Origin of the sequence: Micromonospora sp. NPDC048905 (assembly GCF_040649655.1) — a bacterium.
Classification (GTDB): domain Bacteria; phylum Actinomycetota; class Actinomycetes; order Mycobacteriales; family Micromonosporaceae; genus Micromonospora.
This window is the reverse complement of the sequence record NZ_JBEZFV010000011.1, coordinates 57672-115342: the sequence shown is the minus strand read 5'-3', so window position 1 is coordinate 115342 and position 57671 is coordinate 57672. Positions and strand designations below refer to the sequence as shown.

General features: G+C 71.9%; 53 protein-coding genes (2 of these 53 cut by a window edge). 32 read left to right on the top strand and 21 right to left on the bottom strand.

Going from position 1 to position 57671, the window contains the following annotated elements; all coding sequences use genetic code 11:
- On the bottom strand, positions 1–281 hold the 5' portion of the coding sequence (locus AB0C01_RS25875; protein WP_357572354.1) for a glutamate--cysteine ligase. It extends 853 nt beyond the left edge of the window; 281 of the gene's 1134 nt are visible here — the first part of the coding sequence; its start codon is at positions 279–281; the stop codon falls past the left edge of the window.
- Between the two features lie 127 nt (positions 282–408).
- On the opposite strand from AB0C01_RS25875, the gene AB0C01_RS25870 reads away from it, so the two are divergent.
- Positions 409–1764: an FAD-dependent oxidoreductase gene (locus tag AB0C01_RS25870; protein WP_357572353.1), complete on the top strand. Its 1356-nt coding sequence runs from the start codon at positions 409–411 to the stop codon at positions 1762–1764.
- Between the two features lie 107 nt (positions 1765–1871).
- On the opposite strand, the gene AB0C01_RS25865 is transcribed toward AB0C01_RS25870, so the two are convergent.
- The gene (locus tag AB0C01_RS25865) at positions 1872–4508 is read right to left on the bottom strand and encodes a discoidin domain-containing protein (protein ID WP_357572352.1); all 2637 of its coding nucleotides are present in this window, start codon (positions 4506–4508) and stop codon (positions 1872–1874) included.
- Between the two features lie 311 nt (positions 4509–4819).
- The gene (locus AB0C01_RS25860; protein ID WP_357255628.1) at positions 4820–6019 is read right to left on the bottom strand and encodes an ROK family transcriptional regulator; all 1200 of its coding nucleotides are present in this window, start codon (positions 6017–6019) and stop codon (positions 4820–4822) included.
- Positions 6020–6256: 237 nt separating this feature from the next.
- On the opposite strand from AB0C01_RS25860, the gene AB0C01_RS25855 reads away from it, so the two are divergent.
- The 4 genes from AB0C01_RS25855 (at position 6257) to AB0C01_RS25840 (ending at position 10856) form a co-directional block, all read left to right on the top strand.
- Positions 6257–7555: a sugar ABC transporter substrate-binding protein gene (locus AB0C01_RS25855; protein ID WP_357255627.1), complete on the top strand. Its 1299-nt coding sequence runs from the start codon at positions 6257–6259 to the stop codon at positions 7553–7555.
- 70 nt (positions 7556–7625) lie between these two features.
- Positions 7626–8618 (top strand): sugar ABC transporter permease, encoded by a 993-nt coding sequence (locus AB0C01_RS25850; protein ID WP_357572351.1) that lies wholly within the window; start codon positions 7626–7628, stop codon positions 8616–8618.
- Positions 8611–9450: a carbohydrate ABC transporter permease gene (locus AB0C01_RS25845; protein ID WP_357255623.1), complete on the top strand. Its 840-nt coding sequence runs from the start codon at positions 8611–8613 to the stop codon at positions 9448–9450. Before AB0C01_RS25850 ends, AB0C01_RS25845 begins: the two co-directional genes overlap by 8 nt.
- 29 nt (positions 9451–9479) lie before the next feature.
- Complete coding sequence (locus AB0C01_RS25840; RefSeq protein WP_357572350.1) at positions 9480–10856, top strand: GH1 family beta-glucosidase; 1377 nt, start codon at positions 9480–9482, stop codon at positions 10854–10856.
- Positions 10857–10938: 82 nt separating this feature from the next.
- On the opposite strand, the gene AB0C01_RS25835 is transcribed toward AB0C01_RS25840, so the two are convergent.
- A complete protein-coding gene (locus tag AB0C01_RS25835) occupies positions 10939–11535 on the bottom strand; it encodes a nucleotidyltransferase family protein (protein ID WP_357572349.1) in 597 nt (198 codons plus the stop codon).
- Positions 11536–11646: 111 nt separating this feature from the next.
- Here AB0C01_RS25835 and AB0C01_RS25830 point away from each other — a divergent pair, with 111 nt between their 5' ends.
- From AB0C01_RS25830 to AB0C01_RS25795, 8 genes are all read left to right on the top strand, one after another.
- On the top strand, positions 11647–12144 hold the full coding sequence (locus AB0C01_RS25830) for a 2Fe-2S iron-sulfur cluster-binding protein (RefSeq protein ID WP_357572400.1): 498 nt from the start codon (positions 11647–11649) through the stop codon (positions 12142–12144).
- Positions 12141–13124: a xanthine dehydrogenase family protein subunit M gene (locus tag AB0C01_RS25825; RefSeq protein WP_357572348.1), complete on the top strand. Its 984-nt coding sequence runs from the start codon at positions 12141–12143 to the stop codon at positions 13122–13124. Before AB0C01_RS25830 ends, AB0C01_RS25825 begins: the two co-directional genes overlap by 4 nt.
- Positions 13121–15211, top strand: coding sequence for a xanthine dehydrogenase family protein molybdopterin-binding subunit (locus AB0C01_RS25820; protein WP_357572347.1), 2091 nt, complete (start codon positions 13121–13123; stop codon positions 15209–15211). The genes AB0C01_RS25825 and AB0C01_RS25820 overlap by 4 nt, the downstream gene beginning before the upstream one ends.
- Positions 15212–15238: 27 nt before the next feature.
- Entirely contained in the window at positions 15239–15604 is a 366-nt protein-coding gene (locus tag AB0C01_RS25815) for a metalloregulator ArsR/SmtB family transcription factor (RefSeq protein WP_357255614.1), read from the top strand.
- Entirely contained in the window at positions 15604–16245 is a 642-nt protein-coding gene (locus tag AB0C01_RS25810; RefSeq protein WP_357255611.1) for an SRPBCC family protein, read from the top strand. The genes AB0C01_RS25815 and AB0C01_RS25810 overlap by 1 nt, the downstream gene beginning before the upstream one ends.
- A 60-nt stretch (positions 16246–16305) precedes the next feature.
- Positions 16306–16815: an NUDIX domain-containing protein gene (locus tag AB0C01_RS25805; RefSeq protein ID WP_357255609.1), complete on the top strand. Its 510-nt coding sequence runs from the start codon at positions 16306–16308 to the stop codon at positions 16813–16815.
- Positions 16816–17008: 193 nt separating this feature from the next.
- Complete coding sequence (locus AB0C01_RS25800) at positions 17009–17818, top strand: SAM-dependent methyltransferase (protein ID WP_357572346.1); 810 nt, start codon at positions 17009–17011, stop codon at positions 17816–17818.
- Positions 17819–17840: 22 nt separating this feature from the next.
- Positions 17841–19412, top strand: a complete 1572-nt coding sequence (locus AB0C01_RS25795; protein WP_357572345.1) for a nucleotidyl transferase AbiEii/AbiGii toxin family protein — start codon at positions 17841–17843, stop codon at positions 19410–19412.
- A gap of 132 nt (positions 19413–19544) precedes the next feature.
- Here the strand turns inward: AB0C01_RS25795 and AB0C01_RS25790 are convergent, their stop codons facing one another.
- The 3 genes from AB0C01_RS25790 to AB0C01_RS25780 form a co-directional block, all read right to left on the bottom strand.
- Positions 19545–21491: an ABC transporter ATP-binding protein gene (locus AB0C01_RS25790; protein WP_357572399.1), complete on the bottom strand. Its 1947-nt coding sequence runs from the start codon at positions 21489–21491 to the stop codon at positions 19545–19547.
- Between the two features lie 77 nt (positions 21492–21568).
- On the bottom strand, positions 21569–23026 hold the full coding sequence (locus AB0C01_RS25785) for an ATP-binding protein (RefSeq protein WP_357572344.1): 1458 nt from the start codon (positions 23024–23026) through the stop codon (positions 21569–21571).
- A gap of 43 nt (positions 23027–23069) precedes the next feature.
- Positions 23070–24728 (bottom strand): FAD-dependent oxidoreductase, encoded by a 1659-nt coding sequence (locus AB0C01_RS25780; RefSeq protein WP_357255601.1) that lies wholly within the window; start codon positions 24726–24728, stop codon positions 23070–23072.
- Positions 24729–24879: 151 nt separating this feature from the next.
- Here AB0C01_RS25780 and AB0C01_RS25775 point away from each other — a divergent pair, with 151 nt between their 5' ends.
- From AB0C01_RS25775 to AB0C01_RS25740, 8 genes are all read left to right on the top strand, one after another.
- Positions 24880–27117, top strand: coding sequence for a hypothetical protein (locus AB0C01_RS25775; protein WP_357255599.1), 2238 nt, complete (start codon positions 24880–24882; stop codon positions 27115–27117).
- Positions 27118–27142: 25 nt separating this feature from the next.
- Positions 27143–27634: an SsrA-binding protein SmpB gene (smpB, locus tag AB0C01_RS25770; RefSeq protein WP_357572343.1), complete on the top strand. Its 492-nt coding sequence runs from the start codon at positions 27143–27145 to the stop codon at positions 27632–27634.
- 145 nt (positions 27635–27779) lie between these two features.
- Positions 27780–28172: an SCO5389 family protein gene (locus AB0C01_RS25765; RefSeq protein WP_179783419.1), complete on the top strand. Its 393-nt coding sequence runs from the start codon at positions 27780–27782 to the stop codon at positions 28170–28172.
- Positions 28173–28695: 523 nt separating this feature from the next.
- Positions 28696–29118 carry a TOBE domain-containing protein gene (locus AB0C01_RS25760; protein ID WP_357572342.1) on the top strand — a complete coding sequence of 141 codons (423 nt, stop codon included), beginning with the start codon at positions 28696–28698 and terminating at the stop codon, positions 29116–29118.
- Positions 29115–29900: a molybdate ABC transporter substrate-binding protein gene (gene modA, locus AB0C01_RS25755; protein ID WP_357572341.1), complete on the top strand. Its 786-nt coding sequence runs from the start codon at positions 29115–29117 to the stop codon at positions 29898–29900. Before AB0C01_RS25760 ends, modA begins: the two co-directional genes overlap by 4 nt.
- On the top strand, positions 29897–30712 hold the full coding sequence (locus AB0C01_RS25750) for an ABC transporter permease (protein WP_357572340.1): 816 nt from the start codon (positions 29897–29899) through the stop codon (positions 30710–30712). Before modA ends, AB0C01_RS25750 begins: the two co-directional genes overlap by 4 nt.
- Entirely contained in the window at positions 30709–31776 is a 1068-nt protein-coding gene (locus AB0C01_RS25745) for an ABC transporter ATP-binding protein (RefSeq protein ID WP_357572339.1), read from the top strand. The genes AB0C01_RS25750 and AB0C01_RS25745 overlap by 4 nt, the downstream gene beginning before the upstream one ends.
- A 138-nt stretch (positions 31777–31914) precedes the next feature.
- Entirely contained in the window at positions 31915–32493 is a 579-nt protein-coding gene (locus AB0C01_RS25740; protein ID WP_357253085.1) for a dihydrofolate reductase family protein, read from the top strand.
- Here the strand turns inward: AB0C01_RS25740 and AB0C01_RS25735 are convergent.
- The 5 genes from AB0C01_RS25735 to AB0C01_RS25715 all read right to left on the bottom strand — a co-directional run bounded on the left by AB0C01_RS25735 (position 32475) and on the right by AB0C01_RS25715 (position 36121).
- Complete coding sequence (locus AB0C01_RS25735; protein WP_357572338.1) at positions 32475–33185, bottom strand: helix-turn-helix domain-containing protein; 711 nt, start codon at positions 33183–33185, stop codon at positions 32475–32477. The two genes, AB0C01_RS25740 and AB0C01_RS25735, sit on opposite strands and share 19 nt — an antisense overlap.
- An 82-nt stretch (positions 33186–33267) precedes the next feature.
- Positions 33268–33681 carry a type II toxin-antitoxin system Phd/YefM family antitoxin gene (locus AB0C01_RS25730; RefSeq protein ID WP_357253091.1) on the bottom strand — a complete coding sequence of 138 codons (414 nt, stop codon included), beginning with the start codon at positions 33679–33681 and terminating at the stop codon, positions 33268–33270.
- A gap of 41 nt (positions 33682–33722) precedes the next feature.
- Entirely contained in the window at positions 33723–34295 is a 573-nt protein-coding gene (locus AB0C01_RS25725) for a GNAT family protein (protein ID WP_357253094.1), read from the bottom strand.
- A 71-nt stretch (positions 34296–34366) separates the two neighbouring features.
- Positions 34367–34807 carry a hypothetical protein gene (locus tag AB0C01_RS25720; protein WP_357572337.1) on the bottom strand — a complete coding sequence of 147 codons (441 nt, stop codon included), beginning with the start codon at positions 34805–34807 and terminating at the stop codon, positions 34367–34369.
- 33 nt (positions 34808–34840) lie between these two features.
- The gene (locus AB0C01_RS25715) at positions 34841–36121 is read right to left on the bottom strand and encodes a hypothetical protein (protein WP_357572336.1); all 1281 of its coding nucleotides are present in this window, start codon (positions 36119–36121) and stop codon (positions 34841–34843) included.
- A 175-nt stretch (positions 36122–36296) separates the two neighbouring features.
- On the opposite strand from AB0C01_RS25715, the gene AB0C01_RS25710 reads away from it, so the two are divergent.
- Together AB0C01_RS25710 and AB0C01_RS25705 are read left to right on the top strand one after the other, a co-directional pair.
- Positions 36297–37859 (top strand): NAD(P)/FAD-dependent oxidoreductase, encoded by a 1563-nt coding sequence (locus tag AB0C01_RS25710; protein WP_357253102.1) that lies wholly within the window; start codon positions 36297–36299, stop codon positions 37857–37859.
- 94 nt (positions 37860–37953) lie between these two features.
- Positions 37954–38490 carry an alpha/beta hydrolase gene (locus tag AB0C01_RS25705; RefSeq protein ID WP_357253105.1) on the top strand — a complete coding sequence of 179 codons (537 nt, stop codon included), beginning with the start codon at positions 37954–37956 and terminating at the stop codon, positions 38488–38490.
- 4 nt (positions 38491–38494) lie between these two features.
- Here the strand turns inward: AB0C01_RS25705 and AB0C01_RS25700 are convergent, their stop codons facing one another.
- Positions 38495–39316 (bottom strand): RNA methyltransferase, encoded by an 822-nt coding sequence (locus AB0C01_RS25700; protein ID WP_357572398.1) that lies wholly within the window; start codon positions 39314–39316, stop codon positions 38495–38497.
- Positions 39317–39500: 184 nt separating this feature from the next.
- Between AB0C01_RS25700 and AB0C01_RS25695 the strand changes: the two genes are divergently transcribed.
- Positions 39501–40526: a hypothetical protein gene (locus AB0C01_RS25695; RefSeq protein WP_357572335.1), complete on the top strand. Its 1026-nt coding sequence runs from the start codon at positions 39501–39503 to the stop codon at positions 40524–40526.
- A gap of 20 nt (positions 40527–40546) precedes the next feature.
- Here the strand turns inward: AB0C01_RS25695 and AB0C01_RS25690 are convergent, their stop codons facing one another.
- Both AB0C01_RS25690 and AB0C01_RS25685 read right to left on the bottom strand, forming a co-directional pair.
- Entirely contained in the window at positions 40547–41359 is an 813-nt protein-coding gene (locus AB0C01_RS25690; RefSeq protein WP_357572334.1) for a hypothetical protein, read from the bottom strand.
- Between the two features lie 35 nt (positions 41360–41394).
- On the bottom strand, positions 41395–41976 hold the full coding sequence (locus AB0C01_RS25685) for a GNAT family protein (protein ID WP_357253113.1): 582 nt from the start codon (positions 41974–41976) through the stop codon (positions 41395–41397).
- Between the two features lie 162 nt (positions 41977–42138).
- Between AB0C01_RS25685 and AB0C01_RS25680 the strand changes: the two genes are divergently transcribed.
- Positions 42139–43248 carry a tetratricopeptide repeat-containing protein gene (locus AB0C01_RS25680; protein WP_357253116.1) on the top strand — a complete coding sequence of 370 codons (1110 nt, stop codon included), beginning with the start codon at positions 42139–42141 and terminating at the stop codon, positions 43246–43248.
- Positions 43249–43264: 16 nt separating this feature from the next.
- Here the strand turns inward: AB0C01_RS25680 and AB0C01_RS25675 are convergent, their stop codons facing one another.
- Entirely contained in the window at positions 43265–46063 is a 2799-nt protein-coding gene (locus AB0C01_RS25675; protein WP_357572333.1) for a CHAT domain-containing protein, read from the bottom strand.
- Positions 46064–46137: 74 nt separating this feature from the next.
- Between AB0C01_RS25675 and AB0C01_RS25670 the strand changes: the two genes are divergently transcribed.
- Positions 46138–46536, top strand: coding sequence for a hypothetical protein (locus AB0C01_RS25670; RefSeq protein ID WP_357253120.1), 399 nt, complete (start codon positions 46138–46140; stop codon positions 46534–46536).
- The gene (locus AB0C01_RS25665; RefSeq protein ID WP_357572332.1) at positions 46533–47435 is read left to right on the top strand and encodes a hypothetical protein; all 903 of its coding nucleotides are present in this window, start codon (positions 46533–46535) and stop codon (positions 47433–47435) included. Before AB0C01_RS25670 ends, AB0C01_RS25665 begins: the two co-directional genes overlap by 4 nt.
- 23 nt (positions 47436–47458) lie before the next feature.
- Here AB0C01_RS25665 and AB0C01_RS25660 read toward each other — a convergent pair whose 3' ends face one another.
- A complete protein-coding gene (locus tag AB0C01_RS25660) occupies positions 47459–48199 on the bottom strand; it encodes a hypothetical protein (RefSeq protein ID WP_357572331.1) in 741 nt (246 codons plus the stop codon).
- Positions 48200–48206: 7 nt separating this feature from the next.
- Entirely contained in the window at positions 48207–49469 is a 1263-nt protein-coding gene (locus tag AB0C01_RS25655; RefSeq protein WP_357572330.1) for an MFS transporter, read from the bottom strand.
- Positions 49470–49592: 123 nt separating this feature from the next.
- Here AB0C01_RS25655 and AB0C01_RS25650 point away from each other — a divergent pair, with 123 nt between their 5' ends.
- Both AB0C01_RS25650 and AB0C01_RS25645 read left to right on the top strand, forming a co-directional pair.
- Positions 49593–50525: a LysR family transcriptional regulator gene (locus tag AB0C01_RS25650; protein WP_357572329.1), complete on the top strand. Its 933-nt coding sequence runs from the start codon at positions 49593–49595 to the stop codon at positions 50523–50525.
- Positions 50526–50632: 107 nt separating this feature from the next.
- Complete coding sequence (locus tag AB0C01_RS25645; RefSeq protein ID WP_357572328.1) at positions 50633–51040, top strand: pyridoxamine 5'-phosphate oxidase family protein; 408 nt, start codon at positions 50633–50635, stop codon at positions 51038–51040.
- Positions 51041–51115: 75 nt separating this feature from the next.
- Here the strand turns inward: AB0C01_RS25645 and AB0C01_RS25640 are convergent, their stop codons facing one another.
- Both AB0C01_RS25640 and AB0C01_RS25635 read right to left on the bottom strand, forming a co-directional pair.
- Positions 51116–51730: a hypothetical protein gene (locus tag AB0C01_RS25640; RefSeq protein ID WP_357572327.1), complete on the bottom strand. Its 615-nt coding sequence runs from the start codon at positions 51728–51730 to the stop codon at positions 51116–51118.
- Positions 51731–51776: 46 nt separating this feature from the next.
- Positions 51777–53132 carry a serine hydrolase domain-containing protein gene (locus AB0C01_RS25635; RefSeq protein WP_357572326.1) on the bottom strand — a complete coding sequence of 452 codons (1356 nt, stop codon included), beginning with the start codon at positions 53130–53132 and terminating at the stop codon, positions 51777–51779.
- Between the two features lie 160 nt (positions 53133–53292).
- Between AB0C01_RS25635 and AB0C01_RS25630 the strand changes: the two genes are divergently transcribed.
- From AB0C01_RS25630 to AB0C01_RS25620, 3 genes are all read left to right on the top strand, one after another.
- Positions 53293–53628 (top strand): HEAT repeat domain-containing protein, encoded by a 336-nt coding sequence (locus AB0C01_RS25630; RefSeq protein WP_357253142.1) that lies wholly within the window; start codon positions 53293–53295, stop codon positions 53626–53628.
- Positions 53629–53647: 19 nt separating this feature from the next.
- Positions 53648–54184, top strand: a complete 537-nt coding sequence (locus tag AB0C01_RS25625; RefSeq protein ID WP_357572325.1) for a DUF4240 domain-containing protein — start codon at positions 53648–53650, stop codon at positions 54182–54184.
- 168 nt (positions 54185–54352) lie between these two features.
- The gene (locus tag AB0C01_RS25620) at positions 54353–55126 is read left to right on the top strand and encodes an SDR family NAD(P)-dependent oxidoreductase (protein WP_357572324.1); all 774 of its coding nucleotides are present in this window, start codon (positions 54353–54355) and stop codon (positions 55124–55126) included.
- 69 nt (positions 55127–55195) lie between these two features.
- Here the strand turns inward: AB0C01_RS25620 and AB0C01_RS25615 are convergent, their stop codons facing one another.
- Positions 55196–57671 carry the 3' portion of a S8 family serine peptidase gene (locus tag AB0C01_RS25615; RefSeq protein WP_357572323.1) on the bottom strand. Its footprint extends 581 nt past the window's final position, so only the last 2476 of its 3057 coding nucleotides appear in the window; its start codon lies off the right edge, out of view; its stop codon occupies positions 55196–55198.

Below are 57671 nucleotides of genomic sequence, written 5' to 3'. Positions count from 1 at the left end.
GCCGCCGTGGCGGCCTCGGCGGCGGAGTGGCGCGATGCCACCAGGTGCGCGCGCAGCTCGCCGAGGTCGGCGCAGACCGGGGTGACCATCTCCACCATGCTGTGCCGGAACTCCTGCCGGCTCTGGTCCCGGGCCGGGCCGTGCAGCGCGGCCAGCACCTGGGCGGCCACCGGCAGATTGCGCCCGCTGTCCGGGTCGAGCAGCAGGAACTCCTCCTCGACGCCCAGCGTGAGGGTGGACAGGTCGGGCACGATGCCGGCGGTCGCCGAACGGTATGCCATGACACCTCCCCCACTGCTGCGGCCGGCGCCTCGGTTTCCCGGGCCACCCCGGTGACAAACGCGCGCTCAGGAGAGCAGTGTGCGGGGATGCCGTAGTTGATGCCGTTCGGAGGAGGTTCGGTGAGTCATGGGCCAGGCGGTTGCGGGTAAGCAGAGCGCCGTGACCGACGGCATCCGGGTGGTCGTGGTCGGCGCCGGTTTCTCCGGTCTCGCCGCCGCGCTGGCGCTCAGCCGCGCCGGCGCCCAGGTGCGGGTGTTGGAGGCCCGCGACCGGGTGGGCGGTCGGGTGTTGACCCGTTGGCTGCCCGAGGTCACGCAGCTCGACCTGGGGGCGCAGTGGATCGGCCCGACCCAGGACCGGATGTACGCGCTGGTCGCCGAGCATGGCCTGGCCACCTTCGCGTCGGCGGCCCTCGGCGCGCCCACCCTGCTCTGGGCCGGCCAGCGCCGGGCCGAGCCACCGGCGGACGTCGGCCGGGTGCTCGGCCTGCTCGACGGTTACGCCGCGCGCCTGGACCCGGCCGCGCCCTGGCAGGCGCCGGAGGCCGCGCAGTGGGATCGGACGAACCTCGGCGGCTGGCTGCGCGCGACGGCCGGGGACGACGACACCGCCGACTACCTGGGGCGGCTGCTCGCCGGCGGGCTGCTGGCCACCGGCGCGGACGAGCTGTCCCTGTTGCATCTGCTGTTCTACCTGCGCAGCGCCGGTGGGACCGGTCCGTTGCTGGGGATGGCCGGCGGCGCACAGCAGGACCGGATCGTGGGTGGGCCGCCGGCGCTCGCCGAACGGATGGCCGCCGCCCTGCCCACGGGAACGCTGACGTTTGCCACACCGGTGCGGTCGATCCAACAGAGCATCGACGGGGTGACGGCGTGGACCGACACCGGCCGCGTCGCCGCCGACGCCGTGGTGGTCGCGCTGCCCCCGGCACTGGCCGGCCGGATCCGGTACGACCCGCCGCTGCCCGTGCTGCGCGACGGGCTGACCCAGCGGATGCCGATGGGTTCGGCGTTGAAGGTGCACGCGGTCTACGCGGAGCCGTTCTGGCGCGCCGACGGGCTGTCCGGGGTGTCCACCAGCAGCGCCGGCCCGCTCACCGAGACGGTGGACAACTCCACCCCCACCTCGCCGCTCGGCGTGCTGACCGGGTTCAGCTACGCCACGGACGCCGCCGCGCTGCGGGGCATGTCCCCCGCGCGGCGTCGGCGGTGCCTGCTGGAGGCGTTCGCCAGCGTGGTCGGGCCGCGCGCCGCAGACCCAATGGACCTCGTCGAGTACGACTGGTCGGCCGACGAGTGGACCCGGGGCTGCTTCTGCGGCGCGCTCACCCCGGGCACCTGGCAGACGTACGGTCCGCACCTGCGGGCGCCGGTGGGGCGGGTGCACTGGGCGGGCACCGAGACGGCGACCCGCTGGACCGGCTACCTGGAAGGCGCGGTGCGGGCTGGTGAGCGGGCGGCGGCGGAGGTGCTGGCGGGTTGAGCGGGCACGACCGAGGCCGGCCCGGTCTCGGCGGGACCGGGCCGGCTCGGCCCACGGTGGCGACCCGCGCCAACCCGGCAACCACCGGGCCGGCGCGGGCGCACCGGTCAGGGGTAGGTGGTCAGGTACACCTGCTGGTTGGCCGCGTTCGCGGTGCCACCGGCGTTGTTGATCACCCGGTTGATGGTGCCGACGCCACCGAGCGAGACGGTGACCATGTTGGTGAAGCGCACGTTCGGGTTGGTGGGCACCTCGAAGGCCCGTTCCTCCACGACGGCGGGGTTGACGTTGAAGTAGCTGTAGCTGCCCAGCCCGAACGCCTGGTGGCTGGTCACCGAGTCGGCGACCTTGTACGCGGCGTAGCCCCGGGTCGACCCGTTCATCCAGGCCGCCTGGTTGGGCGGGTCGTACGGCAGTTCGTTCTGGTAGAAGTACGTCCGACCGCCGTTGCCGTTCCAGATGGTCTGGTACTTCTGGTAGTGCTCGACGAAGAGGCCGTACATGGTGACGTTGTCGCCGTTGACGGTGAGCCCGGTGTCGGCGGTGTTCAACGTCCACCCGGTCGGTACGCCGCTGGCGGCGTGGTCGGCCCGCCACAGCCACATGTGGTCTCCGATCACGTTGTCGCTGTTGACGGTCAACGTGTTGGTGGCCTTGCCGACGTGCGGCCCGCCGATGCGGAAGAACACGTCGTGCAGGGAGGTCGGGTTGCTGGCGTGGTTCGCCGACGATCCGGACGGCCCGACCTCCATCAGTACCGGCGAGTTGGTCGTGCCGGCCTCGAACATCAGGCCGGCGACCTTGACGCCGTCGACGTCGGCCACCCGCATCCCGACGCTGCCGTTGTCGGCCTGGATGGTGGCCAGGCCGAGACCGAGGATCACCGTGTCGGCCCGGTTGACCTGGATCGGCTCGGTGACGTGGTGCACGCCCGGGGTGAAGAGCAGGTGCTTGCCCTGGGCGAGGGCCGCGTTGATGGTGGCGGCGCTGGTGCCGGCCTGGACGACGAAGAACTGCGACAGCGAGATGGACGAGCCGGCCGGGGTCTTGTTGTACCAGCTGGTGCCCGTCGAGTTGGTGCGCAGCGCCGGCACGAAGACCCGGTACTCGCCGGTGCCGTCGACGTAGAGGAACGGCTTCTCGCGGACCTGTGGGGTCTGCGCGATGACGGTGTGCGACGGGTTGGGGAAGCTCGGCGCGGGAGCGCCGTTGACGCCCTGGAAGACCATGTTCCACACCGAGCCGGTCCAGCCGTTGCCGAACTCGCTGTTGCGGGAGTACCACTGCTGCTGCGAGCCGGAGACGACCAGGCCGTCGACGCGGGTGTCGGCCATCAGGCCGCCGCTGGACCAGCCGTCGCCGCCGTTCCAGAGCTGGATCTGGTTCTGCGCGCCGCGCAGGTGCATCCGCCGGTACGGCGCGGCCTGGGACACCGCCCAGCGCTCCACGGTCTGCCCGGCGGGCAGGGTGACCGAGAGGTTCTCGGCGGCCCGCCAGAAGTTCTGGGTGGCGTTGCCGCCGAACCAGAACGCCTCGGTGCGGACGTGACCGTTGAGGTTGACGTCGTCCGGGCTCATGCCGAGGCCGGCGACCTGGGTGAAGAAGCCGAGGTTGACGTCGGCGGTGTAGGTGCCGGGCTTGAACAGCACCGCGTAGCGCTGCGGGCCGAACTGGTTGGTCTCCTGCTGGGTGAACAGGGTGTTCAGTCGACTCTGGATGGTCGACGTCGGGGTGCTCGGGTCGAAGACGAACGTGTTCGGGCCGAGGTTCGGGTTGCGCGGGTCGGTCGTGTCGACCGGGGGCTCGCTGGTCCCGCCGCCGGTGGTGTTCACCGCCAGCTCCCACAGCGAGTAGCCGTAGGCGGTGCCCCGCGCGGTGCCGTACATCCGCAGGTAGCGGCCGCTGCCGCTGACGGTGAGGGACTGCGTGCCGCCGGTGCCGGTGGTGGTCGAGTAGATCGACGTCCACGTGGACCCGTCGGTCGAGGTCTGGAGCTGGAAGGCCCGGGCGTACGCGGCTTCCCAGGTGAGCACCACCCGGCAGATCGTGCGGGTGCTGCCCAGGTCGACGCGCAGCCACTGCGGGTCGCTGGCGGTGCTGGCCCAGCGGGTGCCGGTGTTGCCGTCGACGGCGGCGGACGCCGCGAGGCCGGCGTCCTGGGTGGACGAGGCGGTCGCCGGGCTGCCCTGGGCGACGTTGGTGCTGCCGCAGGTGGGCGTGGTGCCCCCGGTCTCGCCGTAGACCTGGAACTCCCAGAGCGAGTAGCCGTAGGCGGTGCCCCGGGCGGTGCCGTTCATCCGGACGTAGCGGCCGGCGCCGGTGACGGTGAGGTTCTGGGTGCCGCCGGTGCCGGTGGTGGTCGAGTAGATCGTGGTCCAGGTGGCACCGTCGTCGGAGGTCTGGAGCTGGAAGGCCCGCCCGTAGGCGCCCTCCCAGAGCAGGTTCACCTGGCTGATGGTGGCCCGGGCACCCAGGTCGACCTGGAGCCACTGCGGGTCGCTGAACGCGCTGGCCCAGCGGGTGCCGGTGTTGCCGTCCACGGCGGCGCTGGCGGGGGTGCCGGCGTTCTCGGTGGACGAGGCGGTGGCGGGGCGGCCCTGCGAGAGCAGGGTGGGCGCGGCCTGCGCGGGGGTGGTGGCACCGGCGGGCGTGAGCGCCGCGACCAGGGCCACGGCGAGCCCGACGAGCAGGTGTCGAACCGCCCGTCGGGGACGCGGGCGTACGGATGTTGCACGAGATGTCATGACATCGCCTGTCGATAGGGGGTTACGGATGCCGCGAGGGTGGGATCGGGCTCGCCCCGTGGTGCCGTGGGTGGTGCCGCCGACGCGACGCCGCGGGTCGGAGAGCGCTCTCGTAGGAGTGTTGCGGCGAGATTGCGGCGGCGTCAAGACATCGATCTATAAGTTCGTTATTTATCCCGAGGATTCTTTTTGTGTAATTCGCCGCAGCCGCCGCCGGTCGTGTTCACCCGGTGATCAAGAGGTTTGCGTCATCCCAGGCGTGATTCCTGACGCAAACCTCTTGATCAACAAGAAAAAGGGGGGGGTGGGGCTCAGCGGCGGACGCCGCCCTCGGTGAGGAAGCGGGCGATCGGCAGCGTGGCGGCGCCCAACGCCACCGCGTCCACGCCGAGGCGGCACAGCTCGATCGACGCCTGCTCGAACGGTTGGCGCAGGGCCTGCCGACCGGCGGCCTCGCGGACGGCCGGCAGCAGGTCGCCCAGCGCCATCGCCGCCCAGCCGCCGAGCACCACCCGCTCCGGGTTGAACAGGTTGATCAGGTTGGCCACGCCCGCACCGAGGTAGCCGGCGGTCTCGTCCAGCACCCGCCGGGCGGTGACCGAGGTGTCGGCGGCGGCGACGAGCGCGGCGAGCTGGGACTCCTCGTCCTCGCCCGGCACCTGTCGACCTCGGCGCGCCTCCCGGTAGCGGTCGATGATCGCCTCCGCGCCCACGTACGCCTCCAGGCAGCCGCGCGCGCCGCACCGGCAGGCCCGGCCGCCGTACACCAGGGTGGTGTGCCCCCACTCCCCCGCGCTGCTGGACGCGCCCCGGTAGGTGGCACCGCCGGTCACCACCGACGCGCCCACGCCGGAGCCGACGAGCGCGAAGACGGCGTGCCGGGCGCCTCGGCCGGCGCCGAACCACATCTCGGCCTGGCCGAGGGTCTTCGCGCCGTTGTCGATGTGCAGGGGCAGGTCGGTGCCCGCGCTGATCAGCCGTTCCAGCGGCACCCGGTCCCAGCCGAGGGCCTGGGCGTGCACGACGGCCTCGACGCCCTGCTCGACGACTCCCGAGACGCCGATGCCGACGCCGAGCACGTCGCCGGGGGCCACCTGCGCCTGACCGGTCACCGCGTCGATGCCGGCCAGCACGTGCCCGGCCACCAGGTCCGGCTCGGTGCGGGCCGGGTCGAGCGGATACTCGACGCTGGCCAGCAGGGTCATCGCGAAGTCGAACAGCTCCACCCGGACCCGGGTCTCACCGACGTCCACGCCCACCAGGAACGCGAAGCGGGGCGCGATCCGCAGCAGCATGCTGGGCCGCCCACCGTCGGACTCGGCGGCCCCGGCCTCGGCGACCAGCCCCTCGTCGATCAGGTCGGCCACCACGTTGCTGACCGCCGGCTGGCTCAGCCCGGTGCTGCGCACCAGGTCCTGTCGGGTGAGCGGGCCGTCGAGGAAGAGCTTGGTCAGCAGGGCGGACCGGTTGCGCAGCCGCACACTGCGGTTGGTGGCACGCGCCAGCTCCACTCGACACCTCGTTCCCGTCGGTCGTTCGAGGCGACTGTAACCGCCTCGTGCTTGACGACCCACCGGCCAACCACTTTAATGACGACATAAATTAAGCCGTGATGTAACTCCCGGGAAACGCCGACGGACCCCGACGGCGCACCCCCGAACCCTGTCCCGCAGCCGGCCACCCGTCGCCCGACCCCTATCGGCGACGGAGGTCGGCGGACCCCCACCACGCACCGGAAGGGCTGACCCGTGTCGAGACGACACCTCGGGATATTCACCGCCGCCGTACTGGCCGCCGCCTCGCTGACCGCCTGCGGCGGCTCCGGCGACGACTCCGCCGCATCGCCCAAGACGCTTACCTACTGGGCCAGCAACCAGGGCGCCAGCCTGGAGGCCGACAAGACGACCCTCCAGCCCGAGCTGGACAAGTTCGAGAAGCAGACCGGGATCAAGGTCACCGTCGAGGTGGTCCCCTGGTCGGACCTGCTCAACCGGCTGCTCGCCGCCGCCGCCTCGGGCAAGGGCCCGGACGTGGTCAACATCGGCAACACCTGGTCGGCGTCGTTGCAGGCCACCGGCGCGCTCGTCGAGTTCGACGACGCCACCCTGCAGGCCGTCGGCGGCAAGGACCGGATCGTGCCCGCCGCGCTCGCCGCCGCCGGCGCCCCCGGCAAGCCGCCGGCCGCCGTGCCGCTCTACAGCATGGCGTACAGCCTGTACTACAACAAGAAGTCGTTCGCCGACGCCGGCATCACCGCGCCGCCGACCACCTGGGAGCAGCTCGCCGAGTACGGCAAGAAGCTGAGCACCGGCGGCAAGTGGGGCCTGGCCATCGAGGGCGCCAACCCGTCGGAGAACGCCCACCACGCGTTCACCTTCAGCCAGCAGTACGGCGGCGAGTGGTTCGACTCGGCCGGCAAGCCGACCTTCGACACCCCGCAGAACGTCTCGGCGATCAAGCGGTACATCGACTTCATGGCCGCCGACAAGATCACCAACCCGAGCAACGCCGAGTACGCGCAGAACCAGTCGGTCTCCGACTTCGCCAACGGCAAGGCCGCCATGCTGCTGTGGCAGTCCGCCGGCTCGAACCTGAAGACGCAGAACATGCCCGCCGACGCGTACGGGGTGGCCCCGGTGCCGTTCCTGGCCAGCCCGCCGGCCGGCGGCAAGAAGGTCAACAGCATGGTCGCCGGCATCAACATGGCCGTCTTCAAGCACACCAAGAACAAGGACGGCGCGCTGAGCTTCGTGAAGTTCATGACCAGCGACGAGGAGCAGACGATCCTCAACAAGACGTACGGTTCGCTGCCGGCGGTGAAGACCGCGGGTTCCGACCCGGCGTTCAGCGCCACCGAGCAGAAGACCATCCAGGAGACCCTGGTCACCACGGCGGCCCCGCTGCCGCAGGTGCCCGAGGAGAGCACCTTCGAGACCCTGGTCGGCACCGCGATGAAGGAGCTGTTCGCGGACGCGGCCAGCGGCAAGCCGGTCACCGAGGCCTCGGTGAAGGCGAAGCTGACCGACGCGCAGCAGAAGATGCGCTGACCCAGGCGTCACCGGTGGCCGTGGTCAGGCGCTGAGCCTGGCCACGGCCACCGCCTCCGAGAGGACCCCGATGGCAACCAGCACCACCGCGCCGGACGCCGACCGGCGCGAACCCCGGGCCGGGTCACCGGCCCGGGAGCCGGCCCGCCGGCCCCGCGGCCCCCGCCGCTCCCTCCTGCCGTACCTGCTGCTCGCCCCGGCCATCGTGCTGGAACTCGCCATCCACGTGATCCCGATGGTGGTCGGGGTCTGGATGAGCCTGCTGGAGCTGACCCAGTTCCACATTCGCAACTGGTCCACCGCGCCCTTCGTCGGACTGGAGAACTACCGGGCGACGCTGGATCTGAACAGCGCCGCCGGCAAGGAACTGCTGCACTCGTTCTGGATCACCCTGGCCTACAGCGTGCTCTCGGTCGGGTTCGCCTGGCTGCTCGGCATCTCGGCGGCGGTCGTCCTGCAGAAGCCGTTCCGTGGGCGGGCGATCCTGCGGGCGCTCTTCCTCACCCCGTACGCCCTGCCGGTCTACGCCGCGGTGATCACCTGGAGCTTCCTGCTGCAACGCGACACCGGCCTGGTCAACCACGTGCTGGTCGACCAGCTCGGGCTGCTCAACGAGCGGCCGTTCTGGCTGATCGGCGACAACAGCTTCTGGTCGCTGCTGGTGGTGTCGGTGTGGCGCAACTGGCCGTTCGCGTTCCTCTGCCTGATGGCCGGCCTGCAGAACGTGCCCGGCGAGATGTACGAGGCCGCCGCGATCGACGGCGCCGGGTTCTGGCGTCGGCTGCGCTCGGTCACCCTGCCGATGCTGCGGCCGGTGAACCGGGTGCTGCTGCTGGTGCTGTTCCTGTGGACCTTCAACGACTTCAACACCCCGTTCGTGCTCTTCGGCGGCTCCGCCCCCGAGCAGGCCGACCTCATCTCCATCCACATCTACCGCAGTTCCTTCAAGACCTGGGACTTCGGCTCCGGCTCGGCCATGTCGGTGGCGCTGCTGCTGTTCCTGATGATCGTCTCGGCCGCCTACCTGCTGATCACCAACCGTCGGAGGGACGACCATGCGTGAGACCGCCGGTGAGCGCTGGGGCCGGCGCATCGTGCTGACCCTGCTCACCCTCTTCGTCGTCATCCCGCTCTACGTGATGGTGACCTCCGCGGCGAAGCCGTTGCAGGACGTGCAGAACGGCTTCACCTGGTGGCCCAGCCGGCCCACGCTGCAACCGTTCATCGACATGTGGAGCACCGTGCCACTGGCCCGGTACCTGGTGAACAGCCTGGTGGTGTCGAGCATCGCGGCGATCTGCTCGGTCGTGGTGGCCATCTTCGCCGCGTTCGCGGTCAGCAGGTACCGGTTCCGCGGCCGGGGCGTCTTCACGGTGACGGTGCTGTCCACCCAGATGTTCCCGGGCATCCTGTTCCTGCTGCCGCTGTTCCTCATCTACGTCAACCTCGGCAACGCCACCGGCATCGAGTTGTACGCCAGCCGTACCGGTCTGGTCATCACGTACCTGACCTTCTCGCTGCCGTTCTCGATCTGGATGCTCGTCGGTTACTTCGACTCGATCCCCCGGGGCCTGGACGAGGCGGCGCAGGTCGACGGCGCCGGGCCACTGCGCACCCTGTTCCAGGTCATCCTGCCGGCCGCCGTGCCGGGCGTCGTGGCGGTCACCGTGTACGCGTTCATGACCGCCTGGGGCGAGGTGCTCTTCGCGTCGGTGATGACCGACGAGGGCAGCCGCACCCTGGCCGTCGGCCTGCAGGGCTACTCCACCCAGTTCAACGTCTACTGGAACCAGATCATGGCCGCCTCGCTCGTGGTCAGCGTCCCGGTCGTCGTCGGGTTCCTGGCCCTGCAGCGGTACTTCGTCGCCGGGCTCACCGCCGGCGCGGTCAAGTGAGTCAGTCAATCCCAGAGGAGACCCGTCCCGTGCCCGACCTGTCCAAGCTGCCACCCGACTTCCTCTGGGGTGTCGCCACGGCGGCGTACCAGATCGAGGGGGCCGTCGACGTCGACGGCCGGGCGCCGTCCATCTGGGACACCTTCTCGGCGACCCCCGGCAAGGTCGAGAACGGCGACACCGGCGCGGTGGCCTGCGACCACTACCACCGGTGGCCCGAGGACTTCGCGTTGCTGCGTCGGCTCGGCGTGGACGCGTACCGTTTCTCGGTGGCCTGGCCCCGGGTGATGCCCGACGGCGTCGGTCGGGTCAACCCCGCCGGGCTGGACTTCTACGACCGGCTCGTCGACACGCTGCTCACCGACGGGATCCGGCCGTTCGTCACGCTCTACCACTGGGATCTGCCGCAGACGTTGCAGGATCGCGGCGGCTGGCCGGAGCGCGCGACCGCCGAGGCGTTCGCCGACTACGCGGCGGTGGTCGCCGCCCGCCTCGGTGACCGGGTCGGCGACTGGAACACGGTCAACGAGCCGCTGTGCGTGTGCTGGATCGGGCACCTGGACGGCACCATGGCCCCCGGCGAGCGGGACCTCACCCGCGCGGTGCACGCCTCACACCACGTGCTGCTCGGGCACGGCCTGGCCACCCAGGCGATCCGCGCCAACGCCACCCGGCCGGCCTCGGTGGGTCTGGTGCTCAACCTCAGCCCGATCGAGGCGGCCACCGACCGACCCGAGGACGTGGCGGCGGCCCGCCGGGCCGACGGGCACGTCAACAGGTGGTGGCTGGACCCGATCCACGGGCGCGGCTACCCCGCCGACATGATCGCCACCTACGGTGTCGAGCCACCGGTACGCGGTGACGACCTCACGGTGATCGCCACGCCCACCGACTTCCTCGGAGTGAACTACTACTTCCGCCAACTGGTGGTCGACGACCCGACCGGCCCGGCCCCGTACGCCCGGCAGGTGCCGGTGCCCGGCTCGGTGGAGACCGCGATGGGCTGGGAGATGTACCCGGCGGGACTGGAACGGCTGCTCGTCGACGTGCACGAGGAGTACCGGCCCGGCCGGATCATCGTCACCGAGAGCGGCTCCGCCTGGCCGGACGAGGTCACCGCCGACGGCCGGGTGGAGGACAAGGAGCGCACCGACCACCTGGAGCAGCACCTGGCCGCGTGCGCGTCGGCGGTGGCCCGGGGGGTTCCGCTGGACGGCTACTTCGTCTGGTCGCTGCTGGACAACTTCGAGTGGGCGTACGGCTACGACAAGCGCTTCGGGCTGGTGCACGTCGACTACGCCACCCAGCGTCGGACGGTGAAGGCGAGCGGCCTGCGCTACGCCGAGCTGATCCGCGCGCACCAACGGCTCGTCCGGACCACCGGCACCGCGACGCCGGTGGCCTGAACGGGGGCGGCGCGAACGGCCGCCCGGGGTGTCGACCCCGGGCGGCCGTTCCCGTCTCCGTTCGGACGACCCGCCCGCTGGCTCACCCGTCGATGAGGGTGCGCAGCCGCAGCAGGTCGGCCGGGGTGTCCACGTCCAGCGGGGACCCGACGTCGTCACAGGGCACCTCGACCACCAGGTCCGGCCGGTCGCGCAGCAGGTCGCGGGCACCCCGGTCGCCGAGGGCGTAGTAGTCCAGCAGCGGCCAGGTCTCCCGACCCAGCAGCACCGGGTGCCCCGGCCGGCCGGCGTAGGTGGCGACCGCGACGACCGCGCCGTCGGCGTACGCGGCCCGAACCCGGTGGACCGCGACCGGGCTGAGCAGCGGCTGGTCGACGAGGACCACGACCACGGCCGGCACGTGGGCCGGCAGGGAGGCCAGGCCCCGGCGCAGCGACGAGCCCAGCCCGTCGGACCAGCGGTCGTGCCGGACCGACACCGCGCCGGGCAGGGCGGGCATCTCGTCGGCGCCCGCGCCGAGCACCACGTGCACGGGTGCGCAGCCGCCGTCGCCGAGCAGCCGGACCCCGCGCCGCACCAGCGGCTCACCATCAAGCTCGACAAGCGCCTTCGGGAGGCCGTACCGCCGCCCGGCGCCGGCGGCCAGCAGCAGCCCGGCGGTCACCGATGGGTCCGGCACCCGGTCACCTCCTGTGTTATTCGCCCTTATTTGTACCGGTAAAGCTAGTCTGGGCCGGTGCCGGACCGAGCAGAGAACGCGACGACCACCGACGAGCGCCACTCGTCCCGGGTGACGGTCGAGGTCAACGGCGCGACCCGCGCGGTGACCCTGGACAACCGCACCACCCTGCTCGACACGCTGCGCGAGCACCTCGACCTGACCGGGGCGAAGAAGGGCTGCGACCACGGCCAGTGCGGCTCCTGCACGGTGCTGCTCGACGGCCGGCGGGTGAAGAGCTGTCTGGTCTTCGCGGTCACCGTGGACGGCCGGTCGGTGGTGACCGTCGAAGGGCTGGCCGGGCCGGACGAACTGTCCCCGTTGCAGGCCGCGTTCATCGCGCACGACGCGTTCCAGTGCGGCTACTGCACCCCCGGGCAGCTCTGCTCCGCCCGCGGCATGCTCGACGAGGTCGCCCGGGGTTGGCCCAGCGCGGTCACCGACGACCTGAACAGGTCCGCCGAGTTGACCGACGCGGAGATCCGCGAGCGGATGGCCGGCAACCTGTGCCGCTGCGCCGCGTACCCGCACATCGTGGCGGCCGTCCGCGAGACGGCCGCGACGCGATGAGGGCGTTCCGCTACCACCGGCCGGTCGACGTGGCCGACGCGGTCGCCGTGCTCGGCGCGGAACCGCACGCGGCCTACCTCGGCGGCGGCACCAACCTGGTGGACCTGATGAAACTCGGCGTGCAGCGCCCCGACGTGCTGGTGGACGTGACCGGGCTCCCCCTGGACACCGTCGAGGAGTTGCCCGACGGCGGGCTGCGCATCGGCGCGACCGTGCGCAACAGCGACCTCGCGGCCCACCCCGTGGTCCGCCGGGACTACCCGGTGCTGGCCCGCGCCCTGCTCGCCGCCGCCTCCGGACAGCTGCGCAACATGGCCACCACCGGCGGCAACCTGTTGCAGCGCACCCGCTGCGTCTACTTCCAGGACACCGGCAAGGCGTGCAACAAGCGGGAGCCGGGCAGCGGGTGCGCCGCCCTGCACGGCCAGAACCGCGATCTGGCGGTGCTGGACTGGTCCGAACAGTGCGTGGCCACCCACCCGTCCGACCTGGCCGTGGCGTTGACCGCCCTCGACGCGGTGGTGCAGGTGCACGAGACCGACGGCCCCCGCGACCTCCCGATCACCGCGCTGTACCGCGCCCCCGGCACGCACCCGGAACGGGAGACCACCCTGGCCCGGGGCGCGCTGATCACCGCCGTGCGGTTGCCACCGCTGCCGGCCGCGCGCCGCTCGACGTACCTCAAGGTGCGCGACCGGGCCTCGTTCGCCTTCGCCGCCGGGTCGGTGGCCGCCGTGCTGGACCTCGACGGCGACGTGGTCCGCGACGTGCGGCTGGCGTACGGGGCGGTGGCGCACCGGCCGTGGCGGGCGTACCGGGCCGAGGAGGAGCTGCGGGGTCGACAGTTCAGCCCGGAGCTGGCCGGGCGGGCCGCCGACGCGGAGCTGGCCGAGGCCCGCCCGTTGCGGCACAACGGCTTCAAGGTGCCGCTGACCCGGGCCATCACCGTGCGGGCGCTCAGCGAGCTGGCGGCGTCGTGAGCACCGACGCGGTCGGCCACGCGTACCCCCGGCTGGAGGGCCGCGCGAAGGTCACCGGCACCGCCCGGTACGCGGTGGAGTACCCGGTGGACGGCATCACCTACGGCTGGGCGGTGCCGTCCGCGGTGGTGCGCGGCCGGATCACCCGGATCGACACCACGGAGGCGCTGGCGTCGCCCGGTGTGCTGGCCGTGGTGCACCACGGCAACGCGCCCCGGATGGCACCCGGCCCGCAGCCGGAGCTGTGGCTGTTGCAGGAGCCGACGGTGCACTACCGGGGGCAGTACGTCGCCGTGGTGGTGGCCACCAGCCTGGAGGCGGCCCGGGAGGGTGCCCGGCTGGTCCGCATCGACTACGACGCCGGCCCGCACAGCACCGTGCTCACCGACGACCACCCCGGCCTGTACCAGCCGGACCACGTCAACCCCAGCTACCCGACGGACACCGCCGAGGGTGACTTCGACGCCGGGTACGCGGCGGCACCGGTGCGGGTGGACGCCACGTACCGCACGCCGGCGTACCACAACAACCCGATGGAGCCGCACGCCACGACGGCACAGTGGCGCGACGGCCGGCTGTTGGTGCACGACTCCACCCAGGGCGCGTCACCGGTGCGGGCCACCCTCGCCGAGATGTTCGAGCTGCCCCCGGAGTCGATCCGGGTGGTCGCCGAGCACGTCGGCGGCGGCTTCGGCAGCAAGGGGTACGCCAAGTCCTCGGTGGTGCTGGCCGCCCTCGCGGCCCGGCACGTGGACCGGCCGGTGAAGCTGGCGCTGACCCGCCAGCAACTGTTCGGGCCGGTCGGCTACCGCACCCCCACCATCCAGCGGGTCCGCCTCGCCGCCGACACCGACGGGCGACTCACCGCCATCTGCCACGACGCGATCAGCCAGACCTCGACCGTCCGGGAGTTCGCCGAGCAGACCGCCGTCTACACCCGCAGCATGTACGCCGCACCGCACCGCCGCACCACGCACCGGCTGGTCCGCCTCGACGTGCCGACCCCGTTCTGGATGCGCGCCCCCGGCGAGTGCCCCGGCGCGTACGCCCTGGAGTCGGCGATGGACGAGCTGGCCATCGCCGTCGGCGTCGACCCGGTGGAGCTGCGCATCCGCAACGACACCGCGGTCGACCCGGACCAGGGGCGGCCGTTCACCAGCCGCAACCTGGTGTCCTGTCTGCGCGAGGGTGCGCAGCGGTTCGGCTGGACCGACCGGGACCCGACGCCCCGCGCCCGGCGCGACGGGCGCTGGCTGATCGGCACCGGGATGGCCGGGTCGAGCTACCCGGCCCGGGCCCGGCCGTCGTCGGCCACGGCCACCGCCCGACCGGACGGGAGCTTCCTGGTCCGGATCGACGCCACCGACATCGGCACCGGCGCCCGGACGGCGATCTGGCAGGTGGCCGCCGACGCCCTCGGGGTGCCGCCGGAACGGGTGGAGATCCACATCGGGGACAGCGCCCTGCCGACCGCGCCGTTGGCCGGCGGCTCGATGGGCACCGCCAGTTGGAGTTGGGCGGTGATCCGCGCCGCGCAGGCGCTGCGCGACAAGCTGCGCGACGGCGGGCCGCCGACCGGCGAGGTCACCGCCGAGGCGGACACCACCGAGGAGGTGGGCGGGCAGCCCGCCCTGCCCCGGTACGCCTACGGGGCGCAGTTCGTCGAGGTGCGGGTCGACGCGGACACCGGCGAGGTACGGCTGAACCGGATGCTCGGCGTGTTCGCGGCCGGCCGGGTGGTGAACCCGACGACGGCCCGCAGCCAGCTCATCGGCGGCATGACGATGGGGCTGTCGATGGCCCTGCACGAGGAGGGCCTGCTCGACGAGCGGTACGGCGACTGGGTCAACCACGACCTGGCCACCTATCACATCACCGGCTGCGCGGACGTCGAGTCCATCGAGGCGTACTGGCTGGACGAGCGCGACGACGAGCTGAACCCGGCCGGGGTGAAGGGCATCGGCGAGATCGGCATCGTCGGCGCGGCGGCGGCGGTCGCCAACGCGGTGCACCATGCCACCGGCGTGCGGATCCGGGACCTGCCGATCCGACTGGACAAGCTGATCGGGTTATCACGCTTGGCTTAAATAAGCTTCTGCTGATATAACTGTCGCGTGCACGCCTTCGACGTGCTGGGCGATCCGGTCCGGCGCCGCATCCTGGAGCTGCTCGCCACCGGCGAGCAGACCGCCGGCGCGGTCAGCGCGGTGATCCGCGACGAGTTCGGCATCTCCCAGCCCGCCGTGTCCCAACACCTCAAGGTGTTACGGGACAACGGTTTCGCCACCGTGCGGCCGGAGGGCACCCGGCGGCTGTACGCGGTCGACCCACGGCCACTGCGTGAGGTCGACGGCTGGCTGGAGCACTTCCGCCGGTTCTGGACCCCGCCCCTGGCGGCACTCGCCACCGAACTGGCCCGGGGCCGACGCGAGCGCCGGCTGCGCGAGGCAGCCGACCCACCCGACGAGAGGAACACCTGATGTTCGACGCCACCGAGCAGATCAACGCCGTGCGGCGCACGGTCGGCAGCCGCACCCTGGAGGCCGGTGAGGCTCGGGTGACCACGATCAGCCAGACCTACCAGGCGACGGCCGAGGATCTGTGGGACGCCTGCACCAACGCCGAGCGCATCCCCCGCTGGTTCCTGCCGATCTCCGGCGACCTGCGGCTGCACGGCAAGTACGAGCTGCAGGGCAACGCCCACGGCGTCGTCGAGAGCTGCGAGCCGCCGCACCGCTTCACCGCCACCTGGGAAATGGGCGGCGAGGTGAGCTGGATCGAGGTGCGGATCACCCCGGTCGACGACGAGCGGGCACGCCTCGACCTGGACCACATCGCGCACGTCGACCAGGACCGGTGGGCCCAGTTCGGGCCGGGCGCCGTCGGTGTCGGCTGGGACCTCGGGTTCCTCGGTCTCGCCACCCACCTGGCCGGCGACGGCAGCGGGGTCACCCCGGAGCAGGCTGCCGAGTGGAGCGCCTCGCCCGAGGGCCGACGGGCCGTGGAGCTGAGCAGCCGACTGTGGGGTGCGGCGAGCATCGCCGCCGGCACCGACCCCAACGAGGCGAACGCCGCCGCCGCGCGTACCACCGCCTTCTACACCGGCGCCCCGGAGGCCTGAGCCTGAGCGCGGGCGGCGGCGCGGCAGAGTGGGCGGCGGCGGGGGGGTAACGTGCTGCGGATGACCGGCACGCCGTACTCGCACTGCTCCTACTGCGGCGCCGCCTACCCGCCGGCCGCCGGATGGCCGCGGGTCTGCGCGGCCTGCGGCGAGACCGTCTGGCGCAACCCGCTGCCCGTGGCGGTCGCGGTGCTGCCGGTCCGCACGGCCGACGGCCTGGGTGTCGTGGTGGTCCGCCGGGACATCGAGCCGGCCCGCGGGCTGCTCGCGCTGCCGGGCGGCTTCGTCGAGTACGGCGAGGAGTGGTCCGACGCCCTCGTTCGTGAGCTGCGGGAGGAGACCGGCCTGGTCGCGGCCGCCGAGGACGCCCGACTGCTCGCGGTGCGCGGCGCCCCGCACGGCGGCACGATGATGATCTTCGGAGTGCTGCCCGAGCGAGCGGCCGAGGACCTGCCACCGTCGACGCCGACGGAGGAGGCCACCGAGTGGCTCGTGCTCTCCGACCCGGTCGAGTTGGCGTTCTCCACCCACACGCGGGTCCTGGCCGAGTTCCTGACCGCCACCTCCTGACGTCTCCAGCATCGGATACGGCACCTGCCCACGCGGCCACGGCAAGAGCCTCGATCCATTCTGGTGGCCCGACGACCTCTGACCGTGGCCGTTGCCGCCATCAAGGGTTCCGTCGATCCGCAGTATCATGCGAGCGCCGCCGCGCCGCTAGGCTGCGGCCTCGACATCGCATGGCTGGTAAGAGGAGACGGACATGTCGCAGGACCACGCTGAGCAGCCGGCCGGAGGTTCGGCCGCCAAGCTGGACACGACGGTGCCGCACTCGGCACGGGTGTGGAACTACTGGCTCGGCGGTAAGGACAACTTCGCCCCGGATCGCGAGGTCGGCCAACAGGTACGGGCCGTCTTCCCGGAAATCGTCGAGGCGGCACGGTATTCGCGCGCGTTCCTCGGACGAGCCGTGACGTATCTCGCCGCGGAGGCGGGGATCCGCCAGTTCCTCGACGTCGGTACCGGCCTGCCCACGGCCGACAACACCCACGAGGTCGCCCAACGGATCACGCCGCAGGCGCGCGTCGTCTACGTCGACAACGACCCGATGGTTCTCGCGCACGCCCGGGTGCTGCTGACCAGCAGCCAGGAGGGTGCCACCCAGTACGTCGACGCCGACCTGCGCGACCCGGAGAAGATCGTCCAGGACGCCCGCGACACACTGGACTTCGGTGCGCCGATCGCGCTGATGCTGCTGGGCGTCATGGGTCACGTCGAGAAGCCGGCCGAGGCCCAGGCCATCGTCAACGCTCTGGTCTCGTCCCTACCGTCGGGCAGCTTCCTGGCGATGTCCGACGGTACGGCTACCAGCGAGCGGGTCATCGAGTCGCATCGGCAGTACAACGAAAGCGGTGCTCTGCCGTACCACCTGCGGGAGGTCGCGGACTTCACGGCGTTCTTCGACGGCCTCGACCTGGTCGAGCCGGGCGTCGTGCCGCTGGGGCACTGGCGGACCGACAGCAGGCCCCCGGCCCCGGTCGATGGCTACTGCGGGGTCGCCCGCGTGCTCTGACGCCCCGGCATAGACTCCGTCGATGCGTGAGGTGTCGGGGGACTTCGAAATCCACATCACTGTCCAAGATCACGAGGCGAACCTGCTGTCTGCCTTCACGGCCCGGCACGGGATGAAGTTCGTGCACATCGTGCTCGACCGGGGCACGTTCGCCTACCAGCCGATGCTCACCCTGACCGGGCGAGGCACGCTGGCCGAGCAGCGGGCCGCGGCGCTGCGCTGGGAACGCGAGGTGCGGGCCGCCGGTATGCAGGTGCGCCGCACGAAGATCGAAGCGGCACCGTGGTGCGTCGGCGTGCCGCAGTCGGACGAGCAGGCGGCGACGGAGCCGAAGGGCCGGTACTTCGAGCATCACCTCAAGCTGCTGCTGACCGGCCCGGCGGTGGCGCAGGTACTGGCGCTGACCGATCTGGTCGTGCCGCACGGGGCGCGGCTGTCCCGCAACGCCCGCCGGGAACGCGCTGACGGTGTGCAGGAACGGTTCGTCAACCAGCGCTGCCACGGCGTCGGGCTCACCACCGCCAAGCAGCGCCTGGACGACCTCGTCGCGGCCCTGGCCGCCGCCGGGCATGAGCCCGTCGCCGTCGAGCAGGAGTACGTCGTGTTCGACGGCAACCCGGCACACGACGACCGCTGGATGGACGTGCCCGAAGGCCGCGTGAACGAGTGGCAGGCGACGCGCGAGAACACCGTGAGGTCCGCACCGGAGGGCATGCCGGGCTTTCCGCCGACCTACCGACCACTGCCCGCCGACGTACCCGTCCGCCAGCGGGCGGCGTTCGATCCGGCGCTCAGGCAGTATTCGAACGCGTACCGGGCTGGTGAGCCCGACTTCCTCGCGGCCGCCACCGGTGAGCGGTGGACCACCGCCCGGCGCGCCGCGATGCGACAGATCCTGGCGGTCATCGCGGCGATCCCCGAGAGCCGCCATCTGGTGCTGCGCGGGAGTGTCCTCCTGCCGGCCCAGGTCGGTGACGGCGCCCGCGAGCCGGGCGACCTCGACTTCGTCGTCGTCCCACACACGATCACCAGCGACAGTGCCGACGCCCGTGCGCTACTCGACGCCGTCAAGGCCGCCGTCCGGGCCACCCCGGATGCCGGCCTGCAACCGGACCGGATCAGCGAGGCCGCCATCTGGACGTACGACCGGGCCGACGGCCGCCGCCTCGTCGTCCCGTTCAGCACGGCCGGGGCGCCGGACGGCCACGTACAGATCGACATCGTCTTCGGCGAACAGCTCCCCCTCCCACCGGAAACGGTCATGCTGCCGGGTGTCGCGGAGCCGATGCTGGCCGCACCCGCCGCGCTGGCGCTGGCGTGGAAGCTGCTGTGGCTGGCCACCGACTCGTATCCGCAGGGCAAGGATCTCTACGACGCAGTTCTCCTCGCCGAAACCACAACCGTCGACCTGGACCTGGTCCGCCGGCTCATGCGACCGGACCTCGCCGTCGAAGCCGACCGCTTCGACGCCGAGACCGTGCTGACCTGGGGCGTCGACTGGGCCAACTTCACCGACGAGTACCCGGGTATCGAGGGCACCGTCGAGCAGTGGACACAGCGGCTCGCGCTGGCCCTCGACCGCGCCTGGGCATAGGGCCTGTGTCAAAGTCCTCGGTGCAGCCGAGCCGTCTGGGGCCGTCGCAGGCCGGCCAGGGACTTTGACACCGGGCCCTGGCCGCCGCGTCGGTCCGCGGCAGCCTCCTCGGCTGGGCTCGGCGCGATCTGGTCAGCGGGTGTCGGCGGGGCGGCGTTCGTCGGTGCCGGTCAGGTAGCCGCTGGCCCGCAGGTCGAACAGCTCACGGTAGAGGCCGCCGGCGGTCATCAGTTCGTCGTGGCTGCCGTGCTGGACGAGTCGACCCCGTTCCAGCACGAAGATCCGGTCGGCGTGCCGGACGTTTGCCAGCCGGTGGGTGATCAGCACGACCGCCCGGTCGGGGCGGCGGCGCAGGTGCTGGAACAGGGCGTGTTCGGCACGCGCGTCCAGGGCGGCGGAGGGTTCGTCACAGATCAGCAGGGCGGCGTCGCGGTAGAGGCCGCGAGCCGCGACGAGCCGCTGCCACTGCCCACCGGACAGCTCGTGACCGTCCTTGAACTCCCGGTCGAGCAGCGTGTCGTAGCCGCGCGGCAGGCCGACGATCATGTCGTGCGCGGCGGCCGCACGAGCCGCCTCCTGCACACTCGGGCCGGACCGGTCCGGTGGGCGGTCGTGCCGGCCGACGCGGATGTTCTGCCCGGCGGTGAACGGGAACTTCCACCACTCCTGGGTCATCACGGCCACCTCGGCGCCCAGGGCGCGCGGGTCCAACTCCGCCGCGTCGACGCCGTCCCAACGGATCACCCCGCCGGTCGGCTGATAGAGGCCCGCGATCAGTTTGGCCAGGGTGGTCTTGCCGGAGCCGTTCTCGCCGACAAGCGCGATCACCTCGCCCCGGCGGACGGTCAGGCTGACCCGGTCCACCGCCGGGGCGTCGGTGTCCGGGTAGCGCAGGCTCACGTCGTCCACCTCGATCACGTCGACACCGTCGGTCACCCGGTTGCCGCCGATCGGCACCCGGGCGTGGGCGCGGGCCAGGAAGTCCTGGTAGTCCTGGTAGTAGAGGGCGTCCTCGTACAGCGAGTTGGTGGCGACGACGGCCACGCCCAGGCTGGTCCGCGCGGACTGCAACGCGAGCAGGGCGGTGGCCGCGGCGGCGAGGGCCACCATCCCACTGAGCAGCAGGCCGCCGAGGACCGCGTACACGCCGAAGGTGGCCAGCCCCGCCACCGTGGCACCGATGACCCGGGTGCCGGTCTGGGAGCGGACCAGCCGCAGCTCGGCGCGGGTCTCGACCGCCATCACCCCGCGATACTCGGCGAGCAGGAAGTCGCGCATCTGGTACGCGCGTACCTCGGCGGCGGTGTGCCGGTTGGCCATCAGGTGGGCCAGCATCCACATCCGGCGTCGCCTGGTGATCCGGGCCAGCATCGCCAGGTACTCCCGGCGGGCCATCCGCACCGCGGTGACCGCCTGGGGCACCGCGGCCAGCAGCAGGCAGGGCAGCAGCAGCGGTTGGATGACGGTCACCGCGACGGCGGTGGCGAGCATCCCCACCACGCCGGTGACCAGGTTGACGGTGTGGTCGACGATGTACGCGGCCTCCGCCATCCCCCGGTCGCGCGCCCGGTCCATCTCCTCGGCGAAGCCGGCGTCGTCGAACGCGGCGAGGTCCACCGCCGTGGTGGCCTCGAACAGCCGCAGCTCCACCTGATAGTTGATCTGCGGGATCAGCCGGGCCTGCGCCCAACCCGCCGCGATGGTCAGGCCGCCGCGCGCCGACACCGCCGCCGCGGCCACGATCAGCGCCGGCAGGGCCGAGCGGACCCGGTCCGGGGTGGGACCGACGGCGAACAACTCGCGCAGCACGCTTGTCGTCGCGAGCAGGCCGAACGTGGTCATCACCCCGGCGGCGATGTTCAGGCCGATGGAGGCGACCGTGTCCCGGCGGTTGGTGGACCAGGCCAGGCCGACCGCCGCCCGGACCAGCCGGGGCAGCCGGCGGGCCACCGCCCAGAAGCTGGTGTGCGCGAACTCCTGTGCGTGGTGCAGCCACTCACGATCCTCCAGCTCCGGCAACATCGTGTCCGGTGGATCATCCGGCTGGTCGTTCTCCACGGTGGTGCGCTGGCGTGCCATCGACTCCACGGGACCCTCCTCGGGGGCGGGATCACGAAACGCCGCCCGAGACTACTGCCCGCTACCGCCCGCTGTCTCTAGGTAGTCGGCGCGTCGCCGGGCACCTCCGGTGCGCCCTCCGTGATCGGCAGCAGCACCCGGAACGTGGTCCGTCCCGGCTCGGTCTCCACCCGGATGTCACCGTGGTGCTTGTGCACCACGATCCGGTACGAGATGTCCAGCCCCAGGCCGGTGCCCGCGCCGACCGGCTTGGTGGTGAAGAACGGTTCGAAGATGCGTGGACGCACCTCGGGCGGGATACCCGGGCCGGTGTCGGTGACCTCGACCGCCAACTGGTCACCGACGCGGCCGGTGTGGACGGTCAGCACCCCCTTCTCCCCCATCGCGCCCAACGCGTTGTCGATCAGGTTGGTCCACACCTGGTTCAGCTCGGCCGCGTACGCCGGGACCGGCGGGATGCTGCGGTCGTACTCGCGGACCAGCTTCACCTCGGCGGGGATCTTCCCCTTGAACATCACGAGCGTGGCGTCGAGCAGGTCGTGCACGTCCACCACCCGGTGCGGCGCGCGGTCCAGCTGCGAATACTGCTTGGCGGCGTCCACCAGACCGGAGATCCGGGTGACCGCGTCGCCGATCTCCCGCATCAGCAGCTCGGTGTCGACCGTGTAGGTGAGCCAGCGCACCGCCGCCTCCAGGTCCGCCGCGCCGACAGCGGCCTTGACCTGCGCCAACCAGGCCGCGTCGAGCCCGCCTCCTACCAGGATCGGTGCCAGATCCCAGGCGCCGCCGACGCCGTGCTCCTCCAGCCAGTCGGTGAGGGTGTCCTCGGCATCGGCGGTGGCCATCGGGGTCAACTTCGGCGCGGTGGCCACCCGAGCGACAGCCTCCTCCTGCAACGCGACAAGGCCGTGCAGGGCGGTGCCGTCGAGCCGACCATCGGCGACCATGGCGAGCTTGTGCCGCATCCCGGCGACCCGGTCCCGCAGCACCGAGGTGGCCCGCACCGCCGCCGCGGCCGGATTGTTCAGCTCGTGGGTCAGCCCCGCCGACAGCGAGCCGAGGGCCAGCAGTCGCTCCCGCTCGCCGACGATGGTCTGGCTGTTCCGCAGGCCGAGGAACAACCCCTCCAACAGGTGCATCGGCATCGGGAACCAGGACCGCAGGGCGTGCGCGAAGTCCTCCGCCGGCAGCACGAAGAAGTCCGAGTCGACAAGCGCCCGCATGGTGTTGCGGTAGATCTGGTCGACCTGGTCACCCAGGTACGCCTGGACCGCCCCGCCGTACACGCCGCGCTGGTCGGTGCGGCTGACCTCGATGTCGTCGCCGCGCACCTGGCGGCTCAGCGCCACCGCGCCGCGCACCAGCACGAAGAAGCAGGTCCCGGGCTCCCCCTCGGCGTACACGAGGGTGCCGCCGGCGCGCTGCTCGACCCGGCCGCGTTCGGCCAGCCAGTCGAGCTGCCCCTCGTCGAGGGACTCGAACAGGAACAGGGTGCGCAACTGCGCGGGTGTCAGCCGATCAGACGCGGTGGTCACTGGATCTCCTTCGTTCGCGACTGCGGGGCCTCGCTGAACCGGCTCATTGGGCTTCCAAATAGCGGTGCACGAGCGAGACGGCCATCGCGCCCTCGCCGACGGCCGAGGCGACCCGCTTGACCGACTCGGCTCGCACGTCCCCGGCCGCGAACACCCCCGGAACGCTGGTCTCCAGGTGGTACGGGTCGCGCGACAGCGACCAGCCGGCCGGCCGGCGTCCCCCGGCCAACAGGTCCGGGCCGGTGACGATGAAGCCGCGTCCGTCCCGGACCACCACCCCGTCCAACCAGTCGGTACGGGGCTCCGCGCCGATGAAGATGAACAGCCAGGAGGTGTCGACCGAGCGGGCCTCCCCGGTACGGGTGTCGCAGAGGGTGAGCCGTTGCAGGTGGTCCTCACCCGCACCGCCGACCACGGCCGTGTGCGGGTGCACGGTGATCCGGTCGATCCGCTCCAACTGGTCGATCAGGTAACGCGACATCGAGGCGGTCAGGTCCGCGCCCCGGATCAGCAGGTGCACCCTCGACGCGTACCGGGAGAAGTGCACCGCAGCCTGGCCGGCGGAGTTGGCCCCGCCGACGATGTAGACGTCCTGCTCGACGCAGCTCGGCGCCTCGGTGGCGGCCGCACCGTAGAACACCCCCCGACCGGTGAGGTCGGCCAGCCCGGGAGCGTCCAGCACCCGGTACGACACGCCGGTGGCCAGCACCACGGTGTGCGCCGCGATCTCGGAGCCGTCGCCGAAGCGCAACAGCCGGGCGCCGCCGGCCTCACTCAGACCGACCACCTCCCGGGCACTGAGCAACTCGGCGCCGAACTTGACCGCCTGCCGCCGGGCCCGATCGGTCAACTGCGCGCCCGAGACGCCGTCGGGGAAACCCAGGTAGTTCTCGATCCGGCTGCTCTGCCCGGCCTGCCCGCCGGTCGCCCGCCGCTCGACGAGCACGGTGCGCAGCCCCTCCGACGCGCCGTAGACAGCGGAACCGAGGCCGGCCGGGCCGCCACCGATCACCACCAGGTCGTAGAAGTCCGACGCGGGCACCACGGTGAGCCCTGCCAACGCGGCCAACTCGGCCTCGTTCGGGGCGATCAACGCCTTACCGTCGGCCGTCACCACCAGCGGCACGTCCGCCTCGGTGGCCCCGGCCGCGTCGAGCAGGCGGGCGCCCTCCGGGTCGTCGGAGAGCATCCACCGGTACGGCACCAGGTTGCGGGCCAGGAAGTCACGGACCTTGAACGACGGCGCCGACCAGCGGTGCCCTACGACCCGGATCTCGGCGCTCACCGCGTCCGGGGTGACCGACCATGCCTCCAGCAGCCCGTCGACCACCGGGTACAGCTTCTCCTCCGGCGGATGCCAGGGCTTGAGTAGGTAGTGGTCCAGGTCCACCACGTTGATCGCCTCGATCGCGGCATCGGTGTCCGCGTAGGCGGTGAGCAGCACCCGGCGGGCAGCCGGGAAGATGTCCATCGCCGCTTCCAGGAACTCCACGCCGGTCATCTCCGGCATCCGGTGGTCGGCCAGGAGCAGCGCCACCTGCTCGCCGCGCAGCTTGACCTCCCGCAGCGCGTCCAGCGCCTCCGGTCCGGAGGACGCCCGCAGCACCCGGTAGCGGTCGCCGTAGCGGCGGCGGATGTCCCGGGCCACCGCGCGGGACACCACGGGGTCGTCGTCGACGGTCAGGATCACCGGATTCGCCATGGCGCCATGAAATCACCTGTTGACGGTCGGCCGCACCACGGCCCGGGCTCGGCGGATGGTTGACCGGGTTCGGGATGGGTAAGCCGGGGAGCCGCGTAGGTGGTCGTACGTCGACGACCCGCCCGGCTGCCGCGCACACCTCGGGGGGCCCATGGCGGACGTGTCGCCGACCGGACCGACCACGTCGGGCGGGATCGTGGAACTGCGGGTGCACGGTGTCTCCGGCGCGGGGGCGGATCAGGTGCTGGGCCGGCCGTACGTGCACCAGGTCGCCGGGGACCGCAGCGGCGGGTTCTACCGACCGCGCCCCGGCTACCCGGACTCGACCGGGACGGACGGGGTGACGCTGGAGGCGTACCGGTGGAGTGACCTGCCGTCCGGCACGGCCGTGCGGACGCTGTCGCTGGTGTTCCTGTTGCCCTTCATGCTCTGCAACGTGGCGCTGTGGATGCGCCCGGCGAACACCGCGTCGAAGTTGGGTTTCATGGCGCTGTGCCGGGTGCTCGCCCTCACCCTCACCATGCTCTACGTGCTCTCCATCGTCGGGGTGGCGTTGGACCTGGTCGCCTGGCGCTGCATGGACACCCCGTCGTGCCTGGCCGGGCGGAGCTGGCTGTCCTGGCTCGGCGGACGCCCGCCCGGGCTCCGCCTGGGTGTGCTGGCGTTGGTGCCGGTCGCCGCCCTCGGGTTGGTCTGGTGGCTCGGCGCCCGCCCGGGCCACTCGTTCGACGCGTTCCGCAGCCCGTCGACCCCGACCTCGAAACACCGGTTGAGCGCGGTCGGCCAGTGGGACGGCGAGCCACTCGTGGGTCGGCTGCGCTCGGTCCACGTCGCGGCGGGATTCGCCACCCTCGACGGCAGCCTGCTGGCCGCCCGCGCCAGCCAACACCGCTCGTGGGTGATGGTGCTCCTGCTGGCGGCCACCGGGGCGGTGCTGCTGGCCTGCCTGGTCCTGCTCACGGTGGTGCCGAGCATCGACCGGACCGACCCGGCGCCCCGGGTGGACGCCCTCTTCCGCGGGCTGCGCACGATCGCCTGCGGCGTGACGATGCTGGTGATCGTGCACGTCGTCATCAGCCCGGCCCCGTGGCCGCGGGGCGGCGCACTGCCCGGCTACGGAGCGATCGTGGCCTGGCTGTTCGTCAGCCAGATGATGCTGATAACCATCCTCGCCGCGCTGGTGATCTGGCGGCGGGGCGGCGGGCAGCGCGGGGGGCCGCTGCGCGCGTTGGGAGCGCCGGTCTTCGTCACGATCGCGGCCGGTCTCGCCGTGGCGTTCTCCGCCGAGCTGGTCTACCGCGTGGCGGACGTGCTCGATCGCGAGGGCACGACCGCGGACGGGCTGGAGACCAGCCCGCCCCTGGCGTACAAGTGGGCGATCTTCGGGTTTTTCCTGGCGGTGCTGACCGCTCTGCTGGTGGCCGCCCTGGTCACCAGGCTGACCCGGCGCGGGCGGCGGCGGGTAGCCCGGGCGATCGTGACCGCCGACTTCCCGCACGCTCCTCCGGCGGCGGCGGACCGGGTGCGGCGGGTCGAGCGGGCGATCGCCCGGGCCCGGTTCACCGAGCGGCTGGAACCGCTCTCCGTGGTGTACGCCGGGCTGGCGGCGCTCGGCCTGTCCACCAGCGTGCTCGGCCTGCTCCAGCTCCTGCCGGGTGAGCTGGCGCAGCGCTACGTCGGGGTGCCCGAAAGCATGGTCAACTTCCTGATCGGGTCGGGCAGCTACGCGATCGCCCTGATCCTGCTCGGCCTGGTGGTGGGCGGCATCTTCGCGTACCGGACGGCGCAGTTCCGTCGCTACGTGGGTGTGCTCTGGGACCTGGGCACGTTCTGGCCCCGGGCGGCGCACCCGTTCGCGCCGCCCTGCTACGCCGAGCGGGCCGTGCCCGAGTTGGCCAAGCGGATCACCTACCTGGTGGAACAGGGACAGGGCGTGCTGCTGGCCGGGCACAGCCACGGCTCGGTGCTGCTCGCCGCGACGGTGCTGCAACTGCCCACCCGGATCACCGACCGGGTCGCGCTGCTGACCTACGGATCGCCACTGGGTCGGTTGTACTCGCGGCTGTTCCCGGCCTACGCCGACGAGCCGGCGCTGCGGGAGATCGGCGAACGGGTCGGCTGGCGCTGGATCAACCTGTGGCGCGACACCGACCCGATCGGTGGTTGGATCTTCGCCGCCCACCGACCCGGGACGGCCGAGACGCTGACCGGTCCGGCGGCGATGGTGGACCGCCGGTTGGTCGACCCGCAGGATGTGGTGCCGGCGCCCAGCGACAGCGTTCCTCCGCCGATCCTCGGGCACTGGCCGTGCGAGTCGCAGGACGAGTTCGCCGAGGCGGTACGGGAGCTGACCGGGCGACTGCTCCCCGAACGCCGGACGACCGGCTGAGACGGCGGCCGGATATCGTCGCGGGGTGAGCCCGTCCAAGCAGCCCGAACGCCGGTTGATCGCCTCGAACAAGAAGGCCCGGCACGAGTACACCGTGCTGCGCACGTACGAGGCGGGCATCGTGCTGGTCGGGACCGAGGTGAAGTCGCTGCGCGAGGGGCGGGCCTCGCTGGTGGACGCGTTCGCGCACGAGCGCGACGGTGAGATCGTGCTGTACGGCCTGCACATCGCCGAGTACACCTACGGCACGTGGACCAACCACGCCCCGCGCCGCAACCGCAAGCTGCTGCTGCACCGGGCCGAGATCGACCGGATCCTGGACAATGTCCGCGAGGGCGGGGTGACCATGGTCCCGCTGTCGATGTACTTCGAGAACGGCTATGCCAAGGTCGAGCTGGCGCTGGCCAAGGGCAAGCGCTCCTACGACAAGCGGCAGACGCTCGCCGAGCGCGACGCGAACCGCGAGATCGCCCGCGAGCTGGGACGACACCTCAAGGGCCACCCCCGCCGGCCCTGATCTGCTGCCACCTCCGGTCTGCTGCCACCTCCGGTTTCTGTTCGCGGCGCGCCCGCGGGGTCGTTGACGTCCCTTCATCCACGTGGTCTGCTCAGTCGACGCCGTTAATGAAAACGGTAATCGTTACTCGATGCGGAGGAGAACCATGTCGCTCACCGTCCCGCCCGCCCTGCTCGACGCCGCCGAACGAGGCCCGATCGACGACGAGGCCTTCATCGCCTGCGTCCGCGACTCACTCCCGTACGCCTGGGCCACCGTGAGCCGGGTGGTCGCCGAACTCGAAGCCGGAGACGACGACCTGGCCGACAACGTCGTCCCGCCGCCCACCGACGCCGACCGGGGGCAACTGCTCCGGGCCCTGGCCAGCGACGCGATCCGCGCCGGCCTGGAACGGCACTTCGGCGTACGCCTGGCATTCCAGAACTGCCACCGCGTCGCCGCGTTCCGCCCGTCCGCCGTCGACGGGGAACGCTACCGCCGCTTCGTGTCGACCCGTGGCCAACTGCTCAACCAGTCCCCCGAACTCCGCAACTGCTGAGGAGCCCCCTCGGGGCGGGCGGACCCCGCGGCCCGCCCGCCCCCGGGGACCCTGGCGCCCGGGGACCCTGCCGCCCGACGCGCCGCCCCGCGCCCCGCGCCCCACGCCCCGCGCCCCACGCCCCGCGCCCCGCGCCCCACGCCCCACGCCCCACGCCCCACGCCCCACGCCAAGATCGTCACAACATCCGGGTAGTTGCGCGGGTCTTGATGACCAGCACCGTGCTCAGCCAGGCCCCGGGAGCGACTTCGGGCGGCTCACATCCGTTGGTCACGCTCGATCCTGGAAGTAGTGGCCTCACCAACACACCAATGCCACTACTTCCTGAATCGAGCACGATCTTGCGGCGAGGGCGCCGAGGGACCGAGACGTGCGAGGGGCGAGACGGGCGAGGGGCGAGACGGGCGGAGGCGGTGCGTCTCGGGCTCGCTGCCGCAACTGCTGACGTTGACGCCCCTGTGCCTGCGCAGATGATGGCGTGGGGGTCATATGGGCTCGCATCTGCGGGCGCTAGGGTGAGCGGGTGACGACGTACCGGATCGGGGAGGCCGCCGACCTGCTCGGCGTCAGCGCCGACACCATCCGGCGCTGGGTGGACGCCGGGCGGCTGACGGCCGGGCGCGACGAGCACGGCCACCGGGTGATCGACGGCGTCGACCTGGCCGTGTTCGCCCGCGCCCAGGCCGGCGACCCGGACGCGGGCGCCGAGTTCTCCTCGGCCCGCAACCGGCTGCGCGGCATCGTCGTCGACGTCCGCAAGGACACGGTGATGGCCCAGGTCGACATCCAGGCCGGCCCGTTCCGCGTCGTGTCGCTGATGAGCCGGGAGGCGGTCGACGAGCTGGACCTGCGGGTCGGGTCGATGGCCGTCGCGGTGATCAAGTCGACCACGGTGGTGGTGGAGCGGGCCGCACCCGCCCCGATCAGGGGAAGGTCGGCGGGATGAGCGCGCGGGCGCTACGCGCGGTGGTGGTCGTACTCGTGGCGGTGGCCGTCGCCGGCTGCGGCGCGAGCGGCGACCGAGCCTCCGGTGGTGCCGTCGACGGCCGGGTCACCGGCCGGGTGACGGTTTTCGCGGCCGCCTCGTTGACCGAGTCGTTCCGCCGCATCGGTAAGGACTTCGAGGCCGCCAACCCCGGCAGCACCGTGACTCTCAACGTGGCCGGCAGCTCCGCGCTGGCCAACCAGATCAACCAGGGTGCGCCGGCGGACGTGTTCGCCTCCGCCGCCCCGGCGAACATGGCCACGGTCACCGCGGCGGGCAACGCCGACGGTACGCCGACGACTTTCGCCCGCAACCAGTTGGTGATCGCGGTGCCCCGCGGCAACCCGGCAGGCGTGACCGGGTTGGCCGACCTGAGCAGGTCCGGCGTGAAGGTGGCGCTCTGCGCCAGCCAGGTGCCCTGCGGGGCGGCCGCCCGCACCGCCCTGGACGCGGCCGGCGTCGCGCTGACCCCGGTGACCCTGGAGCAGGACGTCAAGGGCGCGCTCGCCAAGGTGAGGCTCGGTGAGGTCGACGCGGCCCTGGTCTACCGCACGGACGCACGAGCGGCGAGCGCCGACGTGACCGGGGTGGAGTTTCCCGAGTCGGCGCGGGCGGTCAACGACTACCCGATCGTCGCGCTGAGGGACGCCCCGAATCCGGCCGGCGCGAAGGCCTTCGTCGCGTACGTCCGCTCGGCGCCGGCGCAGGCGGTCCTCGCCGAGGCCGGTTTTCAGGCGCCATGAGTCGGGTCCTCGAGCACGCCGCGCCCCGACGGCGGGGGCGGGTGCCGATCGCGCTGCTGATCCCCGCCGGGTTGGGGCTGCTCTTCCTCGTCCTCCCGCTCGTCGGTCTGGTGATCCGGGCGCCCTGGGCGACCCTGCCACAACGGCTCACCACGCCGGGGGCGCTGACCGCGCTGCGGCTGTCGGTGCAGACCGCGACCCTGGCCACCGCGCTCTGCCTGCTGCTCGGGGTGCCGCTCGCGTGGGTGCTGGCCCGGGTCGAGTTTCCCGGCCGGCGACTGGTCCGCGCGCTGGTCACCGTGCCACTGGTGTTGCCGCCGGTGGTCGGCGGGGTGGCGCTGTTGCTGGTCTTCGGCCGGCGGGGGCTGCTGGGCGGTTGGCTGGACGCCACGTTCGGCATCACCCTGCCCTTCACCACCGCGGGCGTCGTGGTGGCCGAGTCGTTCGTCGCCATGCCGTTCCTGGTCATCGCGGTGGAGGGGGCGCTGCGCGCCGCCGACCACCGTTACGAGGATGCCGCCGCCACCCTGGGTGCGGGCCGGTGGACCACCTTCACCCACGTCACGTTGCCGCTGGTGGCACCGGGGCTGGCCGCCGGGGCGGTGCTCTGTTGGGCGCGGGCGTTGGGCGAGTTCGGTGCCACCATCACCTTCGCTGGCAACTATCCCGGTCGGACACAGACCATGCCGCTCGCCGTCTACCTGGCGTTGGAGACCGACCTGGAGTCCGCGATCGTGCTCAGCCTGGTGCTGCTCGTCGTGTCGGTGGGCATTCTGGTGGCGTTGCGGGACCGCTGGATGACCAGCGCATGAAGCCTGCGCTGCTCGACGCCCGGCTCGTCGTCGACCGGGGCGCCTTCCGGCTGGACGTCCCGCTGCGCGTGGCGCCCGGTGAGGTGGTCGCGCTGCTCGGGCCGAACGGCGCCGGCAAGAGCACCGCGCTGCGCGCGCTGGCCGGGCTGCATCCCCTCACCGCCGGGCACGTCACGCTCGACGGCGTCGACCTGGACCGCCCGGAGACGCGCGGCTGGGTGCCCACCGAGCGCCGGCCGATCGGCGTGGTCTTCCAGGACTACCTGCTGTTTCCGCACCTCAGTGCCCTGGACAATGTGGCGTTCGGGCCACGCCGGCACGGCGTGGACCGGCGGGGCGCGCGTGCCACCGCCCGGGACTGGCTCGCTCGGGTGGGGCTCGACGCGCAGGCGCACCGCCGTCCCCGACAACTCTCCGGTGGCCAGGCGCAGCGGGTGGCGCTGGCTCGCGCGCTGGCCGTCGCGCCGTCGCTGCTGCTGCTGGACGAGCCGCTCGCCGCGCTGGACGCGCGTACCCGGCTGGACACCCGCGCGGAGCTGCACCGGCACCTGTCCGCGCACCCGGGCGCCACGGTGCTGGTCACCCACGATCCGCTGGACGCCCTCGCGCTGGCCGACCGGCTGGTCATCGTCGAGGGTGGTCGGGTGGTCCAGGAGGGTGACGGACCGAGCGTCACCGCCCGGCCGCGCACCGACTACGTGGCCCGGCTGGTCGGGCTCAACCTCTACCGGGGCCGGGCCGAAGGACACGGGGTACGCGTCGCGCCGGCCCTGACCCTCACCGTCGCCGACCGGTTGGACGGCGAGGCCTTCGTGGCGTTCCGCCCGGCGGCGGTGGCCCTGCACCCGTCCCAGCCGGAGGGCAGCCCGCGCAACACCTGGGCGGGGACGGTGACCGGCGTGCAGCGGCACGGCGACAACCTACGGGTGCAGCTGGACGGGCCGATCGGGGTGGCCGCGGACGTCACGCCTGCCGCGGCCGCCCAACTGCGACTGATTCCCGGTCAGCGGGTCTGGGTGGCCGTCAAGGCAGCCGAGACGCACGCCTACCCGGCCACCGGCTGAACGTCGGGTCGCCACAGACACGGACGACGAGCCGGCCGCGACGGTGGTGGGTCCGCTGTCGTTTTCGTCCAAGACAACCACCGCCGTCGCGATCTAGCGTGGACCCGGCAGCTCGCCCGAGCACGAGGAGACAGCACAATGCGCAATCTGGTCTACACCGGCTTCATGTCGCTCGACGGCGTCGTGGACTCGCCCGGCGGCGGCCCAACCGAGGAGCACCGCAGCGGTGGGTGGGTGTTCAAGGACCTCGAGTTCGTCCCGGAAGCCTGGTCGTTGAAGGGCGAGGAACTCGCCGACACGACGGCGTTGATGTTCGGCCGGCGCAGCTACGAGGCGTTCGCGCCGGTCTGGCCCGGCTCGGAGGACCACGCCGGCTACAAGGAGCTGCCCAAGTACGTCGTGTCGACCTCGCTGTCCGACGACGCCGTCGTCGACGGGTGGGGGCCGACCACGATCCTGCGCTCGACCGGGGACATCGCCGCGCTCAAGGAGAGCGAGGGCGGCGCGATCTTCATCCACGGGAGCGCGGAGCTGGCTCGGCGGCTGTCCGACGCGGGCTTGATCGACCAGTACAACCTGCTCGTCTTCCCCGTGTTGCTCGGTGCCGGCAAGAGCCTGTTCGGCCGGGCCGACCGGGACAAGCACATGCTGACGTTGCGGGAGTCGGAGAGTTATCCGAACGGGATCGTCAAGCTGGTCTACGACGTCCGGCGGTGATCCAGGTCGAGGGCGATCGCGCCGCCGGACCCCTCGCGCAACTGCCGGGCGGTGCGGCCGACGTAGGAGCGCAACGCTCGGGCCAGGTGCGGCTCGTCGAAGTAGTCGAGCTTGACGACGACGGCGGCGGCCGGGTCGCCGGCAGCCAGTAACTCTGCCGCCGTGCGGGCACGCTCGATCTGCCGGACGGCGCTCCGCGTCAATCCGGTCGAGGCGCGGAACCGGCGTTCGAGCGTGCGCCCCGACACGGGCGGGCGGTGACCCCGCAGCACGTCGGCGACGAGCGCGTCACGGACCACGACCCCGGCCCGGACGAGACGGTCGACCAGAGCCTCGGCGTCGTCGGGAGAGGGCGTCTGCCAGTGCCCTCCGTCCAGCCAGAACGTCCGACGCGTGGTGTCGGGAAGCGCGATGCCACCGTCGGTCAGCGCCGAGGTGGGCACGGCCCGCAACGAGGTGCCCACGGCGAACTCGATGCCCGTGAAGGTCGCGCCCTCCGGCACCGGCGCCGTGCCGGTCCGGGTCTCGGGACCGGTGATGCCCGTGTGCGCCCGGCCGGCCTGTGTCCAGAACACCAGGCCCCACCGCACCCCCGCGACCGACGTCATCGCGGTGACCTGGTCGCTCGTGCAGGTCCAGACGGTGTCCACCCACGGCGAGTCCGATCCGCGTGTCGTGAACCGCAGCCCCACGGACGAAGGATACGGTGCCGCGCGCTCGCCGTGGCTCGCCAGCTGTGGAGGATCCCGCCGACAGCTGGCCGCGCGGACGCGGTCAGCCGGCGAGCAGGTCGTTGTGCGCCGCGCGCAGCCGGGCCAGCGTGGGGTCGCCGCCCGGGACGACCCGGCGATCCAACTCGGCCCACGCCTGCGCCAGCGCGGCGCGGATCGCGGCCAGCTCGGCGGCGTGCCGCTGGGTGCTGCGTCGGTGCTGCTCCTCGAGACGGCGTGCCCAGCCTGCGGTGACCGTGGCGAGCCGGTCGGCGTCGGCGCGGGCCTGGGCGCCGCTGCGCGCGGCTGCGGCGGGGACGATCGCGGCGACCGGGCGGGGATCGCCGTCGCGGGTGACGACGGTGACCGCGTCGGTCAGCTCGGCGAGCGCGACAAGCTGACTGAACCGGGTGCGCGCCTCACGCAGCGGCACGGAACGCGGCGGGTCGGGGTGGGGGGTGAGCGCGGGGACGGCCATGGATGAATGGTGCCGCCGGGGTACGACAAAACCCGCGGTCGTCAGTGGACAATGGTCGGCGGTGCGTCCGGTCCGGCCAGCCACTCGTCGGCCAGGACCGACCAGACCTCAAGGTCGATGCGGCCGTGCGGGCCTGGGCTGACCTGGCGGAGGGTGCCGTCGAGGCGCAAACCGAGCCGCGCCGCGAGTGCCCTGCTGCGGATGTTGTCGGCGGCGGTACGCCACTCGACCCGGTGGATGCCGCGCTCGCGGACGGCCCAGTCGACGATCCGGCGGATCGCCGGGGCGACCATTCCCCTTCCCTGCGCGGCCGGCTCCACCCAGCAACCCGCCTCGCAGACGCCCCGGGTCGCGTCGAACGACACGAACATGACGCCGCCGACGAGCGTGCCGCGCCACCACAGCCCCCAGATACCGCCGGTGTCGCTGGCCCACCGGTCGGCGTACCGCTGCAACACCGCGCGGGCCGACGGCAGGTCGGTGGCGACGAACGACGGCGCCACCCAGGGCTGGATGTGCTCCCGCGCCCGATCCAGGTGGGCGAGGAACTCCTCGGCCCGCCACGGGTCCAGCGGGCGCAGCTCGACCTCCTCGGTCAGCGGCAGGGCGAACACCGGGCCTCCAGTCAGATGCGGGAAAACAGCCTCGCACAGGCCGCACGCATGTGCCCGCGCCGGGCACGCGCTCAGGTCGGCAGATGGGTACGCAGCGCCGCGAACTGCGCCACGGTCAGGTACGACGGGTTGGCGGCCTGCGGTTGGCGGAACACCTCCAGGGCGGCGAGCCGCCCATCGGCGCGTAGTCGTTGCCGGGGCACCCGGTCCCCTTCGGCGAGGATGGGCAGGTCCAGTGGCACCGACCAGGGCTGCCCCGGTGGCCTCGGCTCGGCCGGCCCGGTGACCCGACCGATCCCCCACAGCCCGTAGGGCAGTCGACCACGACTGCCGCTGGCCCAGAAGACGATCGCCTGTCCGGCGCTCATCATCCGCGCCCGGTAGCCGGGGCGTACGCACCAGCTGGTCACCCGGGGATCCTGGGCGAACCGGGCGGTCAGGTCGACCTGGTCGGCGTTGCCCTTGATCAGCCAGGCCCCGAGGTTGTCGAGGCGGACCCGCGGCTCGGTCACCGCGTCATTCTGCCCCGTCGGCGGCCGGCCCAATCAGATGATCATGTGGGTCCAGTAGGTGAGCCAGAGCACGAACAGCACGCCCTGCACCACGGCGAGCGTCGCGGTCAGCCAGAGGTCGACGCCGCCGTCGCGGGCCCAGCGGGCCAGCACCAGGGCCACCGGGAACGCGGCGAGCAGGTAGCGCAGCAGGCTCCGGTACACCGCCGGGCCGATCGACAGCGGCACCAGCACCATGAGGACGCCGTACACCAGGTAGGCCACCTCCCGGCGGCGGAACCCGGCGACCAGCACGGCCAACACGGCCACGGCGAAGAGGACCCGCGCGGCGTCGCGGGGCTCCCCGGCCAGCCCGTTCAGCAGCACCGGCACCGGGTTCTGCGTCTCGATGCCCCATCCGGTCCGTTGCGCCTGCTGGTAGGCGAACCAGTCGCCGCCGCGCCACCGGCAGAACGCCATGAAGGTGAACCAGCCGGCGGGCAGCAGCAGCAACGGCCAGCCGATTCGCAGACAGCCGAGCAGGGCGCGGGGGCCGAGCCGCCAGTCGTGCTGACGCAGCAGCACCAAGGCCAGCGGCAGCGCGACGAGCAGGCCGACGGAGCGGCTCATCGCCAGGAAGTAGCCGAGCACACCGACCAACAGCCACTGGCGTCGCTCGGCGTGGTAGAACGCGGCCAACGCGAGACAGACGAAGAGCGACTCGGTCAACGCGGCCTGGAACAGGAACGCGGTCGGCAGCAGCACGAGGTACCTGGTGAAGCGGCGGGCCGCGGGTACGTCGCCGAGCAGCACCTCGGCGAGCCGGTAGCCGTACCAGAGCGCCAGCAGGAACGCGACGTTGCTGATCACCAGCAGGGCCAGCGCATTGTCGCCGCCGAGCAGCGCGCCGACCGGCCGGGCCAGGAACGGGTAGAGCAGCGGGAAGCCGAAGTCCCGCCACGGCCCGGTCAGGGGCAGCTCGCTCAGCCGCAGGTAGAGCAGCCCGTCCCAGGCGAACCAGAGGGAGATCCACCGGTGCCCGGAGATCTCGCGCTGCTGGGCCCACATCAGCGCCTCGTCGGGCGGCGGCGCCCCGGGCACGTCGTCCCAGGCGTGCAGGACCAGCAACCCGAGCAGGGTCAGCAGCAGTTTCGCGCCGAGGAACAGGCCGATCACGTACGGCCAGGGCGCCGGCACCCGACGGAACGCGCGCGCTCCGGCGCGGCCGACAGCGCCCACCAGGCCGGCGCGGCCGGCAGCGGCCACCAGGCCGGCGCGGCCGGCAGCGCCCAGTCGGACGGCCAGCGTCGCCGCGCCGCTCCGCCACCGGTGCATCCGCCCCGCCCCCCGGTTCGCCGGCCCACCCGCCGCTCAGGAGTGTGGTCCAACCCGTTGTACGCCGCCAGACGCCACTCCGGAGTGGAATCGATCGTTGACCGGGAGTGACATTCGGCGCAGAACGGGTAGGCGCGGCGCCACCGACGATCAGCAGAGCGGGGAGTGCGGCAGCATGGGCGAGCAGCACGGCACGGTGGTCATCGGCGCGGGGCCCGCGGGGCTCACGGCGGCGTACGAACTGCTCCGGCACGGCCGGACGGTCCGGGTCTTCGAGGCCGACGAGGTGGTCGGCGGGATCAGCCGGACCGTGGAACGCGACGGGTGGCGGTTCGACATCGGCGGGCACCGGTTCTTCACGAAGGTGCCCCGGGTGGAGGCGTTCTGGCACGAGATCCTGCCGGACGAGGACTTCCTGACCCGGCCCCGGATGAGCCGGATCTTCTACCGGGGCGCGCTGTTCAACTACCCGCTCAGCGCCGTCAACGCGCTGCGCAACCTGGGGCTGGCGGAGGCGGTCCGCTGCCTCGGGTCGTACGCCCACGCCCGGCTCCGGCCGCCACGCGACCAGTCGCACTTCGAGGGCTGGGTGTCGGCCCGGTTCGGCTGGCGGCTGTATTCGATCTTCTTCAAGACGTACACGGAGAAGGTCTGGGGAATGCCGGCGGACCGGTTGCAGGCGGACTGGGCCGCACAGCGGATCAAGAATTTGTCCCTGGCCACGGCGATCCGCAACGCGCTGCTGCCCCGGCGGCGACGCACGGACGTGACAAGCCTGATCGAGGAGTTCCAGTACCCGAAGTACGGGCCGGGGATGATGTGGGAGCGCTGCGCCGAGCAGGTGTGCCACCGGGGTGGGCAGGTGTCGACGGGCACCTGGGTCACCGCCGTGCACCGCGACCCGGGGCGACGGCGGGCGATCAGCGTGACGGTCAACGGCGCGGACGGGCAGCGTACCGAGCCAGCCGACCACGTGATCTCGTCGATGCCGATCTCGGAGCTGGTGTCCGTCCTGCGTCCGGCGGCGCCGCCGGAGGTGCTGGCCTGCGCCGCCGACCTGCGCTACCGCGACTTCCTGACGGTGGCGCTGGTGGTGCCCGCGGAGTTCTCGTTCCCGGACAACTGGATCTACGTGCACGATCCGGGGGTACGGGTGGGCCGGATCCAGAACTTCGGCTCCTGGTCGCCGTACCTCGTCAAGGACGGCCGTACCTGCCTCGGCCTGGAGTACTTCGTGTTCGAGGACGACGAGATGTGGCGTACCCCGGATGCCGACCTCGTGGCCCTGGCCACCGCGGAGCTGGAGCGGCTGGGGTTGGCGCGGCCCGGCGTGGTGGAGGCCGGCTACGTCGTGCGGATGCCGAAGGCCTACCCGGTGTACGACGAGCGCTACCAGCACAACGTGGACGTGATCCGGGCGTGGCTGGCCGAGGCGGTGCCGAACGTGCACCCGGTGGGGCGCAACGGTATGCACCGTTACAACAACCAGGACCACTCGATGCTGACCGCGATGCTCACGGTCGAGAACATCGCCACCGGCAGTACGCACGACGTCTGGACGGTCAACGTCGAGCAGGACTACCACGAGCAGTCCTCCGGTGGCGACCGGCGCGGCACGGGCCGGGACGCGCCGGTGCTGCCCAGCCGGATCGTCGCCGCCCCGATCGTCGCTCCCGTCGGGGCGCGCGCCGGCGGCGACGGTGACCGGGCCGCGCCGCTGCCGGCACCCGTGGACTGAGCGCCCGGCCGCCCTGCCGAATGCCGTGGGCGTCGCCTGCCCCGCCTCCGAGGATCACGTGGTTTGATCTGCACGTCGATCCGAAGGGGGCAGGGTGGGGCGCAGGGCGATCATCTTCCACGGGACCGGTGGCAACCCGGACGTCGTCTGGTACCGCTGGCTGGCGCGACGGTTGGAGGCCCGGGGCTACACCGTCGAGGTCCCGCACCACCCGGGCATCAACGTCGAACCGATCGCCACGTTCCTGCCGACGGTGCTCGACGGGCACCACTTCGACGAGGACACGATCCTGGTGGGCCACTCCGGTGGCGCGGCGCTCCTTCTGGCGCTCCTCGAACACGTCGACGTGACCGTGGCGCAGGCGATCCTGGTCGCCGGTTACTGCACCCGACCCAACACCAGCGAGGAACCGGTCCTGCAGCAGAGCTACGACTGGGCCGCGATCCGGTCCCACGTGCGCGACATCTACTTCATCAACTCACGCAAGGACCCGTACGGCTGCGACGACCGCCAGGGGCGCGCCATGTTCGAGCGGCTCGGGGGCACCCAGATCGTGCGCGACGACGGGCACTTCGGCGACTACGACCAGCCGTACGAGCGGTTCGAGCTGCTCGACCGGCTCATCCCCTGACCCGCTACCCGCGCGCCCTCTGCCGTGCCGATTCGTACAGGACGACGGATCCGGCGGTGGCGGCGTTCAGGGAGCTGGCCATGCCCACCATGGGTATCCGGATCAGGTGGTCGCAGGCGTCGCGCCACGCCGAACTCAGCCCGGACGTCTCGTTGCCGACCACCAGCAGCGTCGGCCGGGTGAAGTCGTACTCCGCCGCCTCCACCGTGCCGCTCTCGTCGGTCCCCACCACCTGCACGTCGACGCCGTCCGCGCGGATGGCCTCGACCCAGTCGAGCACCGTCCGGTGGGAGGGCACCCGCACCGCGGGGACCGAGAAGAGTGAGCCCGTGCTGGCCCGAACCGACTTGGGGTCGTAGACGTCGGCGGCATGGCCGGTGACGATGACGCCCCCGGCGCCGAAGGCGTCCGCCGAGCGGACCAGCGTCCCGATGTTTCCGGGGCTGGTGGGCCTGTCGAACACGACCGCGAGCAGGTCGGGACCGGTCGGGATGCGACCGAGGTCGTCATCGGGCAACGCCACGACGGCGAGCAGTTCCGGGGCGACGTCCGCCTTGCCACCCAGCTCGAGCATCAGCTCGCCGGCAACGGCCACCTTCGTCGCGCGGGCCGCGTCGAGGGTCTCGTGCGCCCAGCTCGACAGGTGTGCGTCCGCGTTGTACAGGAGTTGGCGGACCTGCCACCCGAGCTGGGTCGCGAGCGTGATGGGTCGGACGCCCTGCACGAGGAACTCGCCGCTGCGCTGGCGCTTGGTGCGGTTGCCCAACAGCGCCTCCCACTGTTGGAACCGCGCATTGCGAGTTGTCACCCGTAGGACCGCCACCAACCCCGCCTCCATCGCGTCTGACCGTGCGCCGAGCGTACTGGGGTGGGCACCGCGGTCGGCACGCGCTCCGGCCGGAGTCGGCCCGGCCGTGGTCGTGCTCACCCCACGGCCACTCCCCCGGCCGGGGCAGGGGATCCCCTGCGCAGGGGAGGAGAGACGACCCATCGCCAGAGATCATCGGTCCATGACGGTCCCCGTGGTCGCCCACCTCCGGCCCCGCTCGCCCGGATCTCGCGGGCAGCTGTGGGTACCACCGGCCGCCGCGCTGTGGGTCACCGCGTACGCGGTCGTGCACGCCTGGTGGGCGCTCCGGGGCGCGCCCCGATTCGCCGAGCCGGGCGAATCCTTCTTTCCCGGCGGGTGGCTTCCGGTGGTGCCCGCGGTGCTGTCGGCGGCGGCGATCCTGCTGATCAGCTCGGGCGTCGAACGCGACCGGAGCACGAGCGTCCGTTGGACGCTGGCCGTACTCGGCTGGGTGTCCGGTGTGTCGATGGTCCTGTACTCGTTCATGGTCCCGCTGACCCTCCTGATGATCCTCGGCGGCCTGTTCGGGATGGATCTGGACGCGATGGACTGGGTGACGCTGCTGGCACAGGGCAGTGGCGCCCTAGGCGGCGCCCTGACCATCGTCACCGCCAACGCCGAGCAGCGGCGGGCACGCGGGGCCTGCCACCGCTGCGGTCGGGTTCACGGCCGCCGGCCCGAGGGGCGGGACGCTCCGACGCCATCCTGGGCGTGGTTCGCCGGATACCTGACGGTCGCCGCCTGCCTGGCGCGCTTCACCGCCGAGCGGGTGCACGGCTTCCTGTCGAGCAAGGCACCGGAGATCCCCTGGACCTTCATGATCACTTTCGTCGTCCTGATGCTCCTCGCGGGCACACTGTTGCCGCTGGCGTTGGTACACCGCTGGGGCCGGATCTGGCCCGGCTGGGTCCTGCCGCTCGCCGGCCGAAAGGTCCCACGTTGGCTGGTGGCCGGCCCCGGACTCTTCGTCGGCGCGGGCCTCACCACCTATTTCGGTATCGCCGGCATGACCGCCTGGGCCACCGGCGACAACGTGGACGGGCCGGCGTGGTTCCTGGCCGTCGTGCTGCCGGCGTACACGCTGTGGGGTCTGGGGCTGCTGGTCGCCGCCGGCTCGTACCTCAGCCTGACCAAACCCGAGTGCACGCTGAGTCGAACGAGCGCTCCCCGGGCCGTATCTCGGTAAACGGGTCTCGGGGCGAGCCCTCAGCGCGGCAGGTGCGTCCAGTACGCCACCGTGGCGTCGTCCGGGACCTGGCCGTCGGGGTCGGCTTCGGCTTCGGCCTCCCGGACGGCCCGGATGACGCCGGCCGGGCCGTGGGCGGCGAGCAGGGCCAGCACGCCGGGCCAGTCGGTCCGCCCGTACGGATCGACGATGCGGCTGGCGCCGTTGCTGAGCAGCGCGATGCCGAACAGGTCGGCAAGGGACCGACTGCCGGTCACCGCCTCCCGGGCCGCGTGCGGGTCGTCCTTGGCGATCCAGTAGCCGCCCGGCCGGTTCCGGCGGGCACGCAGCGCGCTGGCACAGGAGGCGCGAATGCGGTCGTACTCGGGCGTGTCCCGAGCTACACCGCTCAGCGGGACGGAACAGTCGCGCCGGGCGATCACCTCACGCTCGTCGGTGATCACCTGCGGGCCGCCGTGGGCCTGGTCGAGGACGAGATAGGAATCCGCGAGGAGCAGGTAGTCGAGCCGACCCCGATGGACGCGGGCCAGCACGACTGTCGCCTGCGGGCTGCTGGGATCCGCGATGTCGCAGGTGTGCCGGTGCGCGGCGGCGATCTCGTCGATGGCGGTGGCGAGGACGGTCGCGAGGTCCCGGCCGTCGTCGGGCGACAACCGGCCGAGCAGCGCGCCGCCGAGGCGATGGGTGTACCAGGCAACCCCGTGGCGGCAGAGCGACTCCGCTCCCGGGATGCCCGCGCCGTCCAACAGGACGACAGCACCCGGCACCGCGCCGACGAAGTCCTCGTTGCGCCGGTTGGCCCTGCCGGGGCTCGTCGCCATGCTGACGTGCACTCTCGAACTCCTGACGTCCCGGCCGTCGATCCCCGTCAGGGGTGGCCCTGGTGCAGGGCCCACTCGTGCTCGAGAATCGACATGTCGTGGGCGTCGATCCAATCGTCGTCAAAGCGCAGGGCGTGGCGGCGGGTGCCTTCGTGGACGAAGCCGACTTTCTCGTACACGTGGCGGGCGCGGGGGTTGAAGTCGAAGACCTCCAACCCGACCCGGTGCATTTCGAGCTGGCCGAAGGCGTAGCCGAGCAGCAGCCGGGTCGCCTCGGTGCCCAGGCCACGATCGCGCCCCTCCGGCCCGATGAGGGTACGGAAGCTGACGCTGCGGGCGTCGGGGTCGTGACAGTTGAGGACGACCTCGCCGACCAGGGCGCCTGTCGCGTTGTCCACGATGGCCAGGTCCAGCCGGTCGTCGGTGGCGCCTCGGGAGCCGTACCAGTCGCGGCTGACCTCCAGCGGCGGGGCCTCCCCCAGCTCCGCGCTGCTGCTGACACTGCCGGTGAGCCGGGCCACCTCGGGATCGATCATGATCGCGGTCATCGCCTCGGCGTCATCGGCGGTCACGGGCCGCAACGTGACCAGACGCCCGGTCAGGGTCGGCTTGTGGCTGAGATTCGTCATTGACCTACCCCCGTGGCCGCGTGAACGAGAACTCACCATACGTCGTCGCCATTCCGGGCGTCCGGCTCCCAGCTGCCGAGGGATGACGGGGCGGAACATTGACACGTAGTCTGCTGTCGATGACGGGCCGTGTGGTTGTCGACACTGCGGGAGGTGCGAGCGGTGGGCAGATGGTTCAACCGCGGCCGTAAACGCGACGACGAGCCACCGCGCGAGTCGAAGCCGTCCGGCCCGGTCATCGAGATCACCGTCACCCAGGGCGGTCGTTCAAGCACCACGACCCTCGGTGGTCCGACCGCCTTCGGGTTGCAGTACCACGCCTACCACGAGCAGTACGGCGCGACCGACGCGCGAACGTTGGAGGCGGGGACCCTCTACGCGCAGGAGTTGATGCGCGACAACGACATCGACGAGGCCGTAGCCCTCTATCAGGAGGTCGTGGCGTTGCGCAGCTCGGCGCTCGGGCCGGAGCATCCGGACACCCTGCGCAGCAAGCACAGCCTGGCCTTCGCGCTCTGGCAGCGCGGCTCCCACGCCGAGGCGCAACGCGTGCAACGGGACGCCTACGAGGCGCGGCGCCGGGTGCTGGGCGACGACGACGTCGAGACGTTGCGCAGCGGCAACAACCTCGGCTGGCTGCTGATCGAGCTGGGTCGGATGGACGAGGCCGAGCCGCTGCTGCGGCGGGTCGCCGACGGCATGGCCCGGACGCTGGGCCGAGACGACCCGGACACCCTGACCTGCCAGATGAAGCTGGCCGGGCTCCAGCACCTACAGGGCCGCAGCCAAGAGGCCGAACGGGCTCTGCGGGACGTGGCCCGGCGGCTGAGCCGGGCGGTGGGGTCCACGAACCCGGTGACGCTGCAGGCCCGCAGCAACCTGCTGGTCGTCCTGCTCGACAACGGCCGGGCGGCCGAGGCGGTCGACGCGGCCCGGTCACTGGCGGACGACGCCGGTCGAGTCCTGAGTAACACCGACGGCGTACTCCTGCACGCCCGGCACTCCCTGGCCCGAGCGTTGGACGGAGTGGGCCGGCGGGCCGAGGCGATCCGGTTGCTGGCGGACACGGTGCCGGACAGTGAACGGGGCCGCGGCGTCGACCATCCCGCGACCCTGGAGATGCGGACGCTCTTCGCCCTGCTGCTGGTCGAGGCGGGTGACCGGCGGGCGGGCCAGGAGGCACGGGCCGCGCTGGCCGGGTGCGAACGCGTACACGGCCCGACCCATCCCCACACGGAGAAGGCCCGGGCGCTGGTCCGGCGCACCCGCTGACGCCGACGGGCGGTGGTCAGCCGCCGGTGTGGATGTGCGCCGCCCACAGCGTCGGTGCCAGCGGGTAGCGGTCCCGCAGCGCCCGCACGGCCGCGTGCAGCGCGTACGCCGCCGCCCCGGTCGCGTCGCCGTGCTGGTAGAAGGCGGTGGTCAGGGCGAGGGAGACCGCGTCGTCGATCTCCCACAGGGTGCCGATGACGTGCCGGAATCCGGCGAGCTGGAAGGCGCCGGTGATGTGCAGCGCCTCGTCGACGAGGGTCGGCGGGGCCTGGGCGGTGGCGCAGGCCGACAGGAAGGCGAACTCCGCGTCCAGGTCGAGCTGGGACACGTCGGCCACGGTGAGAGGGCTGTCCTGGTGGTCGTGGACGAGCAGTCGGCCCTGCGCCGGGTCGTGCGGGTCGGCCACCGCGTGGCACGCGAAGTGCGCGTAGGCCGAGCCGGCCAACCGGTCCAGGACGTGCTGCCGGGTGGCCGTCGCGTCCAGCCCCAGCCACGCTCCGGGCAGCGCCCCCGCCGCCGCCACGGCCTCGCGTTCGGCGCTGGGCAGCGCCTGCGGGCCGCCGGGGGTGGCGCGCATCGCCACGACGCAGGACCGGGCGTCGGGCCGGGACTGTCGCGGCCCGGTGCGTTTGCGGGCGAGCGCGGTCACGGTCGGGGTGTAGGAGGAGACCACCCGGTCGAGGGCGGATCGGCCGGCACCGGCCTGGGCGGCGTGCAGGGGGAAGAACGCCAGCGGGCCGACCGGGCACCACCAGACGCGGGGCAGCTCACCGGCCGCCCCGGGCGCGTCGATCCGGTCCAGCACCGGCCCGACGAGGGCATGCCACAACCATTCCAGTACGCCGGTGAGCACCGACTGGGCGCGCAGCCTGCTCCGCGCGTCCGCCGTCGGGTCGTACGCCGTGGTGGTGGCCTCCTGGAGCAGCCGTAGCTGCGTCATCGCGTCGGTCAGCGACAGATCCGGCAGCGGCAGCACCGTCACGCGGTGCTGCCGCAGGATGAGCGCGTCGCAGCGCAACTCGCTCGCGATCGGCACGATCACGGTCCCGTCGACCTGGTCGAGCAGCTGCCGCGCGCTGGGCGGGCGCAGGAAGTCACCCAGGCCGGGCAGCTCCCGGATCGTCGCCAGCAGCACGTTCCACTCGGTTTCCCGGTCCCGGCCGAAGGTGGTGCGTCGGGGCGCTTCGGGGGCGGGCGCTTCGAAGTCCTGGCGCATCCGCTGGAAGTCGACCGCCAGACGCGGGTCGGCGCGTTGGAGCGCCGCCCACTCGCCGTCCGCCGTCAACCGCTGGTGCAGCAGCAGGCCCCGGCCACGTTCGAGCAGCTCCAGGGCGCGCTCCGGCTGCCCGGCGCCGATCGCGCAGGAGGCGGCCGTCGCTGCCAACCCGGCCGTCGAGCCGAGGTCGGCGTACTGGTCGTGGCGGGTACGCCCCCGGGAGGCCAGCCGGGGCAGCAACGTGATGGCCTCGTCGAAGGCCTCCGTCGCCTCGTCCCACCGGCCCAGCGTGGTCAGCGTGTAGGCCGCCTTGTCGAAGGCCTGGATCCGGACCGGCACGGCGCCGGAGTCGATGCGGCCGGCGGCGCGCGCCCGCTCGGCGGCCTCGGTGAGCAGGGCGGGCTCACCGGTACGCAGATAGGTTGCCCGCAACGCCTGGGCGATGGACAACCCGGTTTTGACACGCTGCGGATCGCGCGCGGGCAGGGCGTCGAGCGCCCTGCGCAGCAGGACGAGCGCTTCCTCCAGGTAGGCGGGCTCCCCGGTGGCGTCGTAGAGCAGCCGGAGGCTGTAGCCCAACTGGTCCAGGTACAGGGCGTGGTTGGCCTCGCCGCGGACGGAGAGTGCGAGCGCCCGGCGCAGCAGGCCGATCGCCGACTCCAGGGCGGAGATGTCGCCGGTCAGTTGGTGGGTCTTCATGCCGACGCTGGCGAGACTGGCGAGCGCCATCCGATGTTCCGGATGCCCGTCTCCGACGGTGTTCAGCGCGGCGGTGAACTCCTCCCACGCCGGGCCGAGCAACTCGGCGCGGCCGGTGCGGTCGACCAGGGTGAGCAACGTCTGCCCGGCCAGGAAGCGCGGGCCGTTGCTCTGCGGGGTGTGCCCCCGCAGCACCGCGACGGCCCGCTCGGCATCGGCGGTGTGGGTGGTCCCGGCCGCCCTGACCAGCAGGCACCGGGCTCGCAGCATGACGATCTGGTCCTGGTTGGGGCCGGTCGTGTCCACCGAGGACACCAGCTCCATCGCCTCGTCGACGTAGTCCTCCACCCCGGTGAGCTGGTGGGCGCGCAACAGCGCCTCCGCGTGGATGCCGCGCAACACGGGCCGGTGCTCCTCGCTGATCCACGACTCGGCCAGCTTGGCGATGGCCGTGAGCCGGTAGAGCGTGTCGACCGAGCCGTCGAAGGTGTGCCGGGCTCGATGGACCTGGCAGGTCTTGAGCATCAGCAACGCGCTGTTGCCGAGGTCGGCCGAGGCGTCCTCGGCGAACTGCAGATACTGCTCGGCGATGTCCAGTAGCTGCGGATCACTGTCGATCCGGGCTCTGGCCAGCAGCACATCGGTGTACGTGGCCAGCGCGCGGACACCGTGCGCCGTACCCAACTCCTCGGCCAGAAAGGAGTCGGCCATCGTGCGGATCGCGGCCTCCAGCACGACGGTGGCCTCGATCAGGTCCTCCCGCGCCTGGTCCGCGTGGTGCCTGTCGAGCAGCGCGGCCCCCAACTCCACCTGGGCCTCGGCCCACCGCCGGTCCCCACGCGGCTGCCCGGCCGCGGCCCGACGCCAGTGGTCGACGGCGTCCCCTGCGTAGCGGCTCACCGGCACACCTCCCCGTCGCGGTCGCTCCCCAGCCTGCCAGCCGCGCGTCCACATCGACAGGAGATAATCAGCCGATGAGTCAATCGGCGCCGGACAGGCGACTCGACGACGACCGGGCGGCCCGGCTGGCCCGGGTCTGCGCGGACATCGCGCAGGTGGGCGACCTGCTCGGGCCGGAACCGGCCCGGGCCCTGGCGCGGCTGCGGGACCGGCCGCTGTCCGACCAGGGCGTGGACGCGGTGCTCGCCGAGGTGACCGAGTTGATGCGCCGTAGCGGGCTGGTCGGTGGTGACACGACCGCCCGGGGCCACCCCTACCTGCCACTGGCCGGCATCCACGGCCGCCGCCCGGAGATCGTCCAGGTGTGCCCCGGTGACCTGTGCGACCGGGTGGAGATCCCCCGGCCGGACGCCGGCCCGCCGCACTGCGCCGTGTGGGACTGCTCGCTGCCGACGTTCCGGATGGACCGGTGAACGCGGTCATCGCCTCGCTCGGCGGGAAACTGGCGGAGCGGTGGCTCGCCGGGCTGGCGTTGCCCGGTGTGGTGTTCGTGGCGCTGGCCGCCGTGGCGGTGCGACTCGGCCACGCCCACTGGTGGGACCTGCGCCTGCTGGCGCGGGAGGTGGACCGGCTCGCCCTCGGGTCACCGGCCCCGGGCACCGGCTCCGCGCTGCTGATCGTCCTCGGTGTCGTGCTGGCCAGCGTCGTCGCCGCGACGGCCGCTCAGAGCCTGGAACGCCTGGTCGTGGCCCTGTGGACGCAGGGCTGGGGCCGGGCCGGCGAGGCGGTGACACGTCGGCGGCGCCGCCGGTGGCACGCCGCCGTGGACCGCTACGAGAACGCCCTGCGGGACAAGGCACGCCGGTTGCGGTCCGCCGACGGCGCGACCGGACCGCTGCCGGACACCCAGGCGCTCGCCCGCGCCTGCGACCGGATCGCGTTGACCAAGCCGGACCGGCCAACCTGGATCGGTGACCGCATGATCGCCACGGCGGTACGGGTGCGGGACTGCTACGGCCTGGACCTGGCCGCGGCCTGGCCCCGACTGTGGTTGCTGCTGCCCGAGGAGAGCCGGGACCCGCTCGCCCTCGCGCAGGCCGACTTCACCGCCGCCGCCCGGCGGGTGGGCTGGGGGCTGCTGTATCTGGCGCTCGGCCTGCTGTGGTGGCCTGCGGCGGTCATCGGCCTCGGCCTGTGCGTGGCGGGTTGGCGACAGGGCCGCGGCACGGTGTCCGTGCTGGCCGACCTGGTGGAGGCGGTGGTCGATCTGCACGTCCGCGCCCTCGCCGCCGCGCTGGGCCACCCCACCGACGGCATGTTCGGCACGGCCGACGGCCAGGCGGTGACAGTGCTGCTCCGCAAGGACCGATGATCCTGAGCCGACGGTGCTTCCGATCAGGCTGGCGTCGTCGGGCCGCCGAGGGCAACTGTGCAGCGTTCCGACCCACCGTCCCGGTCGTACGCCAGCGTCAGCGTGCGCGCCTCGTCCGGCGGGCCGGGTTCGAAGACCACCGTCTCCATGGACAGTCCCCCGCGCTGTTCGCCGCTGCCGCCGCCCGCCCGGTACTGCGTTCCCGCGTCGTCCCACCCGCGCCACCGCCGCAACCGGTCGTGCATGCCGTCCAGCGAACCCGGGTCGCGGGCGTCGGTGCCGGCGTACGCCAGCCTCACCAGGACCATCGTCGACCAGCGTTCCAGGCTGATCAGCGTGGCGGGCACCGCGTGAAGCGTCAGCGTGCGACCGGCCAGCGAGATCACCTCCCGCAACCGGGCAGGGTCGACAGCCGGCTCCTGCCACCGCGCGCGGTCACGACCGTGCTGTAACGCCAACTGTTGCCGGGTCTCGACCGACAGCGGCGCCCAGTGATCGGGCGTCAGGCGACCCTCGGTCGACATGCGCTTCTCGGTCGACATGCGCGTCTCGAGACGGGCCAACCGGCCACGTCGCTCCAACTCCCGATCCAGGTCGGCGAGGATGCGTTCCATGTCCTCCTGAGCCAGGGCACCGGCCGCCACCAGTCCCACCGCCACGCCACGGATCTCCGAACGGTCCACCGTCAGCCCGTGCGGCGGCTGACCAGCACCGGCCGGCAGTCGATCGACAATGTACTTCTCCAGGTACGCCCGTCCCTCCATCCACCCATCATCCATCGACGCGCCCGCCGACCCGGACGTCGTCGGCCGGCCGGACCGGCTCCGGCGCCGACCAGTCCTTCCGCCTGGGCAGCAGGAGCGGGGTGGCGAGCAGGAGTACGCCGGAGACGGTGATCGCGGCGAGCGCGCTGGTGCGGGTGGCGAGCACACCCCAGATCACCATCAGGACGGCCTGGAGGAGTCTGCTGCTGGCACTCCAGGTGCTGAGGACCCGGGCGGTGTGCGCCACCGGAGTCCGTTGCAGGCGTTCGGTCGCGTAGATCGGATTGAAGATGCCCATGCAGGTGATCAGCAGACCCTCGACGACGATCACGGTGACCACCCCGGGGATGCCGGGCTGGACGAACGCGAGACCGATAGGGAACACCGATCGCAGCCAACCGGTGACCATCAGGACGCGGTGCCGGCCGTGGCGGTGCACGAGGCGCGCGGACAGGCGGGCACCCACGAACCCGCCGAGCGCCGGGATGCCGAAGGCGAGACCGTACTGCCAGGCCGGGACGTCGTACTCGCCCAGCAGGAGAACGGCCAGGAGCGGGGCGGTGGCCATGATGAGGCCGCCGACCAGCACCGAGTTGAGAAACAGACCCCGCAGGACGCGGTCGCCGAGGATGACTCGCCAGCCGTGCAGCAGGTCGGCTGGGCGCAGCCGGGTGACCCGGTCGCGGGGAGTCGCGACGTCGCCGCCCCGAATACGCAGGACCGCGAGCGCGGACAGCAGGTAGCTGAGCGCGTCGGCCAGGATCGTGACGACCGGGCCGAGCAACCCGACGAGCGCGCCACCGACGGGCGGACCCATTGCGGTCGCCGACCAGGTCGTGCCCTCGAACCGCCCGTTCGCCACCAGCAGGTGCTCACCACGGACCAGATACCTCAGGTACGCGCCGGAGGCGGCGGCGAACGCGATGCTCGCCGTCCCGGAAACAACCGAGACAACCAGCAGTTGACCGTACGACAGGACGCCGAGGACGTACGCGACCGGGACACTGACCATCGCCGCGAACCGGACCAGGTCCATCGCGATCATGACCGGACGCTTGGCCCGGTGCTCGACCCACGGTCCGAGCGAGAGGGCGAGGATCGCCGCGACGGCGAGCCCCGCCGCCTCCAGGAGTGCCACGGCGAACGCCGACGAGTCCAGCACTTGCACCGCGAGCAGCGGAAACGCGCCGAAGGCGAGCCACGTGCCGTAGGCGCTGACACCGTACGCCGACCACAGCCACCCGAAGTCGGGCCCCAACCGGACGCGCATGTGACTCCCTCCTGACAGGCGGTGTTCGGATCGGGGCATCCCACCCCACGGGCCGGCGCGGAATCAAACAACCGATGTTCGGGCGAGCCACAACCAGCGGTTGTGCGTGCGCATAATGGGTCGGTGGATACCGAGGCGGTGCGATCGTTCGTCCGGGCGGCGGACCTCGGGCAGCTGCAACAGGCGGCCGACGAGCTGGGCGTGACGCAACAGGCCGTGTCGAAGCGGATCGCGGCCCTCGAACGTGAACTCGACGTGCGGTTGTTCACCCGTACCGCCCGAGGGGTCGAGCTGACGCTCGACGGCCAGGCGTTTCTCGCGCACGCCCGGGACGTCGTCGCCGGTGTCGACCGTGCCGTCGCCGCGATCAGGCCCGGCTCGCGGGCCCTGCGGATCGACGTCCTCGGACTGCGAACCGCGCAGGCCGTCGTCCTGCACGACTACTGGCGGTCGCATCCGGAAATCACCCTCGACGTGGTGACCCTGCGGGTCAACGACCCCCGTGCGGCGGCCGCCGCCGTCCAGGCGGGCGATATCGACGCCTCGTTCCGCTCGGTCACCGACCCGGCCGCCCTGCCGCGCGACGTGCGGATGATCCGCGCGTTCGACTCCCCGACGGAACTCCTCGTCGGCCCGCGGCACCCGCTCGCCGGCGCACGCTCACTGACACCGGCACAGCTACGCGGTCATCGGATCTGGGTGCCGGGCATCGCGCCGCGCAGCGAATGGGCGGACTTCTACGACCAGCTCGCGACCGACTTCGACCTCCGCATCGACGCGGCCGGCCCGCACTTCGGCGACGAGGTCCTCCTCGACATCCTCGCGGACTCCGCCGACGTGGCAACCCTCGTCGGCTCGCGCGACCGGTACCTCTGGCCGGCGAACCACGACCTGCGCCGCATCCCGATCGTGCGTCCGACGCTCGCGTACCCGCTGTCGCTCCTCCTGCCCCGGGCGAACCCGCACCCGGGCCTGCGGGCGGTCATCGACCACGTCGCGGGCCTGACTCCGCTCCCCGCCGCGACCTGGCGCCCCTCCTGGGCACCGGCCACCTGAGGGCGCCGGTGCCGATGTCGTCGTCCAGGCGTTGAACCCGCAGGCAGCTGCGCGCGGACATCACCGCGATCGGGTAGCCGATCGCGGCGGTGTGATCGACTTGCCAGGTGACCGAACTCCGCACCACACCATCGAGGGACGTCGAGCTTCGTCTGGCGCAGGAGAGGAACGTCTGGCTGTGTACGTTGCGGCGCGACGGCTCCCCGCACCTGACGCCGGTCTGGTTCGTCTACGCCGCCGAGACCTGGTGGATCGGCTGCGACAGCCGCAGCGTCAAGGTTCGCAACATTCTGGCCGACCCGCGGGTTTCCCTGGCCCTGGAGGGCGGCGACGCTCCCGTCGTGGCGGAGGGTGCCGCCCGGGTGCACCGCGGCGCGTTACCGAGCGCCGTCGTCACCGTGTTCGCCAGCAAGTACGGCGGCTGGGATGTCAGCGCACAGGTCAGCCCGGAGGGCGAGCGAGTCCTGCTGGAGATCCCCGTCCGGCGGTGGCTGCTCGCCGGCGTGGCGCAATAGCCATCTCGGTTTAGCGGTCAAGTCCCTACCCGCTGCCGGTGCATCTCCGGTCGGATCAGCCGGTCCGGCGGGCGGTCAGGGGGCGGCCGTTCGGCGGCCACCGTGCGAGGCGACCAGGGCGTCGGCCACGATCGCGGCGTCGGCCTCGGCGAGGTCGGCGGGATACTCCGGCAGGAGGTCGTCCCAGATGACCAACCAGGATCCGAAGAGCTGCCCCTGGCCCTCGGGCCGCGCGAAGAACCAGACGTGCAGGTGGGCGGCACCGTCACCGACGCGGTAGACGTGGGCTCGCGAGATGTGCGGCAGGGCCTGCACGTGGCGGACGATTCGCGTGCTCAGCAGTCCCAGTTCCGCGGCGAGATCGTCGGGGAGGTCGGCCATGTCGTAGTGGTCGCGCGGATACAGCATCAACGCCAACGGCACGCCCACTCCGGTGACCCGGGCCAGCCGCCAGTGCTCGTTGAACCAGATCCCCTCGTCCCGCTCCTCGCAGTTGCGGCACTCCGCCGGGTCCTCACCGTGTCGGGCGGGCTCGGGCAGCACCGGCGGGCGCAGTGGCGCGACACGCAACCCGTCCTGGTCGAAGGGGCTGATGTCCCAACCCGTCATTCCCGCCGCCAGCGGAAGCCGCCGCTCGCTGTCCGCGACGGACATCGCGTGGTCATAGAACTGGTCTGGACTCAAAGCCATGGCGGGAAGACTAGTACAACCAAGATCCTTTTGGTGTCCGTCGCCCTCACGACCGTTTCGCGGTCTGGGTAACTCCTTCCTGCCGCAGTTCCAGGATGTGTGGCTGGCCGTCGGACGGCAGGAAGCGGATCTCCAGGTCGAGTCCTGGGTGGAGGTGGCGACCGTCCGGGGCGGCCACCAGCGTCACCCGTTGCTGGCCGGGAGCGGAGAGGATCAGCTGACCGTCGGTGACCGCGACGTCGATCGGATAGTCGTCACGCAGGACGTAGTGGCCCGCGACGTCGTCGAGGGGTGCGGTGGCGAGACTGCTGGCGTACCGACGGTCGGCGGCGGCGCGGATGCTGGCCAGCAGCTCCCAGCCGTCCTCCGAGTTGGTCATCGCCGCGACTGCGGTCCCGCTGTCGGGCCACACGTAGGAGAAGCAGGTGTATCCGACGTTCAACCCGGTGTGCCCGAACCGCCGACACCCGGCGCGGTCGCCGATCTCGGTGCCGAGACCGTAGGAGCCGCCCGGAATCTGCGGTGCCCACATCTGGGTGGCCAGGTCGCGGTCGAGCAGCGTCGAATTCCCCGAGGCCGCCCGGGCGATCTCCAGGTCGAGCCGGAGCAGGTCGGTCGGGGTGCTCCACAGCCCGGCCGCCGCCAACTCCGGTTGTGTTCGCCACCCGCCGGGGATCCCGGTGCCGCCGATGTGGTGGCCCCGCGCCACCAGATGCGGTCGCTGGTGTGGAAACCGCTGGTCGAAGCTGCTGCCGGCCATGGCCACCGGGTCCAGCACCAGTGTCCGCATCAGATCCTCGAACGGCGTACCGGTCGCGTCCATCAGCACCTGCTGAAGTACGCAGTAGTGGCTGCCCGAGTAACGGAAGCGGCTGCCCGGCAGCAGGGTCGACCGTACCGGTGCGGTGGTCGTCGGGCCGCTGCCCTCCAGGACCTGCACCAGCGACGGGGCGCGATCCCCGGCGTAGCCGCGATACCAGGTGTCGGACAGGCCTGCGGTGTGGGCCAGCAGCTGCCGTACGGTGACCGCTGGTTGCCGGCCCGCGCGGTCGAGCAGTCGCCACGAGGTGAGGTAGTCGCGGACGTCGGTGTCCAGATCCAGCACGCCGTCCTGGACCAGTCGCAGTGCGCCGAACGCGGCGACGTGCTTGCTGATCGAACAGGCCGCGAAGATCGTGCGCTCGGTCACCGGCGTCGACGTCTCGCCACCCGTGACGCCGTACCCCGCCGCCCACACCTGCCCGCTCAGGTGCCCGACGGCGATGCTGACCCCCGGGACCTGGTAGCTGCTCATCAGGTCGGGCAACGAGGCCGTGTCCGCCGAGAGCTGACCGGAGGACACCTGCCGGTCAAGGTGGCTCAGTAACTGGACCCAGTCCTGCGAAAAATCCCCGTCGTCCACCGCGCCGATTCTTGACCAGATACCAGGGTGGTTCAAGAGACCCGGCCACGGCGTCCATTCCAGGATCGGCCGAGCAGGCCGGTATCGTGCCGTCGCACGATCTTCGGTTGTCCTCAGGAACCGTGACCGCGCCTAATTGAGACACCGCACTGGAGACGACGTGGTGAACCAGTTCCAGCAAGCCATGCGGTTGATGCGCAGCAATGACGCGCAGACCCAGGAAGACGGGTTCCACCAGCTGCGGCCCCACGTCGCGCAGCACCTCGACGAGCTGATCGTCGAGTTCGACCGCGAGACTGACCATGGCCTGCGCTGCTGGCTACTCGAACTGATCGGCGACGCCCGCGCCGAGCAAGCCCTGCCGGTACTCGTCGACCAACTCCACGGCGACGACGAATCGCTGCGGGACTGGGCTGCCAGAGGCCTCGAACGGCTCGACACCAAACAAGCACGTCGCGAGCTGTACCAGGCCCGCACCACTGGCTTACTCCCCTGACCCGCGCTACGGTCCGTTCGTGGACGAGGACGCTTTCTGGGCGCTTGTCGAGGAGTCCCGACGGGAGAGCGGAGACAACACCGAACTCGCCTCACGCGTTCTCTTCCGCCGCCTCCGCACGCTCGACGCGACCGAGGTCGTCGAGTTCGTCCGGCTCTGGGAACAGACACGGTCCCGCCTGTACTCCTGGCCGGTGACCGACGCGGCCTGCCTGCTGCTCGGCCCGGTCGAGGAGGAAGACCTGTGCCACATCCAGGACTGGATAATCTCCTACGGTCGCGCGGTGGCGGAGCGGATCGCTCGGGATCCGGACAGCCTCACGGACCTTGCCGCGGATGCGGGCAACGCCCGGGCGCAGTGGTTCGACGAGTTCACCACGGAGGCGCATATCGTCGTCAGCGGCACCTGGCCGCCCGGCTACGACCCGGACGGACCCGAGGATCTGCTGGGTGAGCGCACGGACCTCAACGATTGGGCTGCCGTCCGCCGACGGTTTCCCAGACTGGCCGCGTTCCGGCGGGACCACCCCGAGCTCGGCGTTCCCGAGCTTCGCTGATCGCCCCACCGTTCGACCAGGCTCGGCCGAGGGGTGCAGACCGACGGGACCCTCGGTTGCGTGAATCGTCGACCCGATTCTGGACTTGCGGGTCCATTATCTGCGAGTCAGAGTCCGATACGGCGTCGGGCACTGGCCCGGCCGTCCCGGACGTAACGGGGGAAGATCATGGACTTGCAACTTGCTGGCAGGCGCGCCCTTGTGACGGGCGCGAGCAGCGGTCTCGGTGCGGAGATCGCGGCGGCCCTGGCCGCCGAAGGCGTTGCCGTGGTCGTTCACGGCCGAGACCAGACCCGCACCGAGCAGACCGCGCAGAAGGTGGGCGGTCAGGCCGTGATCGGAGACCTCACCACTGATGTCGGCGCCGAGGCCGTGGCTACCCAGGCCGGGGAGGTGGACATCCTGGTCAACAACGCCGGCAGATACGACCCCGAATCAGGGTGGTCCGACCTGGACGCGGACGCGTGGGCCGACATGTACAACCTCAACGTGCTCAGCTCGGTCCGCCTCATCCGACACCTGGTCCCCGCGATGCGGGCCAAGGGATGGGGCCGTGTCATCCAGATCGGCAGCGCAACCGGTGAGACGCCGTCGGCGGGGCAGCCGCACTATGCGGCCAGCAACGCCGCCCGGCTCAACCTCGCCCGGTCGTTGTCACGTGACCTCAAGCACACGGGGGTGACCTCCAACGCCATCGCGGCCGGCGCCATCCTGGTCCCCGCCACCCGCGAGTACCTCATGGAACTCGGCCGCGAGAACGGGTGGGGTGAGACGTGGGAGGAGGTCGAGCGCAACGCTGCCCCGATTCGCGCTGGTACCGACGTCGGTCGCATCGGCACTCCTCGCGAGTACGCCGATCTCGTCGCGTACCTCGCCAGCCCGGTCTCCGGCTATCTGACCGGCGCCACCCTCCGGATGGACGGTGGCAGGTACGACAGATAGCCGCAGCGGACGGTGGCGGAGCGACGGTGGGACGGCGCACGTCGGCACCGCCCCACCCTCTACTACCGGCTATTCCCAGGAACTCTGCTGCGTGTAGACGAGATTTCCGGGGATGACCGCGCCGCTGGTGCTGTACTCCGTGTACGACCAGAAGTCGCCCTCGGGCAGCGGCTTGTTCGGCTTCAGCGTGAACCCTTGCGTCGAGCCGCGCTCCACCGAGGAGGGGAGCGTCAGCGTGGCACCCGCGTACGTCGCGTTCCGGCCGATGATGGCGTGGCTGAACTGGAAGTCGACGACCGGGCCGCCGGGGTACTGGGCGAACACGTACGCGGTGTAGCGCCCCGGCTCGGGCAGGAACTTGTACACCTGCTCCAGACTGGTCCAGTACCTGTCACTGCTGTAGACCAGCTTGTCGCCCTTGTACAGGTAGAGGTCCAGGTTCGTGTTCGGATCGTCGGTGTTGACCTCGGCCATGATGCCGGCGGTGTTCGCCGGCACGGTGAAGTCGAACTTCTTCACTCCGGTGGCGCCCGGGTCGAACACGCCGCCGGAGACCCCGGCCGGCATCGAGTACGACGCGCGCCGCATCGGCGTGTAGCCGGTGCTGCGACCGGACAGGGATCCGGTGAAGCCGGGCTGGATCGCGCCGAACGAGCCGCTGGTCATCCGACCGAATTCCTCCCCGTCGTCGGCGTACGGCCGGGGCATGATTCCCCACGGACGGGCGGTGACCGGGATCCGGGCGCTGTGGGCCTTGCCGCGCCAGCCGATCGACCCGGTCACGTACCGGTCCCAGGGCGCGCTGCCCCGACGCAGCGTGATGGTCACGGTCGCGGACGTGCCGGGTGCCAGCGTCACCGACGCCGGCGTCACGGTGACCTTCATGCCGTCCAGCCCGGACACCGACGAGCGGTAGGTCTCCCGCGCCTTGCCCACGTTGGTCAGGGTGCGGGTGAGTGTCACCGGACGGGTCCCGTCGTACTCGCGCAGCGAGATGGCCGGCAGGTTGAGTTCCTTGCCGTCCGGCGCGGCCGTCTCGCTGAAGGTGACCAGATCCGCCGCGGTGGGCGCGATGACCAGTCCGGGGTCGGCGGCCCCGGCCAGGTTGATGAAACCGCTGCCCTGGTCGAGGGGACTGCTGGTGCCGACCGTGTCGGTGGCGGTGGTGCGCAGCGCCGAGGCGACCGCGCCCGGCGACCAGGTCGGGTGCGCGGCACGCAGCACCGCGGCCGCGCCGGCCACGTACGGCGAGGCCATCGAGGTGCCCGAGTACGCGTCGTACGCCCGCCCGAAGTTGCCCGCCGGGGAGACCGCGGCGATGATGTCCGAACCCGGCGCGACCAGGTCCGGCTTCGCGATACCGACGGCCACACTGCTCGGGCCGGTGGAGGAGAAGTCCGCGACGCTGGGCACGCCGGGGACGCTGGAGCCGTCACCGCCGCTGCGCAGGGACACCCGCGCGTCGGTCGGGTGGCGCATCAGGTAGTTGAACAGCGTGCCGGCCTGCTTCTCGGTCGGCAGGTAGACGACCGGGAAGTTGAAGATCGAGTTGATCCGGTAGTTGCCGGTCGGCTCGAACACGACCATCGCGGCGCCGCCCTTGGCCTTGATCTCGGCGGCCGAGCCGAACATGTTGGACAGCGCGCAGGCGACCACCTTGCCCTTGATCTTGTCCGGGTCGAGGCTGCCCGGTTCGCAGTAGACCGCGCCCAGATCCGGCGATCCGGCCTGGTCGCCGAAGACCATCGGCGTGTCGCCGCCGGGCAGCGCGTCCAGCGAGCCGCCGACGAGCTTCGTGCCGTCGCCGAGCTTGACGGTCGCCTCGTCGAGCTTGGTCACCGCCGCGCCGACCGTGGTCACCCACGGTGCCGCGTTGCTGATCGCCCCGCTCACGATGCCGGTGTTGCCGGCCGAGGCCGCCACGAAGACTCCAGCCAGCGTGGCGTTGAGGAACGCGATGCCGATGGGGGTGTTGGCCTCCCAGTCGCCGAGTTCGCTGCCGATGGAGAAGTTGATCACCTGCACGCCGTCGGCGACGGCGGCGTCGATGCCGGCGATGATGTCGGCGTCGAAGCCCATGCCGTTCCAGAGCACCTTGTAGACGGCGATCTGGGCGTCCGGCGCCACCCCGGAGACGGGACCGAAGCGCCGACCGTCGATGGTGACGTTCGGGATCGGCAGACCGGCCGCCGTGGACGCGGTGTGCGTGCCGTGCCCGTTCATGTCGCGGGGAGACAGCACCTCGCCCTCGGGCACCGAGCCGCCGCCCGCGAGCCACGTGTCGGCGAAGTACCGGGCGCCGACGATCTTGCCGTTGCAGTGCTCGGCCACGAAGGCGACACCGGTCTGGCAGGTGCCGTGCCAGGTCGAGGGGGCCGGCACCTTCTTGGCGAACGACGCGCTCTCCGGCCAGATGCCGGTGTCCAGGACGCCGATGACCATGCCCGCGCCCGTGCCGGGGCCGGGCTTGACCGGCTTGCCGGCGGGACCTCCCGCCGGGGGCTGCTCCGGCGTGGTCGGAGCGGTGGGTGCCGGGGCGGTCGGC

Bases quoted from the DNA above. Each gene is read 5' to 3' on its own strand.
- AB0C01_RS25730 (WP_357253091.1), bottom strand. From the start codon at position 33,681: ATGGCCGTCCCCGCGCTCACCCCCCACCCCGACCCGCCGCGTTCCGTG.
- AB0C01_RS25805 (WP_357255609.1), top strand. From the start codon at position 16,306: ATGACCGGCACGCCGTACTCGCACTGCTCCTACTGCGGCGCCGCCTAC.
- AB0C01_RS25670 (WP_357253120.1), top strand. From the start codon at position 46,138: ATGAGTCAATCGGCGCCGGACAGGCGACTCGACGACGACCGGGCGGCC.
- AB0C01_RS25810 (WP_357255611.1), top strand. From the start codon at position 15,604: ATGTTCGACGCCACCGAGCAGATCAACGCCGTGCGGCGCACGGTCGGC.
- AB0C01_RS25765 (WP_179783419.1), top strand. From the start codon at position 27,780: ATGTCGCTCACCGTCCCGCCCGCCCTGCTCGACGCCGCCGAACGAGGC.
- AB0C01_RS25775 (WP_357255599.1), top strand. From the start codon at position 24,880: ATGGCGGACGTGTCGCCGACCGGACCGACCACGTCGGGCGGGATCGTG.
- AB0C01_RS25870 (WP_357572353.1), top strand. From the start codon at position 409: ATGGGCCAGGCGGTTGCGGGTAAGCAGAGCGCCGTGACCGACGGCATC.
- AB0C01_RS25685 (WP_357253113.1), bottom strand. From the start codon at position 41,976: ATGACGAATCTCAGCCACAAGCCGACCCTGACCGGGCGTCTGGTCACG.
- modA (WP_357572341.1), top strand. From the start codon at position 29,115: ATGAGCGCGCGGGCGCTACGCGCGGTGGTGGTCGTACTCGTGGCGGTG.
- AB0C01_RS25640 (WP_357572327.1), bottom strand. From the start codon at position 51,730: ATGGCTTTGAGTCCAGACCAGTTCTATGACCACGCGATGTCCGTCGCG.
- AB0C01_RS25695 (WP_357572335.1), top strand. From the start codon at position 39,501: ATGACGGTCCCCGTGGTCGCCCACCTCCGGCCCCGCTCGCCCGGATCT.
- AB0C01_RS25655 (WP_357572330.1), bottom strand. From the start codon at position 49,469: ATGCGCGTCCGGTTGGGGCCCGACTTCGGGTGGCTGTGGTCGGCGTAC.
- AB0C01_RS25780 (WP_357255601.1), bottom strand. From the start codon at position 24,728: ATGGCGAATCCGGTGATCCTGACCGTCGACGACGACCCCGTGGTGTCC.
- AB0C01_RS25740 (WP_357253085.1), top strand. From the start codon at position 31,915: ATGCGCAATCTGGTCTACACCGGCTTCATGTCGCTCGACGGCGTCGTG.
- AB0C01_RS25790 (WP_357572399.1), bottom strand. From the start codon at position 21,491: ATGGCACGCCAGCGCACCACCGTGGAGAACGACCAGCCGGATGATCCA.
- AB0C01_RS25660 (WP_357572331.1), bottom strand. From the start codon at position 48,199: ATGGAGGGACGGGCGTACCTGGAGAAGTACATTGTCGATCGACTGCCG.
- AB0C01_RS25795 (WP_357572345.1), top strand. From the start codon at position 17,841: ATGCGTGAGGTGTCGGGGGACTTCGAAATCCACATCACTGTCCAAGAT.
- AB0C01_RS25710 (WP_357253102.1), top strand. From the start codon at position 36,297: ATGGGCGAGCAGCACGGCACGGTGGTCATCGGCGCGGGGCCCGCGGGG.
- AB0C01_RS25715 (WP_357572336.1), bottom strand. From the start codon at position 36,121: ATGCACCGGTGGCGGAGCGGCGCGGCGACGCTGGCCGTCCGACTGGGC.
- AB0C01_RS25750 (WP_357572340.1), top strand. From the start codon at position 29,897: ATGAGTCGGGTCCTCGAGCACGCCGCGCCCCGACGGCGGGGGCGGGTG.
- AB0C01_RS25845 (WP_357255623.1), top strand. From the start codon at position 8,611: ATGCGTGAGACCGCCGGTGAGCGCTGGGGCCGGCGCATCGTGCTGACC.
- AB0C01_RS25745 (WP_357572339.1), top strand. From the start codon at position 30,709: ATGAAGCCTGCGCTGCTCGACGCCCGGCTCGTCGTCGACCGGGGCGCC.
- AB0C01_RS25825 (WP_357572348.1), top strand. From the start codon at position 12,141: ATGAGGGCGTTCCGCTACCACCGGCCGGTCGACGTGGCCGACGCGGTC.
- AB0C01_RS25800 (WP_357572346.1), top strand. From the start codon at position 17,009: ATGTCGCAGGACCACGCTGAGCAGCCGGCCGGAGGTTCGGCCGCCAAG.
- AB0C01_RS25850 (WP_357572351.1), top strand. From the start codon at position 7,626: ATGGCAACCAGCACCACCGCGCCGGACGCCGACCGGCGCGAACCCCGG.
- AB0C01_RS25865 (WP_357572352.1), bottom strand. From the start codon at position 4,508: ATGACATCTCGTGCAACATCCGTACGCCCGCGTCCCCGACGGGCGGTT.
- AB0C01_RS25620 (WP_357572324.1), top strand. From the start codon at position 54,353: ATGGACTTGCAACTTGCTGGCAGGCGCGCCCTTGTGACGGGCGCGAGC.